General features: G+C 67.8%; 55 protein-coding genes and 2 pseudogenes (1 of these 57 only partly in view). 29 read left to right on the plus strand and 28 right to left on the minus strand.

The genetic code is table 11. From position 1 onward, the window contains the following. From alaS to ACH413_RS09545, 4 genes are all read right to left on the minus strand, one after another. Positions 1-1,608 carry the 5' portion of an alanine--tRNA ligase gene (gene alaS / locus ACH413_RS09530; RefSeq protein ID WP_360032680.1) on the minus strand. Its footprint begins 1,062 nt before the window's first position, so only the first 1,608 of its 2,670 coding nucleotides appear in the window; the start codon lies at positions 1,606-1,608; its stop codon lies off the left edge, out of view. Between the two features lie 58 nt (positions 1,609-1,666). Further along, positions 1,667-1,936, minus strand: a complete 270-nt coding sequence (locus ACH413_RS09535) for a hypothetical protein (protein ID WP_093588095.1) — start codon at positions 1,934-1,936, stop codon at positions 1,667-1,669. After that, positions 1,933-2,325, minus strand: a complete 393-nt coding sequence (locus tag ACH413_RS09540) for a DUF948 domain-containing protein (RefSeq protein WP_093588096.1) — start codon at positions 2,323-2,325, stop codon at positions 1,933-1,935. The genes ACH413_RS09535 and ACH413_RS09540 overlap by 4 nt, the downstream gene beginning before the upstream one ends. Before the next feature lie 93 nt (positions 2,326-2,418). Beyond that, the gene (locus ACH413_RS09545; RefSeq protein ID WP_360032677.1) at positions 2,419-2,913 is read right to left on the minus strand and encodes a DinB family protein; all 495 of its coding nucleotides are present in this window, start codon (positions 2,911-2,913) and stop codon (positions 2,419-2,421) included. 152 nt (positions 2,914-3,065) lie between these two features. Here ACH413_RS09545 and ACH413_RS09550 point away from each other — a divergent pair, with 152 nt between their 5' ends. Next, entirely contained in the window at positions 3,066-3,644 is a 579-nt protein-coding gene (locus ACH413_RS09550; protein WP_360032674.1) for a GNAT family N-acetyltransferase, read from the plus strand. On the opposite strand, the gene ACH413_RS09555 is transcribed toward ACH413_RS09550, so the two are convergent. The 6 genes from ACH413_RS09555 to ACH413_RS09580 all read right to left on the minus strand — a co-directional run bounded on the left by ACH413_RS09555 (position 3,641) and on the right by ACH413_RS09580 (position 7,832). Beyond that, positions 3,641-4,276: a maleylpyruvate isomerase N-terminal domain-containing protein gene (locus tag ACH413_RS09555; RefSeq protein WP_360032671.1), complete on the minus strand. Its 636-nt coding sequence runs from the start codon at positions 4,274-4,276 to the stop codon at positions 3,641-3,643. The two genes, ACH413_RS09550 and ACH413_RS09555, sit on opposite strands and share 4 nt — an antisense overlap. Before the next feature lie 10 nt (positions 4,277-4,286). Then, a complete protein-coding gene (locus ACH413_RS09560) occupies positions 4,287-4,760 on the minus strand; it encodes a DUF6346 domain-containing protein (RefSeq protein ID WP_360032668.1) in 474 nt (157 codons plus the stop codon). Further along, the gene (locus ACH413_RS09565; protein WP_360032665.1) at positions 4,757-5,617 is read right to left on the minus strand and encodes a hypothetical protein; all 861 of its coding nucleotides are present in this window, start codon (positions 5,615-5,617) and stop codon (positions 4,757-4,759) included. Before ACH413_RS09565 ends, ACH413_RS09560 begins: the two co-directional genes overlap by 4 nt. Beyond that, the gene (locus ACH413_RS09570; protein ID WP_360032662.1) at positions 5,614-5,916 is read right to left on the minus strand and encodes a hypothetical protein; all 303 of its coding nucleotides are present in this window, start codon (positions 5,914-5,916) and stop codon (positions 5,614-5,616) included. Before ACH413_RS09570 ends, ACH413_RS09565 begins: the two co-directional genes overlap by 4 nt. Further along, positions 5,913-6,410, minus strand: coding sequence for a YbaB/EbfC family nucleoid-associated protein (locus ACH413_RS09575; protein ID WP_360032659.1), 498 nt, complete (start codon positions 6,408-6,410; stop codon positions 5,913-5,915). Before ACH413_RS09575 ends, ACH413_RS09570 begins: the two co-directional genes overlap by 4 nt. Before the next feature lie 72 nt (positions 6,411-6,482). Beyond that, entirely contained in the window at positions 6,483-7,832 is a 1,350-nt protein-coding gene (locus ACH413_RS09580; RefSeq protein ID WP_360032656.1) for a replication-associated recombination protein A, read from the minus strand. Between the two features lie 37 nt (positions 7,833-7,869). Here ACH413_RS09580 and ACH413_RS09585 point away from each other — a divergent pair, with 37 nt between their 5' ends. The 6 genes from ACH413_RS09585 (at position 7,870) to ACH413_RS09610 (ending at position 13,390) form a co-directional block, all read left to right on the plus strand. Beyond that, the gene (locus tag ACH413_RS09585; RefSeq protein WP_360032653.1) at positions 7,870-8,448 is read left to right on the plus strand and encodes a uridine kinase; all 579 of its coding nucleotides are present in this window, start codon (positions 7,870-7,872) and stop codon (positions 8,446-8,448) included. 70 nt (positions 8,449-8,518) lie between these two features. Continuing rightward, positions 8,519-9,526, plus strand: coding sequence for a hypothetical protein (locus tag ACH413_RS09590; RefSeq protein WP_360032650.1), 1,008 nt, complete (start codon positions 8,519-8,521; stop codon positions 9,524-9,526). Next, a complete protein-coding gene (locus ACH413_RS09595) occupies positions 9,513-10,112 on the plus strand; it encodes a DUF4129 domain-containing protein (protein WP_360032647.1) in 600 nt (199 codons plus the stop codon). The genes ACH413_RS09590 and ACH413_RS09595 overlap by 14 nt, the downstream gene beginning before the upstream one ends. Continuing rightward, on the plus strand, positions 10,109-11,140 hold the full coding sequence (locus ACH413_RS09600; RefSeq protein WP_360032644.1) for a DUF4350 domain-containing protein: 1,032 nt from the start codon (positions 10,109-10,111) through the stop codon (positions 11,138-11,140). The genes ACH413_RS09595 and ACH413_RS09600 overlap by 4 nt, the downstream gene beginning before the upstream one ends. Then, positions 11,137-12,099: a MoxR family ATPase gene (locus tag ACH413_RS09605; RefSeq protein WP_319973276.1), complete on the plus strand. Its 963-nt coding sequence runs from the start codon at positions 11,137-11,139 to the stop codon at positions 12,097-12,099. The genes ACH413_RS09600 and ACH413_RS09605 overlap by 4 nt, the downstream gene beginning before the upstream one ends. Position 12,100: 1 nt before the next feature. After that, positions 12,101-13,390: a DUF58 domain-containing protein gene (locus tag ACH413_RS09610; protein ID WP_360032641.1), complete on the plus strand. Its 1,290-nt coding sequence runs from the start codon at positions 12,101-12,103 to the stop codon at positions 13,388-13,390. Here the strand turns inward: ACH413_RS09610 and ACH413_RS09615 are convergent. Further along, positions 13,387-14,394, minus strand: coding sequence for a stage II sporulation protein M (locus ACH413_RS09615; RefSeq protein ID WP_360032638.1), 1,008 nt, complete (start codon positions 14,392-14,394; stop codon positions 13,387-13,389). The two genes, ACH413_RS09610 and ACH413_RS09615, sit on opposite strands and share 4 nt — an antisense overlap. A gap of 19 nt (positions 14,395-14,413) precedes the next feature. On the opposite strand from ACH413_RS09615, the gene ACH413_RS09620 reads away from it, so the two are divergent. After that, a complete protein-coding gene (locus ACH413_RS09620; protein WP_360032635.1) occupies positions 14,414-15,145 on the plus strand; it encodes an RDD family protein in 732 nt (243 codons plus the stop codon). On the opposite strand, the gene ACH413_RS09625 is transcribed toward ACH413_RS09620, so the two are convergent. Next, positions 15,142-16,047 (minus strand): phosphotransferase, encoded by a 906-nt coding sequence (locus ACH413_RS09625; protein ID WP_360032632.1) that lies wholly within the window; start codon positions 16,045-16,047, stop codon positions 15,142-15,144. The two genes, ACH413_RS09620 and ACH413_RS09625, sit on opposite strands and share 4 nt — an antisense overlap. Next, positions 16,044-16,460 (minus strand): nuclear transport factor 2 family protein, encoded by a 417-nt coding sequence (locus ACH413_RS09630; protein WP_360032629.1) that lies wholly within the window; start codon positions 16,458-16,460, stop codon positions 16,044-16,046. Before ACH413_RS09630 ends, ACH413_RS09625 begins: the two co-directional genes overlap by 4 nt. Before the next feature lie 77 nt (positions 16,461-16,537). On the opposite strand from ACH413_RS09630, the gene ACH413_RS09635 reads away from it, so the two are divergent. Next, a complete protein-coding gene (locus ACH413_RS09635; RefSeq protein ID WP_360032626.1) occupies positions 16,538-17,053 on the plus strand; it encodes a helix-turn-helix domain-containing protein in 516 nt (171 codons plus the stop codon). Here the strand turns inward: ACH413_RS09635 and ACH413_RS09640 are convergent. From ACH413_RS09640 to ACH413_RS09655, 4 genes and pseudogenes are all read right to left on the minus strand, one after another. After that, complete coding sequence (locus ACH413_RS09640; RefSeq protein ID WP_360033808.1) at positions 17,032-17,775, minus strand: ATP-binding cassette domain-containing protein; 744 nt, start codon at positions 17,773-17,775, stop codon at positions 17,032-17,034. The genes ACH413_RS09635 and ACH413_RS09640 overlap by 22 nt on opposite strands. A gap of 33 nt (positions 17,776-17,808) precedes the next feature. Next, a pseudogene (gene cbiQ / locus ACH413_RS09645) lies at positions 17,809-18,447 on the minus strand (cobalt ECF transporter T component CbiQ); the annotation flags it as partial. Beyond that, a complete protein-coding gene (locus ACH413_RS09650) occupies positions 18,444-18,728 on the minus strand; it encodes a PDGLE domain-containing protein (RefSeq protein WP_360032623.1) in 285 nt (94 codons plus the stop codon). The pseudogene cbiQ and the gene ACH413_RS09650, both read right to left, overlap by 4 nt. After that, complete coding sequence (locus ACH413_RS09655) at positions 18,725-19,411, minus strand: energy-coupling factor ABC transporter permease (RefSeq protein WP_360032621.1); 687 nt, start codon at positions 19,409-19,411, stop codon at positions 18,725-18,727. The genes ACH413_RS09650 and ACH413_RS09655 overlap by 4 nt, the downstream gene beginning before the upstream one ends. Before the next feature lie 299 nt (positions 19,412-19,710). On the opposite strand from ACH413_RS09655, the gene ACH413_RS09660 reads away from it, so the two are divergent. Both ACH413_RS09660 and ACH413_RS09665 read left to right on the plus strand, forming a co-directional pair. After that, positions 19,711-21,807: a glycosyl hydrolase family 95 catalytic domain-containing protein gene (locus ACH413_RS09660; RefSeq protein ID WP_360032618.1), complete on the plus strand. Its 2,097-nt coding sequence runs from the start codon at positions 19,711-19,713 to the stop codon at positions 21,805-21,807. Between the two features lie 49 nt (positions 21,808-21,856). Next, the gene (locus ACH413_RS09665; RefSeq protein ID WP_360032615.1) at positions 21,857-23,206 is read left to right on the plus strand and encodes an aminotransferase class V-fold PLP-dependent enzyme; all 1,350 of its coding nucleotides are present in this window, start codon (positions 21,857-21,859) and stop codon (positions 23,204-23,206) included. A gap of 94 nt (positions 23,207-23,300) precedes the next feature. Here the strand turns inward: ACH413_RS09665 and ACH413_RS09670 are convergent, their stop codons facing one another. Further along, on the minus strand, positions 23,301-23,876 hold the full coding sequence (locus ACH413_RS09670; RefSeq protein ID WP_360032612.1) for a MarR family transcriptional regulator: 576 nt from the start codon (positions 23,874-23,876) through the stop codon (positions 23,301-23,303). Between the two features lie 302 nt (positions 23,877-24,178). On the opposite strand from ACH413_RS09670, the gene ACH413_RS09675 reads away from it, so the two are divergent. The 8 genes from ACH413_RS09675 (at position 24,179) to ACH413_RS09710 (ending at position 35,501) form a co-directional block, all read left to right on the plus strand. Further along, positions 24,179-25,528 carry a glutamine synthetase family protein gene (locus tag ACH413_RS09675; protein ID WP_093588121.1) on the plus strand — a complete coding sequence of 450 codons (1,350 nt, stop codon included), beginning with the start codon at positions 24,179-24,181 and terminating at the stop codon, positions 25,526-25,528. A gap of 10 nt (positions 25,529-25,538) precedes the next feature. Continuing rightward, a complete protein-coding gene (locus tag ACH413_RS09680; RefSeq protein ID WP_360032609.1) occupies positions 25,539-28,025 on the plus strand; it encodes a DUF3516 domain-containing protein in 2,487 nt (828 codons plus the stop codon). Between the two features lie 70 nt (positions 28,026-28,095). Further along, positions 28,096-30,261: a VCBS repeat-containing protein gene (locus ACH413_RS09685; protein WP_360032606.1), complete on the plus strand. Its 2,166-nt coding sequence runs from the start codon at positions 28,096-28,098 to the stop codon at positions 30,259-30,261. 421 nt (positions 30,262-30,682) lie between these two features. Next, positions 30,683-30,970, plus strand: coding sequence for a hypothetical protein (locus ACH413_RS09690; protein ID WP_360032603.1), 288 nt, complete (start codon positions 30,683-30,685; stop codon positions 30,968-30,970). Positions 30,971-31,278: 308 nt separating this feature from the next. After that, on the plus strand, positions 31,279-32,181 hold the full coding sequence (locus ACH413_RS09695) for a LytTR family DNA-binding domain-containing protein (RefSeq protein ID WP_360032600.1): 903 nt from the start codon (positions 31,279-31,281) through the stop codon (positions 32,179-32,181). After that, on the plus strand, positions 32,178-32,579 hold the full coding sequence (locus tag ACH413_RS09700; protein ID WP_360032597.1) for a hypothetical protein: 402 nt from the start codon (positions 32,178-32,180) through the stop codon (positions 32,577-32,579). The genes ACH413_RS09695 and ACH413_RS09700 overlap by 4 nt, the downstream gene beginning before the upstream one ends. Beyond that, positions 32,576-34,318, plus strand: a complete 1,743-nt coding sequence (locus tag ACH413_RS09705; protein WP_360032594.1) for a cation acetate symporter — start codon at positions 32,576-32,578, stop codon at positions 34,316-34,318. Before ACH413_RS09700 ends, ACH413_RS09705 begins: the two co-directional genes overlap by 4 nt. Positions 34,319-34,325: 7 nt before the next feature. Next, positions 34,326-35,501, plus strand: coding sequence for a histidine kinase (locus ACH413_RS09710; RefSeq protein WP_360032591.1), 1,176 nt, complete (start codon positions 34,326-34,328; stop codon positions 35,499-35,501). Positions 35,502-35,568: 67 nt separating this feature from the next. Here ACH413_RS09710 and ACH413_RS09715 read toward each other — a convergent pair. Beyond that, positions 35,569-35,925: pseudogene (locus ACH413_RS09715) on the minus strand (transposase); the annotation flags it as partial. A gap of 683 nt (positions 35,926-36,608) precedes the next feature. Here ACH413_RS09715 and ACH413_RS09720 point away from each other — a divergent pair. The 3 genes from ACH413_RS09720 to ACH413_RS09730 all read left to right on the plus strand — a co-directional run bounded on the left by ACH413_RS09720 (position 36,609) and on the right by ACH413_RS09730 (position 39,649). After that, positions 36,609-37,427, plus strand: a complete 819-nt coding sequence (locus tag ACH413_RS09720) for a metallophosphoesterase (RefSeq protein ID WP_360032588.1) — start codon at positions 36,609-36,611, stop codon at positions 37,425-37,427. Next, positions 37,428-38,072: a 4'-phosphopantetheinyl transferase superfamily protein gene (locus ACH413_RS09725; protein WP_360032585.1), complete on the plus strand. Its 645-nt coding sequence runs from the start codon at positions 37,428-37,430 to the stop codon at positions 38,070-38,072. Positions 38,073-38,170: 98 nt separating this feature from the next. After that, positions 38,171-39,649: a glutamate--cysteine ligase gene (locus ACH413_RS09730; RefSeq protein ID WP_360032582.1), complete on the plus strand. Its 1,479-nt coding sequence runs from the start codon at positions 38,171-38,173 to the stop codon at positions 39,647-39,649. A 62-nt stretch (positions 39,650-39,711) separates the two neighbouring features. Here ACH413_RS09730 and ACH413_RS09735 read toward each other — a convergent pair whose 3' ends face one another. Next, positions 39,712-41,397, minus strand: a complete 1,686-nt coding sequence (locus ACH413_RS09735; protein ID WP_360032579.1) for a cellulase family glycosylhydrolase — start codon at positions 41,395-41,397, stop codon at positions 39,712-39,714. A gap of 158 nt (positions 41,398-41,555) precedes the next feature. Here ACH413_RS09735 and ACH413_RS09740 point away from each other — a divergent pair, with 158 nt between their 5' ends. Genes ACH413_RS09740 through ACH413_RS09750 form a run of 3 tightly spaced genes read left to right on the plus strand, consistent with a single transcriptional unit; the run spans position 41,556 to position 44,661 of the window. Next, complete coding sequence (locus ACH413_RS09740; RefSeq protein WP_360032576.1) at positions 41,556-42,617, plus strand: MoxR family ATPase; 1,062 nt, start codon at positions 41,556-41,558, stop codon at positions 42,615-42,617. After that, positions 42,614-43,114 (plus strand): hypothetical protein, encoded by a 501-nt coding sequence (locus ACH413_RS09745; RefSeq protein ID WP_360032573.1) that lies wholly within the window; start codon positions 42,614-42,616, stop codon positions 43,112-43,114. Before ACH413_RS09740 ends, ACH413_RS09745 begins: the two co-directional genes overlap by 4 nt. A gap of 47 nt (positions 43,115-43,161) precedes the next feature. Continuing rightward, positions 43,162-44,661 carry a recombinase family protein gene (locus ACH413_RS09750; protein WP_360032570.1) on the plus strand — a complete coding sequence of 500 codons (1,500 nt, stop codon included), beginning with the start codon at positions 43,162-43,164 and terminating at the stop codon, positions 44,659-44,661. A 192-nt stretch (positions 44,662-44,853) separates the two neighbouring features. Here ACH413_RS09750 and ACH413_RS09755 read toward each other — a convergent pair whose 3' ends face one another. From ACH413_RS09755 to ACH413_RS09770, 4 genes are all read right to left on the minus strand, one after another. Then, positions 44,854-47,208 (minus strand): hypothetical protein, encoded by a 2,355-nt coding sequence (locus ACH413_RS09755; protein ID WP_360032567.1) that lies wholly within the window; start codon positions 47,206-47,208, stop codon positions 44,854-44,856. Then, positions 47,174-47,512 carry a hypothetical protein gene (locus ACH413_RS09760; protein ID WP_360032564.1) on the minus strand — a complete coding sequence of 113 codons (339 nt, stop codon included), beginning with the start codon at positions 47,510-47,512 and terminating at the stop codon, positions 47,174-47,176. The genes ACH413_RS09755 and ACH413_RS09760 overlap by 35 nt, the downstream gene beginning before the upstream one ends. Beyond that, complete coding sequence (locus ACH413_RS09765; protein WP_360032561.1) at positions 47,509-47,853, minus strand: WhiB family transcriptional regulator; 345 nt, start codon at positions 47,851-47,853, stop codon at positions 47,509-47,511. Before ACH413_RS09765 ends, ACH413_RS09760 begins: the two co-directional genes overlap by 4 nt. A 402-nt stretch (positions 47,854-48,255) precedes the next feature. Then, positions 48,256-49,746, minus strand: a complete 1,491-nt coding sequence (locus ACH413_RS09770; RefSeq protein ID WP_360032558.1) for a hypothetical protein — start codon at positions 49,744-49,746, stop codon at positions 48,256-48,258. Positions 49,747-50,005: 259 nt separating this feature from the next. On the opposite strand from ACH413_RS09770, the gene ACH413_RS09775 reads away from it, so the two are divergent. The 4 genes from ACH413_RS09775 to ACH413_RS09790 all read left to right on the plus strand — a co-directional run bounded on the left by ACH413_RS09775 (position 50,006) and on the right by ACH413_RS09790 (position 54,229). Continuing rightward, positions 50,006-50,446 (plus strand): Imm1 family immunity protein, encoded by a 441-nt coding sequence (locus ACH413_RS09775; RefSeq protein ID WP_360032555.1) that lies wholly within the window; start codon positions 50,006-50,008, stop codon positions 50,444-50,446. Positions 50,447-51,682: 1,236 nt separating this feature from the next. Beyond that, positions 51,683-52,858 (plus strand): hypothetical protein, encoded by a 1,176-nt coding sequence (locus ACH413_RS09780; RefSeq protein WP_360032552.1) that lies wholly within the window; start codon positions 51,683-51,685, stop codon positions 52,856-52,858. After that, on the plus strand, positions 52,858-53,538 hold the full coding sequence (locus ACH413_RS09785) for an NAD-dependent protein deacetylase of SIR2 family (RefSeq protein WP_360032549.1): 681 nt from the start codon (positions 52,858-52,860) through the stop codon (positions 53,536-53,538). Before ACH413_RS09780 ends, ACH413_RS09785 begins: the two co-directional genes overlap by 1 nt. Continuing rightward, positions 53,531-54,229: a class I SAM-dependent methyltransferase gene (locus ACH413_RS09790; RefSeq protein ID WP_093588135.1), complete on the plus strand. Its 699-nt coding sequence runs from the start codon at positions 53,531-53,533 to the stop codon at positions 54,227-54,229. Before ACH413_RS09785 ends, ACH413_RS09790 begins: the two co-directional genes overlap by 8 nt. Here ACH413_RS09790 and ACH413_RS09795 read toward each other — a convergent pair. The 4 genes from ACH413_RS09795 to ACH413_RS09810 are packed head-to-tail and all read right to left on the minus strand — an operon-like array spanning position 54,222 to position 56,119. Then, positions 54,222-54,560, minus strand: coding sequence for a hypothetical protein (locus ACH413_RS09795; protein ID WP_360032546.1), 339 nt, complete (start codon positions 54,558-54,560; stop codon positions 54,222-54,224). The genes ACH413_RS09790 and ACH413_RS09795 overlap by 8 nt on opposite strands. 16 nt (positions 54,561-54,576) lie before the next feature. Then, positions 54,577-55,137, minus strand: coding sequence for a TIGR03086 family metal-binding protein (locus ACH413_RS09800; protein WP_360032543.1), 561 nt, complete (start codon positions 55,135-55,137; stop codon positions 54,577-54,579). Beyond that, entirely contained in the window at positions 55,137-55,547 is a 411-nt protein-coding gene (locus ACH413_RS09805; RefSeq protein WP_319973304.1) for a hypothetical protein, read from the minus strand. Before ACH413_RS09805 ends, ACH413_RS09800 begins: the two co-directional genes overlap by 1 nt. Next, positions 55,472-56,119 (minus strand): DUF998 domain-containing protein, encoded by a 648-nt coding sequence (locus ACH413_RS09810; RefSeq protein ID WP_360032540.1) that lies wholly within the window; start codon positions 56,117-56,119, stop codon positions 55,472-55,474. The genes ACH413_RS09805 and ACH413_RS09810 overlap by 76 nt, the downstream gene beginning before the upstream one ends. Positions 56,120-56,225: the final 106 nt, after the last annotated feature.

Consider the following 56,225-nt stretch of genomic DNA (forward strand, 5'->3'; position numbering starts at 1 on the left):
CTTGCGAGCGACCTTCTGCACGTCGAGCACTTCCAGCTCGGCGTTGGCCGTGACGATCGTGCCGGCGTCGGACTCCTGGCCACCGGACTCGGCGTAGAGCGGCGTGCGGTCGAGGACGACCTCGACGATGTCGCCTTCCTTGGCCGACTTCACCCGAGCGCCGTTCAGCACGATGCCGCGCAGCGTGGCCTCGGAGGCGAGCTCGGTGTAGCCGGTGAACTCGGTCGGGCCCTGCTCCAGCAGCTCGCGGTACACCGACTGGTCGCCGTGGCCGGTCTTCTTGCCGGCGGCGTCGGCCTTGGCGCGGGCGCGCTGCTCGGCCATCAACTTGCGGAACCCGTCCTCGTCCACGGACAGGCCGGCCTCGGAGGCCATCTCCAGCGTGAGGTCGATCGGGAAGCCGTACGTGTCGTGCAGCTGGAAGGCCTTGTCACCGGGCAGCGTGGCGCGGCCGTCGGACTTCACCTCGGCGGCGGCGCCCTCGAAGATCCGCGAACCGGCGTCGAGCGTGCGCAGGAACGTGTCCTCCTCGGCCTTGAGCACCTGCTGGATGCGGGCGAACCCGCTGACCAGCTCGGGGTAGGCCTCGCCCATCGAGTCGCGGACGACCTCGGCGAACTGCTGCAGCACCGGCTCGTTGATGCCGAGCAGGCGTGACGAGCGGACGATGCGGCGCAGCAGGCGGCGCAGCACGTAGCCGCGGGCCTCGTTGCCGGGCGTGACGCCGTCGCCGACCAGCAGCACACCGCTGCGGGCGTGGTCGGCGATGACGCGGAAGCGGACGTCGTCGACCTCGTTGGCGCCGTACTTGCGGCCGGAGAGCTCCTCGGCCCTGGTGATGACGGCGCGGACCAGGTCGGTCTCGTAGACGTTGTCGACGCCCTGCAGCAGGTAGGCGACGCGCTCGACGCCCATGCCGGTGTCGATGTTCTTCGACGGCAGCTCACCGATGACGGGGTAGTCCTTCTTGGCACCACCCTCGCCGCGGATGTTCTGCATGAAGACGAGGTTCCAGATCTCGAGGTACCTGTCCTCGTCGACTACCGGGCCGCCCTCCTTGCCGTACTCGGGGCCGCGGTCGAAGTAGATCTCCGAGCACGGGCCGCACGGGCCGGGGACGCCCATCGACCAGAAGTTGTCCTCGACGCCGCGGCGCTGGATGCGCTCCAGCGGCATGCCGGCGACCTTCTGCCACAGCTCGATGGCCTCGTCGTCGGTCTCGTAGACGGTGACCCAGATGCGCTCGGGGTCGAAGCCGTAGCCGCCGGCCTCCTGGGAGTTGGTGATCAGCTCCCAGGCCAGCCGGATGGCGTCTTCCTTGAAGTAGTCGCCGAGCGAGAAGTTGCCGGCCATCTGGAAGAACGTGAGGTGGCGGGTGGTCTTGCCGACCTCGTCGATGTCGGGGGTGCGCACGCACTTCTGGATGCTCGTCATCCGCGGGGCGGGCGGCGGGGCCTCACCGAGGAAGTACGGCTTGAACGGCACCATGCCGGCGTTGACGAACAGCAGGTTGGGGTCGTCGAGCAGCAGCGAGGCGCTGGGGATGTACTTGTGCCCGGCCTTCTCGAAGTGCTCGCGGAAACGCTTGATGATCTCGTGGGTCTGCACGGGAAGTTCCTTGTGTGTTGCTGGGGACTGTCAGGGCACGGTCGTGAGGCGAACGGTGTCAGTGCTTCCCGTTCGCCCTGGGCGCTCGGCGCCCCGGCGTGAATCCCGTCTGACGTTCCACGGTGTCCTGCAACTCCTGTTCCCGTTCGGCCATTCCCGCGCGCACCTCGGCCCCGAAGGAACCGATGGCGCCGGCGAGTTCGCGCAGGCCTTCACCCACGTTAGTGCCGATACCGGCCGGAGTCGCCTGCTTTGCGACCTCGGCGGCCTTCTTCGCGGCGAACAGCCCCGCCGCGGCGCCCAGACCGAACCAGAAGAGGCGGCTCACTTGGCACCCCGCTTCGGGCGGCGCTTGGCGTGCTTGTTCGGCTGCTCCGCGGCCTTGCGACGGGCCTTGACGGCCTTGCTCACGCCGTAGGACAGCGCGGCGGCCTTGACCAGCGGGCCGCCGAGCGTGGCGGTGAACAGGCTGGTGAGCGCGGAGACGTTGCCGGTGACGGCGCGCGCGTTGGCCGTGATGCCGTCGACGCGCTCAAGCTGCGTGTTCACGTGCGTGAGCGTCGTGTTGGCCTCGACGAACAACGGGTCCGTGTTCTCGTGGGCCTTGCGCATCGCGACCGTGGCCTCGTCGAAGAAACGCGCCGCCTTGATCGCCACGATCCCCACGATGAGCACGAGCAGCACGAAGGCACCGGCGGCGAGCCACCCTGGCGACACGGATCCTCCTGGTGAACAGGCGTTCGGGCTTGGTTGCGGGTGAGATTACCGGGTAGGTCCGACACCCGACCGAGGGGCACCAGTTGTTGATCTTCAACGACCGGTGGCGCCGTCGATCTGCTCGCGGATGATGTCGGCGTGGCCCGCGTGCCGGGCGGTCTCGGTGGTCATGTGCGCGAGTACCCACCGCAGTGTTTTCCGCACGCCCTCGACCGGGGTCACCATCAGCGCCTCGGGATCGCCGGCGGCCTCGATCGCCCCGTCGCTGCCGGCGATCGCCGCGCGGTAGTCCGCGATCACGGTCGCCACGTCGCGCTCGGCGGGCACGGTCATGCCGAACTCGGTGTCCTCGGACCACTCGGCGCCCGCGAGGTGGTAGCCGAACCAGTAGTGCTCGGCCTCGGCCAGGTGCTGGATCAGGCCGAGGATCGACGTGCCGCTGGCGACCATCGGCCGCCGCAGCTCCTCGTCGGTCAACCCCTCCGCCTTCTTGAGCACGCAGTGGCGCTGGAACTTCAGGAACTCGTGGGCGACGGCGAGTTCGCCCGTGTCGACGCGCGGCACCGGCTCGCGCTGGGTCTCCGGCATGGCGGTCAACCTACGCATCACCAATTGGAACGGACCACTCATTGACTCACTGCCGTCACAGCCTGTGAAATACCCGTCACACAGGGCTTGACAGCTCGGTCCTGCACAGCGTGAAGTTAGGCCACCCTAAGTTGACCCGTGCAGGAGGCCCAGTGAAGCCGGTGTCCCACCTGGACTCCTATCGGCCCCAGATCACGGCGGGCCCTCCTCCCGTTCCGGACCTGTCGATGCCGTGGGACGCCCGCGTCGCCCGTGCGGACGGCTACGACCTGCACCTCGTGCACCGCTGGAACCAGGCACCGCACGTGGCGGCGTTCTGGCGGCAGGCGTGGACGTTGCCGCAGTGGGAACGCCGCCTCGAGGAGCAACTGGCGGGCGACGACGACCGGCCGGTGCTGATCAGCTGGCACGGCCGCCCGGTGATCTACGCCGAGGTCTACCGCGCGGCCAGACGCCCCGTCGCCCGTTGCTATCAGGCCCGGCCGCACGACCTCGGGCTGAACCTCGCGGTCGGCGACCTGGCGATGACCGACCGCGGACTCGTGCGGTCGCTGCTCCCCCGGCTCACCGACGCGTTGTTCGAGGCCGACCCGCACTGCACCCGCATCGTCGTGGAACCGGACGTGCGCAACACCCGCGCCATCAGGTCGTTCGAGGCGGGCGGGTTCGTGGCCGCGGACGAGATCATGCTGCCGGGCAAGCTCGCGCTGCTGATGGTCTGCCGTCGTTAGAAGGCAGTGATGTCCTGCGGTGCGCGTTCCTTGCGGCTGAGCGCGCGCACCACGTCGATGGCTCGGTGCTTGTTGAGCGACATGCGGGTCAGCAGGTCGATGACGGTCTCGTTGACGGGTCGCGGGAACTCGGGCGTCTCCAGCCCGACGCTCACCGCGAGGTCGTCGGAGTGCACGACGAACTCCATCAGGCGACTGACCAGGTACTCGTCCAGCGGCACCGCCCACGGCCCCCAGTGCGGCATCCGGACGCCCCGGTTGTCCATGCCCGGCAACGTCTTCGCGAGCTCGTCGACGGTCTGCTCGAACCGGTCGCACAGGGCCGCGTGCCCCTCCGCCGCCAGCTTCTCGCCGCCCGCGCGGATGCGGGTGTGGAACTCGGAGTCGACGTCCAGGTCGGTCCACTTCGCGCGCTCGTAGTGCTCCATCAGGCTGACGACCGGCTCGTCGCCGGCCGGGGTCCCGATCATGCCCGGCAACGGCAGGGCCTGGTAGGCGACGTGCCCGGCGAGGCCGCTGACCCCGAACTCCGGCAGGGCGCTGGGCTGGTCCCAGTTCTCCGCGACCTGCCGGTGGCGCAGGAGGTCCAGTGCGATGCGGGCGGTGGTCAGGAAGTCTTCTCTGATCGTCACCTCGCCGAAGCTACGCGATCCCGCCCGATCGCCCGACGGAATTCTCCGCGATGTGCTTGCGGCTCAACGACCACAGCATCGCGGCCATCAGCACGACCCAGCCGATGACGGTCCCGGCCAGCGTGAGCGGCGCGAGGTTCGGGTAGCGCTTGGAGTCGGAGTCGGCCACCAGGTCCCGGCCGTTGTGCGTCGTCGCGACCGGAACCGGGACGCCGATGTGCTCCGGGGTGAGGAAACCCCGTGACTTCATGGTGCGCGGCGGGCCGCCCCGCGCGCTCACGTCGACCTGGCAGATGTACCAGGCCTTGAAGCCACCGGTCAGCGTGATCGGGTCCTGCCGCTCGCACGACCTCGCCACCCCGACGAGGGTGCTGGTGCCGCCGGCCTCGATCTGGTCGCCCAGGTGGGTCCAGACCGTGGCAGCCGTGAGGTACCCGAGCGGCGGCATCACGAAGAACACGAACAGAAATCCGAGGAGCTTCATCCACCCTGCTTCTGTTCCGGCTCTGAGTCGAACAGGTTGCCCGACTGACTGTCGAACACCTTGCCCGCCTCCTTGCCCAGATCGACACCCAGCTTCGGCACGGAGTCGGCGGGCGCGGACTTCACGCCGTCCACGACGTGCTTCTTCGCCTCGCTCACCCCGTGCTTCAGCGCGTCCAGGTCGGTGGCCTTGCTCGTGATGGCGTTGGCCACGGAGAAGTTCGTCGCGCCGGTCCGCACGCCCTTGGAGAGCTTGGTCAGCGCGTTCATGGCGCCCTGGAAGACGTTCTCCAGCTTGCTGAACAGGCCGGTGGCGTTGCTGAACGCCTTGGACAGCTTCTTGCACCAGCCCAGGGCCTTGTTCGCGTACTTGACGGCCGTCGCGGTGCATTCGGCGATCGCGCCCGCGACACCCGCGCCGGTCGCGACCGAGCCGTACGTGTCCGCCTTGTCGACACCGAACCGCTCGTACGCCCGGAACTCCTCGCCGGTCCACTGGCCGCTGTCGGTCTTCACCCACTGCCGGAGGTCGGTGGAGACCTGTTCGACGTGGTTGGCGATGTTGCCCCACGTCTTGGACATCGAGTCGAGTTGTTCCTGGTCACCGGTGAGCCAGTCGAGCGGCTCCCGCAGGAACGGCACGTGCTCGACCAGCCAGCCGAAGCCCGCGCCGGCCAGGCCGGCGAGTGGGTCCGCCAGGAAGCCCGCCACGCCCATCGCGCCGCCGGCCGCGTTCATCAGGCCCTCGGCCCAGTTGCCCTGGCTGATGGCGGAGAACGTCTCGGCGGCGTCGTGCGCGAGCCCCAGGCCCTCGGTCGCCTTGGTCGCCTCGCCCTCGACTTTCAGCGGGTTCGTCATTTCCGGTGCATCCCGTCGAGGTTCGAGGCCTGGACCTGTTCGTTCGACCTGATGTGCGACGCCATGCCGGCGAACTCGCGGTAGTGCTCGACCGCCGAGTCCGCGGCCTTCTCGATGGCGTTGGCCGCCAGGGCCGACGCGCCCGCGCAGATGCCCGCGAGCGGCATGCCCAGCAGGCCGAACGCCGTCGCGTCCATGGTCGCGTTCGCGGACGTGACCGCGGTGTTGATGCGGGCGCCGACGTCGTCGAGCTTGCCCAGGTGCGCCTTCATCTCGGCTTCGTCGCTGGCGTGGTTCATCGCAGGTACCCGCCGTCGCCGAAGTCCTCGTCCTCCTCGGGCGGACGGGGTGCGCGGGGCGGGCGCGGGATCGGCGGGTGGTCGTCCTCGATCTGGCCGAGCCCGGACTGCGGCGGACCCCACGACGGACGTTCCGGCTCGGCGGGCGGCTGGGCGCTGCGGAGCTTGTCCATCATCATGTGCATCGCCTCGGAGTCCGCGCCCATCAACGGCGTCATGGCCTCCCGCACCGTCGACGCGACGCGCCCCTGCGCGGCCTGCACGACCCGCAGCACCTCGCGGCCGACCGCGTCGCCGTCCTTGCGCTGCAGGGCGTTGCCCAGCCGGAGGTCCACCAGGTTGCCGGCGTCGTTGACGGTCACCGAGATCTGACCGTCCGCACTGCGTTCGGTGACCTGCAACGTCGCGAGCGTCTCGCGGATCGCGTCGCTGCGGCGTTGCGCCTCGGCGAGCGTCCCCTCGTAGGTCGCGAGGATCTGGTCAGGATCGGTCATCGTCGCCCCCGGTGTACGCGCAATCACCCAACGCGACCGGATATTAGTCCGAACAGAGCAACTCCACGCGATCTACTCGCCTCGGATCACCCGGCGCAGCCGAGGAAGCCGTTCCGCCACAGCGCGTTCGTTGCCGCGCCCGGTCGGCTCGTAGTAGTCGCGCCCCACCAGGTCGTCCGGCGCGTACTGCTGCGTCAGCACGCCTTCCGGCACGTCGTGCGGGTACCGGTACCCCTGCGCGTTGCCCAGCTTCGCCGCGCCCGCGTAGTGGCCGTCGCGCAGATGTGCCGGCACGGAACCGATGGCGCCCTTGCGGACGTCCTCGATGGCGGCGTAGATCGCGGTGGTGACGGCGTTCGACTTCGGCGCGGTGGCGAGGTGGATCGTGGCCTGCGCGAGGTTCAGGGTGCACTCGGGCAGGCCGATGAGCTGCACGGCCTGCGCCGCCGCCACGCACGTCTGCAGCGCCGTCGGGTCGGCCATGCCGACGTCCTCGCTGGCGTGGATCACCAGCCGCCGCGCGATGAAGCGCGGGTCCTCCCCCGCCTCGATCATGCGCGCGAGGTAGTGCAGGGCCGCGTCGACGTCCGAGCCGCGGATCGACTTGATGAACGCCGACGTCACGTCGTAGTGCTGGTCGCCGTCGCGGTCGTAGCGGACCGCCGCCTTGTCCACAGTGGACTCCAGCAGCGACAGCGTGATCACGCCCTCGTTGGACGCCAGCGCCGAGTCCGCCGCCGCCTCCAGGGCCGTGAGCGAGCGGCGGGCGTCGCCACCGGCCAGGCGGATCAGGTGGTCCTCGGCGTCGGGTTCCAGCACGACGGAACCGCCCAGGCCGCGTTCGTCGGACACCGCGCGCTTGATGACCGAACGCACGCCGTCGTCGGTCAACGACTTGAGCTGCAACACGAGCGAACGCGACAGCAAGGGCGACACGACCGAGAAGAACGGGTTCTCGGTGGTCGCCGCGACGAGCAGCACGATCCGGTCCTCGACCGCGCCGAGCAGGGCGTCCTGCTGAGTCTTGGAGAACCGGTGCACCTCGTCGATGAACAGCACGGTCGACTCGCCGGAGCGGACCAGGCGGCGCCGGGCCTCGTCGATGACCGACCGCACCTCCTTGACCCCGGCGGACAGGGCCGAGAGCGCGACGAACCGGCGTCCGGTCGCCTTCGACACCAGCGTCGCGAGGGTCGTCTTGCCGGTGCCGGGAGGGCCGTAGAGCATCACGGACGCCGGCGTGGCGCCCTCGACCAGGCGGCGCAGCGGCGCGCCCGGCCCGAGCAGGTGGTCCTGGCCGACGACCTCGTCCAGCGTGACCGGACGCATCCGCACGGCCAGCGGGGCGTTGGCCGCGATGCGCTCGGCCTTCTCCTCGTCGGACGCGCCGAAGAGGCCCTCGTCGAACAGACCTTCGCTCATGCGTTCGAGCGTAGGTCATGTGCGAGGATCGCGTTCCGTGCCCATCCCTCGTGCCGTGCTGCTCGCCGGACCCTCCGGCTCAGGCAAGTCGACACTCGCCGCCCACCTCGGCTGGCCGGTCCTGCGCCTGGACGACTTCTACCGCGACGGCGACGACCCGCTGCTGCCCCGTGACGAGCACGGCAGGGCCGACTGGGACGACATCGGCTCGTGGAACGCGGACAAGGCTCTCCAGGCGATCATCGAGCTGTCGGACACGGGCCGGGTCGAGGCGCCGGTCTACTCGATCAGCGAGGACCGCGCGGTCGGCACGCAGACGATCGAGCTCGGCGACGCGCCCGCGTTCATCGCGGAGGGGCTGTTCGCGGACCTGCTGGTCCAGGGCGCGCGGGAGGCCGGGGTGCTGCGAGACGCGATCGTGCTCGCGCCGAGTCCGCCCGTCACGTTCGTGCGCCGGTTCGCCCGCGACGTCGCGGAGGCCCGCAAGCCGGTGCCGACGCTGGTCAGGCGCGGGTTGCGGCTGATGCGCGAACAACCGCAGGTGATCAAACGCTGCGTCAGCGCGGGCATGCGGCGCACGACACCGGCCAAGGCGCGGACCGAGCTCGTTTCGTGATCAGGTTGCCGGGTGGCGGTGGGCCTGATCTGGCAGGATGCCGCTCACACCACGACCGGGGGTAGCCGAGATGTCCGAAACGCCCGGCTGGTCCTCACCGGACCAGCCATCGAACCAGCCGCAGCAGCCGGGGCAGCAGCCGCCACCGCAGTACGGCCAGCCCGGCGGCTACAACGCCCCTCCGCCGCCCGGAGCGGGTCCGACGATCAAGCCCGGTGTGATCCCGCTGCGCCCGCTGGCGGTCGGTGAGATCGTCGACGGCGCCATCACGACGATGCGCCGCTACCCGAAGCTGATCATCGGCGCGGCCGCCGTCGTCGCCGCGGTCACGCAGATCGTCGGCCTGCTGGTGCAGCTGCCGTTCCTGGACGACCTCACCGCCGTCGTGACGCTCGACCCGAACTCGGTGACGCAGGAACAGGCGATCGACCAGTTCACCAGCGCCATCACCGGTTTCCTGACCGGCACGCTGCTCAGCGTCTTCCTGCTGCTGCTCGGCACGGTGTTCCTGTCGGGCTTCATCACCGTCATCGTCGGCCACGCCGTGCTCGGCAAGCCGGTCACGTTCGCGCAGGCCTGGGAGGAGTTCAAGCCCCGGCTGCTCCCGCTGCTCGGCGCGACGCTGCTCTCCGGTCTCGTGATCACCATCGGCCTGGTCCTGTGCATCGTGCCGGGCGTCTGGCTGTGGGTGCTGTTCGCCCTGGTCACGCCCGCGCTGGTGCTGGAGCGCTGCGGTGTCACCGCCGCGTTCGGCCGGTCGAAGAAGCTCGTCGACGGCGCCTGGTGGCGGACGTTCGGCATCCTGCTGCTCACCGTCGTGATCACCATCGTGATCGAGTGGATCATCGGCCTGCCGTTCGGCCTGCTGGGCGCGGCGACGACCGGGTTCTCCTCCGACCCCACGGCGGCGCTGAGCATCGGCTCGCTGATCCTGTCGACCATCGGCGCGATCATCGCCTCGACGATCACGCTGCCGTTCAGCTCCGCGGTGACCGTGCTGCTCTACGTCGACCGCCGGATGCGTTCCGAGGGCATGGACATCGAACTCCAGCGGGCCGCAGGGCATGGCGGTATCTGACGTACCGGTAGATCTCGGCCGCGACGAGGCGAGGGAGGCGGCCGTCCGGGAGCTCAGCGACCCGGCGTACGTCTCCGACGACCCGAACCCGTTGCAACGCGCCCTGAACTGGATCCTCGACCGCCTCGGCGAGCTCTTCGCCGGGGCGGGCGGCATGAGCGGCCTCACCGCGATCGTGATCATCGTGGCCGTGGCGGTGCTGATCGTGATCGTCATCCGGCTCCGCACCGGGCGCACGGGCCGTGCGCTGCGGTCGGGCGACAAGGTGTTCGGTTCGACCGTCCTGACTGCCGCGCAACACCGGGCCGCCGCCGAGAAGGCCGCGGCCGCCGGTGACCTGGCTGAAGCCGTGCGCGAACGCTTTCGTGCCGTGGTGCGCGAGTTGGAGCAACGCGGCGTGCTCGACGCACGGGCCGGACGCACCGTGGACGAGGTCGCTTTCGAGGCGGGCCGGGCACTTCCGGTGCTCGCCGACGACCTGCGCGGTGCCGCCGTCCAGTTCGACGACGTCTGGTACGGCGGCAGGCCCGCGACGGTGGAGGGGTACGAGGCGTTGGTCTCCGTGGACGGCAAGGTGCGCGGATGACGGCGGTCTCCCCCGACGCCGGGCGGATCTGGACGGCCGCGCGCGGTCCGTTGCTGATCGGCGTGATCATCCTGTTCACCGCGATCGTGATCACGTTGCTGCGCGGCAGCGGCGAGGGCGGGTCGCTCGACCCCCGCTCGTTCCGGCCGGAGGGCAGTCACGCGGTCGCCGATCTGCTGGAGCAGAACGGGGTGCGCGTCGAGCTCACCGACAACGCGTCCTCTGTGGACGGTGCGACGCTGTTCGTGACGCAGCCGAACCTCATCGACCCGCAGCGGCTCGTGGACCTGAGCGGGCGGGCCGCCGCGACCGTGCTCCTCGCGCCCGCCAGTGCGGTCGGCCGGCTGGAGCCCGAGACGCGGCAGCCGGGCTGTCCGCTGGCGGCCAAGGCGGGTGCGGCGACCACGGGCGGGTTCGTCTACGAGGGCGAACAACGGTGCTACGACTCGACGCTGGTGCGCACCGGCACCGTGACGATGATCGGCTACGGCGGGATCTTCACCAACCGCGACATCGACTCCGAGGGCAACGCGGCGCTCGCGTTGTCGTTGCTGGGCCAGCACGAACGGCTGGTCTGGTACGTGCCGTCGGCGGCGGACAGGTCGCAGCAGAAGTCGCTGACCGACCTGGTCCCGGACGGCTGGAAGTTCGCCGCCCTGCAGCTCGGCGTCGCCGCGGTGCTGATCGCTCTGTGGCGGGCGCGCAGGCTCGGCCGGGTGGTGCCCGAACGGCTTCCGGTCGTGGTGCGCGCCGCCGAGACCGTGGAGGGCCGCGCCCGGCTGTATCGCCGGTCGCACGCCGCCGCACACGCCGCTTCGGTGCTGCGCCAGGCGACTCGGGACCGGTTGGCGCCGCTGCTGGGGGTGCCGGTGGGGGACGATCCGTCCGAGGAGATCGCCCGCAGGACTTCGCGTCCCGTCGCTTCGGTGCGGGCGCTGCTGTACGACGAGGGGTCGGTGGACGACCGGGGGCTGGTCGCGCTGGCAACTGATCTGGACGCTCTGGAGGACGAGGTGCGCAAGGGATGACGGCTGTGGTCACCACCGAGGAAGCCCGCACGGCGCTGGTGGCGTTGCGCGCGGAGATCGGCAAGGCCGTGGTGGGCAACGACGCCGCCGTGACGTCGCTGATCCTCGCGTTGCTGTGCAAGGGACACGTGCTGTTGGAGGGCGTACCGGGCGTCGCGAAGACGTTGCTCGTGCGCGCCCTCGCGCGCGCGTTGGACCTGTCCACGACGCGTGTGCAGTTCACGCCGGACCTGATGCCCGGCGACCTGACGGGGTCGCTGGTCTACGACTCGCACAACGCCGCGTTCTCGTTCCGCGAGGGTCCGGTCTTCACGAACCTGCTGCTCGCCGACGAGATCAACCGGACGCCGCCGAAGACGCAGGCCGCGCTGCTGGAGGCGATGGAGGAACGGCAGGTCTCCGCCGACGGCAAGACCCGGCCGCTGCCCTCGCCGTTCATCGTCGTGGCGACGCAGAACCCGGTGGAGTACGAGGGCACCTACCCGTTGCCCGAGGCGCAGCTGGACCGGTTCCTGCTCAAGGTGACGATGCCGATTCCCGCGCGGGAGCACGAGATCGACGTGCTGACGCGTCACGCGTCCGGCTTCGATCCGCGCGACCTGTCCTCGTTGCAGCCGGTGGCGAGTGCCGCGCACCTGGAGGCCGGTGGGGCGGCCGTGCGCGCGTTGACCGTGGCTCCTGAGGTGATCGCGTACGTCGTGGACGTGTGCCGTGCGACTCGTCAGTCGCCGGCTGTCCGTCTGGGCGTTTCTCCGCGTGGTGCAACGGCTCTGCTCGCCGCCGCACGCGCGTGGGCGTGGCTCTCGGGCCGTGACTACGTGACGCCGGACGACGTGAAGTCGTTGGCCCGTCCTGCCCTGCGGCACCGGCTGGAGTTGCGTCCGGAGGCCGAACTGGAGGGCGTGACGGCGGACGGCGTGCTGGACGGCGTGCTCGGCGCGGTTCAGGTGCCGCGCTGACGTGGCGCTCACGGGTCGCGCGGGCCTGCTCGCGCTCATCGGGGTTCTCGTCGTCGGGCTCCTCTTGCCGTCGTGGCAGGGGATTCTCGTCGTGTTCGCTGTTCTCGTGCTGTGCGTGGCGGCCGACCTGTTGTTGGCTGCCGGCGTTCGGCCATTGACGTTCTCGCGCGCGGGGGCGACCTCTGTTCGCACGGGCGAGTTGTGCTCTGTTCAGCTCACGGTGCACAACCCCGGCCGTCGGCTCCGTGGCGTTCTTCGTGACGCATGGGCGCCCTCTGCCGGTGTGGTCTCCGACCGCGTCGCGGTGGACGTGCCCGCTGGTGGCTCGCGTGTGTTGTCTTTCGAGCTACGGCCTGTGCGTCGCGGGGATCGCACTGCGGACCGTGTGACTGTGCGTTCTCACGGCCCGTTGGGTATCGCGGCACGACAAGGCTCACACGTCGTGCCGTGGACCGTGCGCGCGTTGCCACCGTTCCACAGCCGCCGTCACCTTCCGCCCCTGCTGGAACGTCTGCGTGAACTAGACGGCCGCCGTGCGTCGTTGATCCGTGGCGCCGGCACGGAGTTCGACTCGCTGCGCGCGTATGTCATCGGTGACGACGTGCGTTCTATCGACTGGCGTGCGTCGGCTCGTTCGTCGGACGTGGTGGTGCGCACGTGGCGCCCGGAACGCGACCGTCAGGTGACGATCGTGCTGGACACCGCCCGCACCTCGGCGAGCCGCGTCGAGGGTGCTCTGGGCGGCCTGCCACGTCTGGACACGTCGATGGACGCCGTGTTGTTGTTGTCCGCCTTGGCATCGCAGGCCCGCGACCAGGTCGACTTCCTGGCGTTCAGCCACAAGGTCCGCGCCTCGGTCCCCCGCGCCACGCTGCCGGTCCTGGTGCAGGCCATGGGACCGCTGGAAGCCGAACTGGTCGAGTTCGACGCCCGCGCCGCGGTGGCCGAGGTCCTCCGCCGAGCCGGCCGCCGTTCGCTCGTCGTGCTGCTGACGTCGTTGGAGCCGTCGATCGAGCACGGCTTGTTGCCGCTGCTGCCGACACTGGCCTCACGGCACCACCTGCTGATCGCCTCGGTGTCCGATCCGGCCGTGCACGCGATGGCCGCCGGACGTGGCGACCTGGAGGCCGTCTACCAGGCTGCTGCCGCGGAACGCACTCTGGCCGAACGACGCCGTCTCACCGCGTTGCTCGCACGGCACGGAGTCGACGTCGTCGACGCACTGCCCGATGACCTGCCACGCGCTCTCGCGGACCGCTATCTCTCGTTGAAGGCCGCGGGCAAGCTCTAGACAGCGACGGGCGTGACGTCCTCGCGTTCACTCGCGTCCACGTCGCCCGTCTCGCCCTGCTGCGCGGCCCGCCGTCCGATCACGAAGACGTACAACAGGAACAGCACCTCCGCGACCACGCCGATGCCCACGCGCGCCCACGTCGGCAGGCCGGACGGCGTCACGAACCCTTCCAGCACACCGGAGACCAGCAGCACCACGACCAGTCCGAGCGCCACGGCCACGACCGATCGTCCTTCCGCGGCAAGGGCTTGAGCCCGTGTGCGTTTGCCGGGGTCGATCACCTGCCACCCGAGCCGCATGCCGATGCCCGCCGCCACGAACACGGCCGTGAGCTCCAACAACCCGTGCGGCGCCAACAGTCCGAGGAACAGCTCACCGCGCCCCGCACCGAACATCAGTCCGATGCCCACGGCGACGTTCACGGCGTTGGTGAAGAGCAGGTAGATCGGCGGAATCGCGAACAACACCCCGAGCAACAGGCACGCGGCGGTCATCCACGCGTTGTTGGTCCACACCTTCGCCGCGAACGACCCGGCGGGATCGCTGGAGTAGTAGGACTCGTACCCGCCGCCGACCTTGGTCATCTCGCGCAGTTCGTCGGGCGCGGCGATGGCGGCCTGCACGTCGGGATTGGACGCGATCCACGCGGCGATGATGCCGGTGACCAGGTAGAACGCGACGCCGGCCGGCACCCACCAGCGCCAGCCGAGGTAGATCGCGGCGGGCAGCCGGTGCGTGAAGAAGCGCGTGAAGACCCGCCAGGCCGGGGTGTGCGTGCCCGTCAGCGCCGAGCGGGCCTGTGCGACCAGCGACGACAACCGTTCCACCGTGGCCGGGTCCGGGGTCTGGCTGCGCACGATCGACAGGTGCGTCGTGACGCGCTGGTAGAGCTCGATCAGCTCGTCGGCCTCGGCACCGGTGAGCCGGCCGGAGCGTTTGACCAGCTTCTCGAGCCGCTGCCACGACTCGCGGTGGCGATCGATGAACACGTCCAGATCCACGATGAGTCACACTATCCGCGTGGGGGACCTCGTCACCGGTGAAGCCGTAGTTCTGGACCTGCGCGTCGCACAGCTCGCGAGCAGGGCCGTCGCGTTCGCGTTCGACGTGGCCGTGCAGTTCGGCCTGCTGCTGCTCGTGTCACTGCTCGTACCGATCGGCTTCGACGACGCGCTGCAAACGGCCCTCGCGCTGTCCCTGGCGGTGCTCGTCCTCGTCGGCTACCCGACCGCGGTCGAGTCGCTGTCCCGCGGCCGCTCGCTGGGCAAGCTCGTGATGGGCCTGCGCGTCGTCCGCGACGACGGCGGCGCCATCCGCTTCCGGCACGCCCTGGTGCGCGCGCTCGGCGGCTTCTTCGTGGACTTCTGGGCCCTCGGCCTGGGCGGCGCCGTCGCCCTGTTCGTGTCGCTGTTCTCCCCGCAGGGCAAGCGCGTGGGCGACTACCTCGCGGGCACCGTCGTGATCCACACCCGCGTGCCGAAGCAGCAGGTGGAACTCGCCACGATGCCGCCGCAGCTCGCCGAGTGGGCGTCCGGCCTCGACCTGTCACAGCTGCCGGACGAGCTGGTGCTGGCGGTGCGGCAGTACCTGAGCCGCTACGCGGAGCTGACCGAGCAGGCGCGGTGGGACCTGGGGTCGCGGCTGTCGGACGACGTGGGGACCGCGATCCGGTCGCCGCGTCTGGAGTACACGCACCCGCATCCGTACCTGTCGGCGGTGCTGGCGGAACGTCGGCGTCGCGCGGCCGCCTAGGCGTTCGCCAGCCGGAGGCGTTCGGCTCCCTGCTCCCGCACAGCGTCACCCGACGGCGTCGGATCGCCGTGCAGCACCTCCCAGCGTGCGTTGTGCAAGGCGGTCCACATGCTCCCCGCCCACGCGATCTCCATCTCCTCCAGGGAGAACGCACGCCCACGAACGGCCTGATAGGCCTCGATGAACGCCAAAGAACTCTCCAACGGCACCCAGCCAGGTGGCGAGGCGTTGGCGAACGCGCCGGAAGCCGCACCCACCAACGCCGCCTCCGGTTGCCACGCCAGGCTGTCCCAGTCGTGCACGGCCAGCACCGCGCCGTCCTGCCAACGCAGGTTCTGCGCCTCGAAGTCGGCATGGCCCAACACGCACGGCAGCGAAGTGGCCAGCAGCCGCGCACGCACCCGAGAAGCCGCCTCCACCACGAACGGCGGCACGACGCTCTGGTCCCGCGCGTCGAGGAAGTCGATCGCCGGCCACACGCCGGAATCCTTGTGGTCCCACCGAGCCCAGCGCGGCGACGGCAGCGGTGGCGGGACGGAGACGTCGGCCAGCAACGCCATCAGCGAAGCGAACACGGCCGCATAGCGCCGGGCGATGTCGGGCGACGTGCCGAGCAGCATCTCCCCACCGGGCAACGACGATTCGGCGTGCACGGCCAGCCCGTCGGCGAAAAGCACCGGCGTGAGCGGGCGGGGGCACGGAAACCCCCGCTCCGCCAACGAAGCCTGCGCGGTCAGGCACGACACGGCGCGGCCGTCGTCCTCACGGGCCTTCACGTAGACCTCGCGGCCGTCGGCCAGCAGCACACCGAAGACCGACGAGATCGACACGCGCTCGTAGAGCACCTCGGACACCGGGCTGCCCAGCTCCGCGACGCACCAAGCCCGCAGGTCGAACGTCATACGCCCAGTAGCTCGGTCAGCAGCAGCGGGTTCATGTAGTCGTCGTAACGGACGATCTCGCCGTCGCGCAAGTGGAGGATCGCGATGGCGGTGAACGTGTAGTAGTCCTGCTTCACCTTCGACCAGCCGCGGTGGGTGATCTCGGCGACCGCGACGGACGGATCGTTGGTGCGCCAGCACTGGGCCTCGACGCTCTGGATCTCGATCCGGTCCCGCACGCCCGCGCCTCTGACCTGGCTGAAGTACGCGCGGATCTCCTCGCGGCCCTTGATCTCCTCCGGCTGGTAGTGCGTCGGGAAGCGGTAGGCCATGACCCCGTCCTCGGCGAAGAGGTCGGCGAACTGGCTGTGCGTCTCCTCCCCCGCCACCATCCCGCGGACGTGGTCGACGATCTGTTCGGGTGTGCGCGTCATGGCTTCATCCCCAAAAGTAGAATCGGAACGGTGACCCCGGTTATGACGATACGGAACGCGCGCCCCGGTTGGCAACGATGAGGGCCGACGCGGCGCGGAACCGCGAGAAGGTGCTGGACGCGGCACGGGAGTTGTTCGCGACCCAAGGCTTCGAGGTGCCGTTGGACGAGATCGCCGGCAAGGCCGGCGTCGGGCCCGGCACGGTCTACCGGCACTTCCCGACCAAGCAGGCGTTGTTCCAGGCCGTCACGGAGACGCGGGTGTCGGCCATGATCGCGTCCGCCGACGAGCCCGCGGAGGACGCGCAACAGGCGCTGTTCGCGTTCCTCACCAAGATGGCGGACGAGGCGGCGGTGAAGCGGGACATGTCCGACGCGATCACCGTGTCACCCGAGCTGCGCAAGGGCCTGCACAAGGCGTTGGGCGGGCTTCTCCACAAGGCCCAGGAAGCGGGCACGGTCCGTGCCGACGTCACGGCCACGGACCTCGTGGTGCTCATGAAGGGGATGCTGCAGAGCATGCACGACGGGGCGAATCCCGCCGTGCTGCTGGAGATCGTGCTGAAAGGGCTTCAGTCGAGCCGGAAGCCGTAGGGCAGTTCGAGGCGGTGGCGCGCCAGCAGAGCGCTGTCGGCGAGGATCTCGCGGGTCGGGCCGTCCGCCACGACCACGCCGTCGTCGATCAGCACGCTGCGGGGGCAGATCTGCAGCGCGAACGGCAGGTCGTGCGTGACCATGAGCATGGTGGGGGCCAACGAGAGCAGCAGCTCGGCCAGTTCGCGGCGGGCCACCGGTTCGAGGTTCGCCGACGGCTCGTCCAGCACCAGGATCTCCGGCGAGCAGGCCAGCACCGAGGCCAGCGCGACGCGGCGGCGCTGGCCGCCGGACAGGTGCAGCGGGGAGCGGTCCGCGACCGACTCCATTCCCACGGCGCTCAACGCCTCCAGCACGCGCGAGTCCACATCGGACAGACCGAAGTTGCGCGGGCCGAACGCGACGTCCTCGGCGACCGTCGGGCAGAACAGCTGGTCGTCGGGGTCCTGGAAGACGAGGCCGACGCGGCGGCGGATCTCGCGCAGGTTCTGCTTGCGGACCTCCAGCCCGGCGATCGAGATCGAGCCCGAACCGCCGCCGAGAACTCCGTTGAGGTGCAACGCGAACGTGGTCTTGCCGGCACCGTTCGGGCCGAGCACCGCGACGCGTTCGCCGCGGTCGACGCGCAGGTCGATGCCGAACAACGCCTGGTGCCCGTCCGGGTAGGCGAAGGCCAGCTTCGAGACCTCCAGCGCGGGAGCCGCCACGGTCTCGGGCACCATCGTCGCCGAGCCTCCCGACTGACCCGTCCAGCCACGCGACACCATCGCGAGATGCACCCTCTCTCCGCGTTCGTAGGACCGGATGAACAGCGTGCCGACCGACCGGGCCATCGCGCCCGCCTGCCACAGGAACCGCGGGTCGTCGCCGCGCGAGATGCGGGCGACGCGCATGCGTTTCGCTTCTCCCACGACGACTTCGCCGTACCGCAGCATCAGGGTCGCGATCATGATCAACGGCGCGGGCACCCGCAACGTCTGCAGGCCGCGCAGCAACTCCCCCGGCGCGGTCGTGGCCGCCAGGGTCAGGCTGATCAGGACGCCCAGCGTGCCCTTGGCCAGGATGTTCCAGCCCGCCAGCGAACCTTCGACCGACACGGAGAAGCCGAGGAAGTCGGTGCGCGGATCCGTGCCGAAGATCGGCAGCAGGAACGCGAGCACCACGAACGGCGCCTCGATCACCGCGCGCTTCACGAACCACAGCACGGGGACCTGGGCCACGAACCACACCGCGACGATCACCAGCAGGTACAACCCGAACAGCGGGAACAGCGTGCGCGGGGTCGCCACGACGCCCAGCACCGCCCCGAACGCCACGAGGATCTTCACGTGGGGCGCGAGGCGGTGCACCGGCGAGTCGCCGGCGTGGTGCAGGACGTCGTGGGCACCGCTCATCGAACGTCGGACTTCTTGCGCAGCACCCAGAAAAGGCCGAACGAGAGCGCGAGAACGACGATCACGCCGAGCACGCCCGCGAGGCCGGTGAACTTGTCGTCGCCGCCGAGCGCGTAGTCGGCGAACGTGCTGCCGGAGAACGGGTGCTCCTGCGCGTGCTCGGCGATCCCGGTGTCCTCGACGGTCTTGTCCAGGCCGTCCGGGTCGCCGGACGCGAAGTACGACAGCACCCCGGCGATCAGCAGCGACACGAACACGAACCCGATGGCGAACTTCTTCACGACCGGACCTCCAGCGGCTTGCGGCTGCCCTTGAGCAGGTAGACGAGGTCGGGCCGGATGGAGGCGACCGACGTGACGGTGACGGCGGTGATCAGGCCCTCACCGATGCCGATCAACGCGTGCAGCCCCCACATCAGCAGCGCGACCTTGCCGATCTCCACGCCGCCCGCACCACCGATCGCGTACTCGATGACGAAGCCGGTCGCGGCGACCACCGTGTTGACGAACGCCGAGACGAACGCGACGGCGAACAGCCCGCCCTTGCCCTTCTCGGCGAACTTGCGCAGGGCGACGGCGACCAGGAAGCCGGTCGCGGTGCCGATCAGCGCCATGTTGGTGACGTTCGCGCCCAGGGCGGTGAGACCGCCGTCCGCGAACAGCAGCGCCTGCACCACCAGCACGATCGTCACGCACAGCGCGCCGACCCACGGGCCGACGAGGATCGCCGCGAGCGCTCCGCCGAGCAGGTGCCCGGACGCGCCGGGCAGGATCGGGAAGTTGATCATCTGGACGGCGAAGATGAACGTGGCCACCAGGCCCGCCATCGGCGCCGTGCGGTCGTCGAGGTCCGCACGGGCCTTGACCAACGCGAACCCGACGCCCACCGCCGCGAGGACGAGGAAGGCGACCGACACCGGCGCGTTCAGCAGACCGTCGCTCATGTGCATGGCAACAGGTGACATGAGGGGTCACGCTAATTGCCCGACCTCGGCTATGGCTAGAACTGTGCAACAACGATTTGCAGGCAAGAAGGGCGTTGATCGTCACAGGGTCGCTAGTCATCGGATGACTTCTGCGGTTAGATCCGTTCCGCCGCCGCCACGGCACGGAGGGACGAACAGTGACAGAGCTGTCGCGTAGAACCTTTTTGTACGGGACGGGCGCGGCCGTGGGGGCCTCCGCACTCGGGGTGGGCTCCGCCGTCGCAGCGCCGGAAACATCGGGTCACAACGTCCACCGGGACGTGGTCCGCGATGCCCGCATGGAGTGGAGGAAACTGCCGCAGAACTGGGGCGACAGTCCTTTCCTCGCCAATGGATTCCTGGGTGTCCAGGTCTACGCGGGCCGCACCGCGAACGAGCTCAAGCTCATGCTCAGCCACTCGGAGGTCCAGGACCAGCGCGAACACTGGGAGGCCGCGGTCGGCCTGTCCCGGCTGCCGATCGGGTACCTGACCCTGCGGTTCGCCGGCGCGATCACCGCCGTCGACTGGACGCTCGACCTGTGGAACGCGGAGCTCACCGGCTCGGTCACCACCACGCAGGGCAGCGCCACGTTCACGATGCTCGTGCACAACTCGCGCAGCACGTTCCTCGCCTCCGTCAAGGGTGAGGCGACCTGGGGTTTCCAGCCGCTGGAGTCGTCGACGACCCGCCAGATCCGCAGGCCGGCCGACTACACCGCGAACCCCGCCCCCACGCTGGGCACGGCCAACGGCGTCTCCTACGCCGCACAACCGCTGCTCGCGGGCGGTGGCTACACAACGGCCTGGCAGACCCGCAACGGCCGGTTCGCCGCGCACGTGGCGTACACACACCCTGCGGACACGCACACGTCCGACGCGATCCGTGAGGTGCGGCAGGCGCTCGCGATCCCGTCCGAGGTGCTGACGCTGCAGCATCGCCGCTGGTGGAACGCCTACTTCGGCAAGTCGCTGGTGTCCGTGCCGGACAAGCTCGTGCAGCGCTTCTACTGGTTGCAGCTCTACAAGATGGCCGCCGCGACGAGGAACGACGCGCCCGTCATCTCCGAGTGGGGCCCGTGGTTCCCCGAGCAGGGCAACAGCTGGACGGCCGTGTGGTGGAACCTCAACGTCCAGATCTCGTATCCGCTGATCAACGGCTCGAACCACCACGAACTCGACGCGGTGACGACGACGCTGAAGCGGTTCGAGCACAACCTCGAACTCAACGTGAACCCGGCTTACCGCGACGGGAACTCGTACGCGATCTGCCACCCCGGCGACCGCACGCTGCGCTCCGGGCCGCGCTACTGCGGCGTTCCCGGCGTCGCGCCGAACGACCATACGGGCAATCTTCTGTGGGCCTGCCACAACGTCTGGCTGGGCTACCGGCACACGATGGACGGGAAGATCCTCAAGGACGTCCTCTTCCCCATCCTCACCAAGGCCGTCAACTACTACGCCCGGTTCCTCGTCGAGGGAACGGACGGCAAGCTGCACCTGCCGGAGACGCGCTCACCGGAGTACGCGAACGCCACGGACACGACGTACGACCTCTCGCTGATCCGCTGGGGCGTGCGCACGTTGCTGTCCATTGAGGAGAACGCGCGCTGGCGCGACATCGCCAATCGACTGGTCCCCTACGCCCTGGGCCCGAACGGCGCGTTGATCGGCAAGGACGTGTCGCTCAACGACTCGCACCGGCACTTCTCGCACATGCTCTGGTTCTACCCGTTGCGCGAACTGACCTACGACATGCCGGAGCACCGCGACCTGATCAACAAGACGTTCGACCACTGGGTGTCGCGGCAACAGGCGTGGGCGGGCTACAGCTACGGGGCCGCGTCCGCGATGGCGTCGGCGATGGGCCGGCCGGAGGAGGCGCTCCAGTTCCTGCGCTACTTCCTCGACCGCAAACAGGTCGGCACGAACGCCGTGCTGACCGAGAACACCTTCTACCGCGAGGGAGGCAACCTCGCGATCGAGTCGCCGCTGATGTCCGGCCAGGCCGTGCTGGAAATGATGGTCCAGTCTCACAACAACGTCGTGCGCGTCTTCCCGTCCGTTTCGTCCACATGGGCCGATGCGTCCATCTCGTCGTTGCGCACGCAAGGAGCGTTCCTTGTGGACGCTTCGCGTTCCTCCGGACGGACGGACTGGATCAAGGTCCATTCGGAGGCAGGCTCGCCTTTGCTTCTGGAGCACGGGATCCAGGGCGACATCGACGTCCGCGACACGTGGGGGCGACGCCTCGACCACAAGTCACGTGGCTCGGCCATCGAGATCCCGCTTCGCCGAGGTCAGAGCGCCGTGGTGTCGCGTCGCGGCACACGTCCTGACGTCTCAGCACGTGATGTGAAAGCCAACGGCTCGTCTTCGCGCTGGGGTCTGCCGTAACGTCCAAATTCGAACATTCGGATGTGCGCGTGGACGAGTGGAGTGTGCGGTGGATCTTCAGCACTGGCTCAACGAGGCGTTGGCCAACCACGAGAAGTGGACGGCCGACTACGGCACCTTCACACCCCACTCGTCCCTGCAGGTCGACCCGGCGCTCTTCGGTTCGGCACTCGCCGAGCTGCAGGACCGGCTGCGCGACAACTACCCGTTCTTCCACCCGCGCTACGCGGGCCAGATGCTCAAACCGCCGCATCCCGCCGCCGTCGTGGGCTACCTGTCCGCGATGCTGATCAACCCGAACAACCACGCCCTCGACGGCGGTCCCGCGACCGCCGCGATGGAACGCGAGGTCGTCTCGGACCTGGCGACGATGTTCGGCTACGGCGACCACCACCTGGGCCACCTGACGTCCAGCGGCACGATCGCGAACCTCGAAGCGCTCTTCGTGGCCCGTTCGCTGCATCCGACCCGTGGCGTCGCCTACTCCTCCGAGGCGCACTACACGCACTCACGGATGTGCGGCGTGCTCGGCATCGAGGGTTTCCCTGTCGCCGTGGACGGCCTAGGGCGCATGGATCTGGACGCGCTCGAGGACCTCTTGAAGACCGGCAAGGTCGGAACCGTCGTGGTCACTCCGGGAACTACCGCTTTGGGTGCCATCGAACCGGTGCATCTTGTACTGGACGTCGCACGCCGCTACGACGCGCGGGTGCACGTGGACGGAGCGTACGGCGGCTTCTTCACGTTGCTCGCGGGCACCGATCTGGCGCCCGAGCCGTGGGAGGCCATCGGCTCGTGCGACTCCGTGGTGGTGGACCCGCACAAGCACGGCCTACAGCCCTACGGCTGCGGCGCGGTCCTGTTCCGCGACCCGTCCGTGGGCCGCTTCTACCTGCACGACTCCCCCTACACGTACTTCACGTCCGACGAGATGCACCTGGGCGAGATCAGCCTGGAGTGCTCCCGCGCGGGCGCCGCGGCAGCCGGCCTGTGGCTGACGCTGCGGCTGCTGCCGTTGACGCGCGACGGTCTGGGCGAGGTGCTGGCGGCCGGACGGCGGGCGGCCGTGCGGTGGGCGTCGATCATCCGCGAGTCCGAGGCCCTGGAGCTCTACCAGGAGCCCGAGCTGGACATCGTCACGTACTTCCCGCGGACCGATCCGCTGACCCTGTCCGCGGTGGACGCCGCCTCCCACCGCGTGATGGAGACGGGCATGAACGCGGCCGTCGACCCGATCTTCCTGAGCGTGGCACGGGCCTCGAAGACCGCGTTCGCCGCCCGGCATCCCGAGGTGGAGGCCGACGTGGACGGTGCGCGGGTGCTGCGCAGCGTGCTGATGAAGCCGGAGTCGGAGGACTACCTCGACACCCTGCACGCGCGGGTGCTGAGCCTGCTCTGAGCGCTGGTCAGGGGCTTGCCCTCTGACCAGTCAGACCCTCCAAGAACGCCAAATTGGGCGACTCACCCCCGGTGAGTCGCCCGATGGCGGCGGGTCAGCCGTGCTTCGCGCGCCGACCGGATCGGCGCGGCGGCAGCGGCGTGTCCCCGCGCAGGTCGAGCCGGCGCTGCTCGCCGTTGGCCTCGAGGTGCGTGACCATGCGGCGCAGCATCTCGGCCAGCGACTGGGACTCCGACGACTCCAGCGAACCGCTGACGAAGACCTCTTCCTCGTTGAACTTGGGGAAGAGGTCGGCCATCAGTTCTTCACCCTCAGGGGTGAGCCGCAGGACCGCCAGACGCCCGTCGGTCGGGTGGCCCAGGCGCTCCAGCAGGCCCCGCGACTGCAGCGTCTTGGCGACGCCCGTCAGGGTGCCCTTGGAGATACCCGCCTCCTCGGCGACGTAGCGCGTCTCCATCTCGCCCCAGATCCACACGACCCAGAGCACGACGAAGCCGGTCCAGGTCAGATCGCTGGTGCGCAGCACCGAGTTCTCGAGGTGCTGGCGAATCGCGGTCGCGGCGCGGTGGATGTTCGACACCGCCGCCATCTGCTCGCGATGCAGCGGCACCGCACCGAGCTTGGCCTGGACGGCCTTCTCGGTCTCGGCAATCGTGTGGTGACCAGACAACTCAAAGTCTCCCGTGCTCGAGCTCAGGTGTTCCCGGCACAATACTTGCGGTTCCGAACTATGTCTGTGATGTGGTGCGAGTCGGTCCGCAACCACTTTGATCACGATCCCACATCGTGCATGATCTCGTGACGGTCGTCACCCGTCCAGTTACGGACTGTTGCCTCGTGGTGGACGATGAGTGTGGGGCACCGAACGGGGACCAATGGCGGTCTTTGCCCCACGGACGGGTCGATAGCGTTTGCCCCTCAACGTTATCCCCTCCGCGTCAGCGACACACTGTGCCGGAAAGGTAGTTCGACGTGGTCGGTGAACAGGTGACACGGGAACTCGCGGCGAGACTCGGCGAGGACGGGATCGACGTGGTGCGCGTCGTCTTCCCCGACCTGCTCGGCACCGACCGGGGCCGTGACGTCCTCGTAGAGCACCTACCTGCGGTGATTCAGCGCGGACTGTCGTTCTGCCGGGCGGTGTACAGCACGACGCCCGGCGGCAAGACGACCGAGACCGGGGGTGTGCTCGACGCCGGGCTGCCCGACGTGATCGTGGTCCCCGACCTCGACACGCTGCTCCCCATTCCGTGGGAACCGGGCGTGGCGTGGTGCATCGGCGACGCGGTCAGCCCCGCCGACGAAAGGCCCGTCGACGAATCTCCCAGACAGGTGCTGCGCAGGGCCCTGGAGGTGTTCGAGACGACCGGCCTGCAACCGGTGATCGGGCCCGAGTTGGAATATTTTCTCTGCGAACCGGACGAAGATCGCCCGAACGGGTGGCGCCCCTACTGCGATGAGCCGGGCAACGTCTACGCGACCGGCCGCCGCGGAGATTCAGACGGTCATCTGTTGAGAACTCTGCGCACGCTCAGCTCGGCGGGTCTGCAGACGACCGGCGGCAACCACGAATACGCCGGGGGCCAGTTCGAAATCAACCTCGTCCATTCGCCCGCCATGGACGCGGCCGATCGCGCGTTCCGCTTCAAAACGAGCGTGAAAGAGCTGGCCAGGCGCGAAGGCCGGCTGGCGACGTTCATGGCCAAGCCGTTCAACGACGGCGGCGGCAGCGGGTTCCACCTGCACCTGTCGTGCCACGAGAAGGACGGCCGCAACGCGTTCCAGGCGCCGGGGAGCTCCAGCGGCCTGTCCGACGAGGCGCGCTGGGCCATCGGCGGCATCCTCAAGCACGCCCCGGCGCTGGCCGCGCTGCTCAACCCCACGGTCAACTCCTACAAGCGGTTCGGTCCCGACTCGCTCGCGCCGTGGCTGATCGACTGGGGTCTCGACAACCGCAGCTCGATGCTGCGGGTGCCGGCCGAACGCGGCGAGACCACCCGGCTCGAACTGCGGCTCGGCGACGCGAGCGCGAACCCCTACCTCGGCATCGCGGGTCTCGTCGCGGCCACCTACCTGGGCATTCGCGACCGGATCGAGCCGCCGCGGCCGTCCGCCGGGTACGGCTACGACCCGTCGAAGGCCCCCACGCTGCCCGCCACGCTGCCCGACGCCCTCGCCTATCTGGAGGAGGACACGGCGATGGTCGAGGTGCTGGGCAAGGACTTCGTGCGGTCCTATGTGGACTTCAAGTGGGAGGAGGTGGCCCGGTTCCAGCGGTTCGTGACCGACTGGGAGTTCACCGAATACGCGTACCACCTATAGTTCACCTGCGATGACTGCACTTACGGACCGGCTCACCTCGATCGCCGACGAAGACGAACTGTTCGACGCCTTCTCCCACTGGGCGACTGAGCGCGGCCTCGCGCTGTACCCGGCGCAGGAGGAAGCGGTCATCGAGCTCGTCTCGGGGGCCAACGTCATCCTCAGCACCCCCACGGGGTCGGGCAAGAGCCTGGTGGCGATCGGCGCCCACCTGGTCGCGATGGCGGCCAACCAGCGCAGCTTCTACACCGCGCCGATCAAGGCCCTGGTCTCGGAGAAGTTCTTCGCGCTGTGCGAGATCTTCGGGCCGGAGAACGTCGGCATGATGACCGGCGACGCCAGCGTCAACGACCAGGCGCCCATCATCTGCTGCACCGCGGAGATCCTCGCGAACATCGCCCTGCGCGACGGCCACACGGCCGACGTCGGCCAGGTCGTGATGGACGAGTTCCACTTCTACAGCGAGCCCGACCGCGGCTGGGCCTGGCAGGTGCCGATCGTCGAGCTGCCGCAGGCCCAGTTCCTGCTGATGTCGGCGACGCTGGGCGACGTCTCGTTCTTCGAGAAGGACCTGACGCGCCGCACCGGCAGGCCGACGGCGGTGGTCCGTTCGGCGCAGCGCCCGGTGCCGCTCAACTTCCAGTACGTCTCCACGCCGTTGCACGAGACGATCGAAGACCTGCTGCACGGCCGTGAGGCACCGATCTACGTCGTGCACTTCACCCAGGCCGCGGCTCTGGAACGCGCGCAGTCGCTGATGAGCGTCAACGTCGCCACGAAGCCGGAGAAGGAGCAGATCGCCGCGACGATCGGCAACTTCCGGTTCTCGGCCGGGTTCGGCAAGACGCTGTCGCGGCTGGTCCGGCACGGCATCGGCGTGCACCACGCCGGCATGCTGCCGAAGTACCGCCGCCTGGTCGAGCAGCTCGCGCAGGCCGGTCTGCTGAAGGTCATCTGCGGCACGGACACGCTCGGCGTCGGCATCAACGTCCCGATCCGCACGGTCGTGTTCACCGCTCTCTCGAAGTACGACGGCACGCGCACGCGCATCCTCAAGGCCCGTGAGTTCCACCAGATCGCCGGACGGGCGGGGCGCGCGGGCTTCGACACCATCGGCACCGTCGTCGTGCAGGCGCCGGAGCACGAGGTCGAGAACATCAAGGCGCTGGCCAAGGCCGGCGACGACCCGAAGAAGCGCCGCAAGGTCGTGCGCAAGAAGGCTCCGGACGGGTTCGTGTCGTGGAGCGAGTCGACGTTCGAACGGCTCGTCGGTGCCGAACCGGAGCCGCTCACGTCGTCGTTCCAGGTCTCGCACGCGATGCTGCTCAACGTGATCGGCCGCCCGCAGGGCGGCGCGTTCCAGGCGATGCGGCACCTGCTCGAGGACAACCACGAGGACCGTCCGAAGCAGCTCAAGCACATCCGCCGCGCGCTCGCGATGTACAAGGCGCTGGTCGCGGCGGGCGTCGTCGAACGCCACGGCGAGGAGTTCCAGCTCACCGTCGACCTGCAGTTCAACTTCGCGCTGAACCAGCCGCTGTCGCCGTTCGCGCTGGCCGCGGTCGAACTGCTCGACCGCGAGGCACCGGGCTACGAGCTGGACGTGCTGTCGGTGATCGAGTCCATTTTGGACAACCCGCGGCAGATCCTGGGCGCGCAGGAGCACAAGGCGCGGGGCGAGGCCATCGGCGCGATGAAGGCCGACGGCATCGAGTACGACCAGCGGATGGAGATGCTGGACGAGGTCACGTACCCGAAGCCGCTCGCCGAACTGCTCGACGCCGCGTTCTTCACCTACCGCCGCGGCCACCCGTGGGTCGGCGACTACGACCTGTCCCCCAAGTCCGTCGTGCGGGACATGTACGAGCGCGCGATGACGTTCACGGAGTACGTGGCGTTCTACGGCCTCGCACGCTCCGAGGGCCTCGTGCTGCGGTACCTGGCCGACGCCTACAAGGCGCTGTCGCAGACGGTGCCGGACGAGGCGAAGACCGAGGAGCTCAACGACCTGATCTCGTGGCTGGGCGAACTCGTCCGCCAGGTCGACTCGTCGCTGATCGACGAGTGGGAGAAGCTCACCAACCCGGACGCCCCGGTCGAGGAGGTGCGCGTCGACCTGCCGCCCGCGGTCACGCGCAACGTCCGCGCGTTCCGCGTGCTGGTCCGCAACGCGCTGTTCCGCCGCGTCGAACTGGCCGCCAAGCGCGACTGGTACTCGCTGGGCGAGCTCGACCACGAGTCGGGCTGGACGGCCAAGGAGTGGATGGACGCGCTGGAGCCGTACTTCGAGGAGCACTCGGACATCGGCGCGGGCCCGAACGCGCGCGGCCCGGCGTTCCTGATCATCAACGTCGAGCGCGAGCGCTGGGTGTGCCGGCAGATCTTCGAGGACCCGGCCGGGGACAAGGACTGGGGCTTCAACGCCGAGGTCGACCTGGCCGCGTCGGACGAGCTGGGCGAGGCGGTCGTGGTCATCACCGACGTCGGCAGGCTCTGACTCCATAGGCAACCGAACCTCTCCCCCGCGCGTGAACGCAGTGCGGCATTCATGAGCGAGGGGGAGACTCGTGCGAAGAATTCTGTCTTTCGGCGCGCTGTTTGCGCTGGTCACGACACTGATCACACCGCCGGCCCAGGCCGTGTCCCACTCGGCCGAACCGGTCGCGTGGACGCAGGTGAACGAGCTGCGGCCGGACACCTCGTACTGGGAGACCGACCGGGGGGCGGTCCGCGCCGGCACGATCGACGGTGGCGTGTGGCGGTCGCTGTTCCAGTTCGACACGCGGCATCTGGCCGGTGCACGGATCATCAAGGTCAACGTCTACCTGGTCGTCGACCGCACCGAGTCGTGCGACGAGACGTCCGTCCAGTTGTGGAACACCGGCGCGATCGACCCGGCCAGGCCGCTGACCTGGCGGACCTCGGCCGATCTCTGGCGCACCCAGGTCGCGACCGGGGCCGCGCAGGCGTGCGGTGAGTTCAACACGCCGCTGGGGTTCGAGAGCGACCAGATGAGGCAGGTGGTCCAGCAGGTCGCCGACGAACGGGCCGGGGCGATCGGATTCGGGTTGCGGGCGCAGCAGGAGCACGACTCCGCGTACGGCAAGGCGATCGTGCCCAAGAGCGTGGCCCTCGTCGTGGAATACAACAACGCGCCGAGCGTGCCGGTCGTGAACACCTCATATCCGCGTGCGTGTGGAACGGCGGACGCGCCGACGGTCATGCCTCCGCCGAGCCAGTTCTCGGGCCGTGCCAAGGACCTGGACGACGACAACGTGAGCACCACGCTGGAGATCCGTGACGCGGCGGGAGCCACGGTGCACACCAGCACCGTCGGCCCGACCACGCCGGGATCGGCGTTCTCGTGGCCGGAGCTGCCCGCGGGCCTGCTCAAGCACGGCGAGAAGTACAGCTACCGCGCGAAGACCTCTGACGGCACGGACACCGGCCCGTACAGCGCCGAGTGCTGGTTCCAGGTCGACAGCGTGCTGCCCGGCAAGCCGGGCATCTCCTCGACCGACTACCCGAACGGCGAGCCGGCGATCCCGGCGGGCACCACGGGGACGATCACGCTGTCCCCCGCCACCCCCGGCGACGACGTCTACGGCTACCAGTTCGGGCTGCAGCAGGACTCGGCGACCACCTTCGTCAAGGCAGGGCCGGACGGCCGCGCGGTCGTCCCGGTGACGGTGCAGCGCGACGACGTGGGCTGGTGGTCGTTCTTCTACGCGCGGGCGGTGGACCGCGCGGGAAACGTCAGCGACTACAACAAGAGCTGGGACGTCGCGGCGCTCGACCCGGTGACGCCGCAGCCGCACGTGCGCGGTGACCTCACCGGCGACGGCCGTGCGGACGTGACCTTCATGCAGCGCCACGACTTCGGCCGGATGACCATCTGGAACGTGACGGCGCGCGACGGCGGCTTCCACGCCGGCACGCAGCTCTACGACACGGGCATCTCCTCCGGGTCCGAGCAGTGGGGTCTGCACGTGCGGGGCGACTTCAACGGGGACGGTCGCAGCGAGGTGGTCCAGTTCCAGCGCAGCGGGGACAACACCCGGTTGATCCTGCTCCGGTCCGACGGCAACCGCCTCGGGGCGCCGCCCGTGCCGTGGACCGGTGCTCTGCCGCTGGACCAGGCCCGGTTCACGTCCGGTGACTTCGACGGCGACGGCAAGGCCGACGTCGCGGCCGCCACCGGCTCGCGGGTGCTGGTGTTCCGCGGTGCCGACCTGAGCGCGCCCGCGACGTGGCTGGAGGGCGTGACCGGCAAGATCGTCGCCGGTGACTTCGACGGTGACGGCAAGGCCGACCTCGCCGAGGTCCGGGACGAGAACGGGACCACGAGCATGCGGACCTACGCGTCGTCCGGAACCGCGTTCGGGGCGGGCGAGGTCCGCTGGCAGGGCGGCGACTACCGCGCCGCCGACGTCACGCTGGTGGCCGCCGACGTGGACGGCGACGGCCGCGGGGACGTGGTGGCCGCGAGCGGCACGAAGCTGGTGGTCCACACCGCAGCGGACTTCGCCGCGCGCACCTGGTGGAGCGGCGCTCTTGCCGCGCCGGTGTTCACCGCGGGTGACTTCGACCTCGACGGCAAGGAGGACATCGCCGCTGTGCGGACCGCCGGTGGCAGGACGCAGCTGTGGACGTGGAAGTCGACGGGGAGCGCGTTCGGCTCGCCGGTGCAGGGCTGGGAGGACGAGACCCGCGGCACGCCCGCCGCGTCCTAGTGGAACTCGCCACTATTTCCACCTGAACCGAACGACGGAACTCCGCGTGCGCTCCACCGCGCCGCATTGCAGCAAGAGAGTTAATACGTCGGTCGAGAAGTCCCTCGGCCGACGTAACTCAATGCCGTGATTCCTGCGACCCAGGACACACCCGGCAGGCCCGGCGCCACCCGTGTCGCCGGGCCTACCAGGCACGTAGAACCGACACAGTGTCGAGAAACGTCGACTAAACGCCGAAAACCGTTCATTTCAGCCGACGGCCATAAGTGCGCGCCAGTTGAGACGAGCGCCAAATGAGACGATTGCGCAATCGATTGACCGGGTAGTCCTCCTGGGGCAACATCATTGCACTGGGCCACAGTGGTCGAGATATGGTGATGCCCAGCAGGAAATGTCTGGCGCAGCACGACTGGAGGAATCCGTGGACCCGGCACTGGACGCCTTGCGCGACCGGCTGGCGGAGATCGTCGCGTCACCGCCGGACAACACCGAGGAACTGGTGGACACGCTGAGCGGCCTCGCCAAGCTGTCGAACCAGTGGTCCGAGGCGATCCAGGCGCTGCGCGCGCCCACCCGCAGACTCATCGGCCCGGCCGCCGCCGCCTCCGTGAGCGTCGCCGCCCGCCGCGCCGAGGAGTCGTTCATCGAGCTGGAGATCACGCTCGGTGACGCGCTGGCGGCCCAGCCCCGTGCGATCCGGCAGCCCTGACTGGATCTTTCGCCTCCGCTGACGGCTGAGTTCACCGAGGGTTCGCAGATCCTCACCGAGACACACCCGATCGGAGGGTTTCCGCTCCTCCTCTCCCTGGCGGATGATGCGCCCGATCGGGCTTTCAGGGCGGGAGGGGTGCTCGTGGTGCACACGGTGCGCAACCGGACCCCCGCGGCGGGTCACCCTCCGTGAGGGGGCATGATCGCGTATCCGACGCCCACGGCTCACCAGGCGCGCGATGACCGAGCGTGGTCTAATCGCCGCCACGTGAGGATCGGCCGTACACAGTTTGGACTCGATCTCGAATGACCTCAGGTCTGCCCTGCCCCATCTGCGAGGGGCCGGATCGACGTGGCAGCCTCGAGCGCTCCCTGCGGGTGCTCGCCGTCGACGACGAGGCGCCCGCGCTGGAAGACCTCACCTACCTGTTGCGCTCCGATCCGCGCATCGCCCACGTGGAAGCGGTCACCGACGCCACCAAGGCGCTGCGGGTGCTGCACCGCGCGATGGACGCCGGGCAGCCGTTGGACGCGGTGTTCCTCGACATCCGCATGCCGGGGCTGGACGGTCTCGACCTCGCCCGCGTGCTGTCGCGGTTCGCGCAGCCGCCGCCCGTGGTGTTCGTGACGGCGCACCAGCAGCCCGCGGTGGAGGCGTTCGAACTCAAGGCGCTCGACTACCTGCTCAAGCCCGTGCGCGCGGAACGGCTCGCCGAGTCCGTGCACCGCATCGTGCACGAGGTCTGGGACTCCAAGACCGCTGCCGAACCCGCCTCCCCGGCGCCCGCGCAGCCCGCGAACTCCACGCCGCCAGAGATGGGTGACGAGGTCATCCCCGTCGAACTCGGTGGCGTCACCCGGTTCATCCGCCTCGCCGACATCCGGTACGTGGAGGCGCACGGCGACTACGCCCGCCTGCACACCGCGACCGGCAGCGGCCTCGTGCGCGCGGCGTTGAACGGGCTCGAGGAACGCTGGCGCAGCGCCGGGTTCGTCCGCATCCACCGCAGCCACCTGGTGTCGCTCGGCCACATCGACGAACTGCGGCTGGAGGACGGGCACCTGAGCGTCACCATCGGCGGCGCGGTGCTGCCGGTCAGCCGCCGGCACGCCCGGCACCTGCGGCAACTGCTCGTCCGCCGCGCCAGGCCCACTCCCGTCTCGGGTAGCGCCGGTGTCCTGCAACCGAGGAACGGGCTCGGGTCGTGACGACGCCACCACCCCGGCGGCCGGACCCGAGGCCGACCCAGCGCGTGGTGGTGACGAGCCCGCGCACGCGGGCACCCCGTGCGCGCCGCCCGTACTCGGGCACGCGCGAGATCAACGAGCAGAGCGAGCTCGGCGCCGTCTACATGCGCACGCTGATCCGGGCGCAACGGCGGCTGGGCATCTCGGTCTGCCTGGTGGCGTGCGGCGCGTTGGGTCTGTTGCCGCTGCTGTTCGCGATCGAGCCGGAGTTCGGCAAGTTCCGGATCCTCGGGCTCGGCCTGCCGTGGTTCCTGCTGTGCGTGGCGACGTGCCCGATGCTGCTGCTGGCCGGCTGGTTCTACGTGCGGCAGGCCGAACGCAGTGAGCGCGAGTTCGCGGAGCTGGTCGAACGTCCATGACGAGTGGTTACGCCATCGTGGCGGTGCTGGTCGTCGCACTGGGCACGATCCTGGTCGGCACCTACGGACTGCGCGTCTCCCGCACCACGTCCGACTTCTACGTCGCCTCGCGCACGGTCTCGCCGTGGTGGAACGCCTCGGCGATCGGCGGCGAGTACCTGTCGGCGGCGTCGTTCGTCGGCATCGCCGGGCTGATCTTCGCCTACGGGCCGGACATGCTGTGGTTCCCGGTCGGCTACACCGCCGGGTACCTGGTGCTGCTGACGATGGTCGCCGCGCCGCTGCGGCGGTCCGGCGCCTACACGCTGCCGGACTTCGCCGAGGCCCGCTTCCGTTCCCGCGGCGTCCGCGCGGTCGCGTCGATCCTGGCGCTGGCGATCGGCTGGCTGTACCTGCTGCCGCAGCTGGAAGGCGCGGGCCTGACGCTGAACACGGTGACCGGCGCGCCGGACTGGCTGGGCGCGCTGGTGGTCACGGTGGTCGTGACGGTGAACGTGATGTCCGGCGGGATGCGGTCGATCACGTTCGTGCAGGCGTTCCAGTACTGGCTCAAGCTCACCGCGATCACCGTGCCGATCGTGTTCCTGATCGTCGTGTGGCAGGCGCACGGCGCCGACTCGCTGACCAAGCCCGAGTACCCGATGTTCCGGCAGGACACCGAGGTCGCGTTCCAGCGCCAGACCACCATCCACGCCGAGAAGGCCCTCTTCATCAAGGGCACCGGCGACGTCGACGGCGTGCGCATCGAGAACACAGGCATCGTGCTGACCGAGGGCTACCACCGCATCGGGCAGGGCTCGGAGTTCACGTTCCCGAAGGACGCGCCCGTCCCGCATCTGTCCACAATGGAGCACAACACCAACGAGATGTGGTCGCTGCCGATGTCGAGCGGCCAGGACTTCCCGTTGTACGGGGCCTATTCGCTCATCATCGCGACGTTCCTGGGCACCATGGGCCTGCCGCACGTGATCGTGCGCTTCTACACCAACCCGAACGGCACCGCCGCGCGCCGCACGACGTTGATCGTGCTCGGCCTGCTCTCCGTCTTCTACCTGATGCCCCCGATGTACGGGGCGCTCGGCCGGCTCTACACCCCCGAACTGCTGATGACCGGCCAGACCGACGCCGTGGTGCTGGTGCTGCCGACCCGGATGATCGACGGCATCGGCGGCGAACTGCTCGGCGCCCTGGTGGCGGGCGGTGCGTTCGCGGCGTTCCTCTCCACGTCGTCGGGCCTGGTCGTGTCACTGGCGGGCGTGCTCTCGCAGGACGTGCTGCGCCTGGGCGGCGTGCGCGGGTTCCGGATCTCGACGGTGCTCGCGGGCCTCGTGCCGCTGGCGATGACGTTCGTGTCGACCGGCATGCCCGTCGCGGACATGGTCGGCCTCGCGTTCGCCGTCGCCGCGTCCTCGTTGTGCCCCTTGCTGATGCTGGGGATCTGGTCGAGCCGCATCACCACGGTCGGTGCCATCGCCGGCATGCTCGCGGGCGGCGTGCCCGCGCTGACCGCGGGTCTCGTCACGATGTTCACCGACACCGGCGACGCCTGGTACGAGATCCTGCTCTCCCGCCCCGCCGCGTGGACGGTCCCGCTCGGCTTCACGGTCATGTACGTCGTCTCCCTGCTCACCCAACGGCACGTTCCGCCAGGGGTGCAGCGCACGATGGTCAAGCTCCACGCGCCCGAGAACCTCGGGCTGGACAGCTCAAGCTCGAACTCGGGCGACGAGCGAAGCTAGGGGTGACATGCAGGACTTCCTCACCGCCGCCGCGATCCTGTTCGTGGGCGGAGCGGCCGTGCTCGTCCTGTGGCGAGGCACGCGCAACAAGCAGTCGCTCTCGACCGAGGCCCAGCGCGTCACCTACGAGACCCTGCACACGGCCTGGTCCGCCGCTCCCCCGCTGCGCGCCGGCCTCGTCCCCGACGCGGCGAAGAAGTCCGCGCGGCACCTGCGCACGTTGCTGGACACACCCGCTCTCGCCCTGACCGACGAGACGGAGGTCGTGGCCTGGGAAGGCGTCTCCGACCACCACGCGGCCGAGGCCATGGCGCAGGCGGAGGACGTCTTCCAGACCGGCCGCACCCAGGCGTTCGACATCGGCTGCACCGAACCGAACTGCCCGATCAACTGCGCCGTCGTCGCCCCGCTGACCGTCGAGGGCCGCGTCGTCGGCACCCTGGCCGCCTACTCCCGCGAGGCCTCGGCCGGCCTGGTGCGCGCGACGAACCAGGTCGCCCGCTGGGCGGCGGGCCAGCTCGAACTGGCCGAACTGGACCGCTCCCGCACCCGGCTGGTGGAGGCGGAGGTGCGGGCCCTGCGCGCGCAGATCTCGCCGCACTTCATCTACAACTCGCTGTCCGCCATCGCCTCCTACGTCCGCACGAACCCGGAGCGCGCCAGGACCCTGCTCCTCGACTTCGCGGACTTCACCCGCTACTCGTTCCGCCGCCACGGCGACTTCACGACCCTGGCCGAGGAACTGCGCTCGATCGACCAGTACCTGGCCCTGGAACGCGCCCGCTTCGGCGAACGCCTGAAGGTCACCCTGCAGGTGGCGCCCGAGGTGCTGCCGGTGACCGTGCCGTTCCTGTGCCTGCAGCCGCTGGTCGAGAACGCCGTCCGGCACGGCATGGAGGGCAAGGTCGAGCCGGGCCACATCCAGATCTACGCGAACGACGGCGGCGCCGAGGCGCACATCACCATCGAGGACGACGGCATCGGCATGGACCCGGAGAAGCTGCGCCGGACGCTGGCCGGGCAGGTGGACGAGTCGGCCGGCATCGGCCTCGGCAACATCGACGAACGGCTGCGGCGCGTGTACGGCGACGAGTACGGGCTGGTCGTGGAGACGGCGTGCGGGCTGGGCACGAAGATCACCGTGCGGGTGCCGAAGTACCACGCGGGCATCAACGGCATGTGAGCGCACGAAAACGCCGGAGCCACCCTTGTTCAGGATGACTCCGGCGAAGCTTGCGAACCAGCGGTCAGCTGGCGGCCTTCGCGGCCCGGCGGTCCGCCGCGTCCAGCACCGCGCGGATCCAGTCGATCTCGTCGGTCCCGCACGCGCCCTCGGCCGCGGCGCGGCGGAGCCGGACCCACAGGCCCAGGTCCGTCCACTCCTGGAACCGCCGGTGCACGGTCGGCACGGTCACGCCGAACGACGCCGGCAGGTGCCGCCAGGCGCACCCGGACGACAGCACGAACACGATCGCGGTGAACACCGAACGGCTGCACACCCGGCCGCGGCCGCCGCCCTGACGACGGACCTTGGCCGGTGGGATGAGCGGCTCGACGACGGCCCAGAGGTTCGCCGAGACGAGACGGGCGGAGAGCTGGTCGATCACGTCACCGCGGCCGGCCTCCAGGCCGGACTCGGGCCAGGCCGACGTGCGCATCCACGAGTCGGGGCGCTGCGCCACGTCGGCGGGCCGCTGGTCCTGGCGGGCGGACTCGGCGCGCTGACGGGAGCGGAGCAGGGTGGCCAGTGCGGTGTCCTCGGCCGTGGTGCGGCGCTGGGGGACGGCGTAGGCCTGGTGCTGCTGCGCGTGGCGGGCGATCTCGGCGCCCACCGTGCGGCGGAACGACGGGTTGCCCGCGAGGCGCGGGTCGACCGGCTGGCCGTAGCGGGTGGGGGCCTGGCCCACCGCCGCCTGGCGCGGCGGGATCTGACCCGCGGGCGCCTGGCGTGGGGGAACCGGGCGTCCTGGCACCTGACGGGGCGGGACCTGGCGCGCGAGGCGCGGGTCCGGGGTGCGAGCGAACTGCGAGTCGGTCATGGGGTCCTCCGCCAGGACTTTTCCGTCAGGTGACAGCGCTCACAGTAAGAAGGCGGCCAGAAAACAGGTAAGTACGTAGGCCATAAAAGGCGATGAACGGGCGTGCGGCGGCGATACGCGGCTTGCCCTGTTGAGACGAGTGGCGCACTGTCTGCGACGAACGGATAACCGGTCGTGGTACCGCTCTCACGATCGAGTGGCCCACCGGAGGGTAATGATCCGGTCGTTGACGCCACAGATACCGTCGAACTGTGAAGCTCTTGGCCACCAGCGACCTGCACGTCTCCTACCAGGACAACCGCCAGGTCGTGGAGACGATCGCCTCACCGGACGAGACCGACTGGCTGATCATCGCCGGGGACATCGGGGAGAAGTTCGCCGACATCGAGTGGACGCTCGCCACCCTCCGGCCGAAGTTCGCGAAGCTGATCTGGTCGCCGGGCAACCACGAGCTGTGGACCACCAAGGACGACCCCAACCAGGCCCGCGGCGAGATGCGCTACAAGCAGCTCGTGGAGCTGTGCCGCAGCCTCGACGTCATCACGCCGGAAGACCCGTACGTCACGTTCGACGGTCCCCGGGGTCCGGTCACCGTCTGTCCACTTTTCCTCGGCTACGACTACTCCTTTCGGCCGCACGGTGCCACGGACGTGAAGTCGGCCCTCGCCATCGCGCACGAGGCGGGCGTGGTGTGCACGGACGAGTACTTCCTGCACCCCGACCCGTACCCGTCCCGCGAGGCGTGGTGCCAGGCGCGCGTGAAGGAGACCGAGGAGCGGCTCGCGCAGGTCAGCGGCCCGACCGTGCTGATCAACCACTACCCGCTCGTCCGCGACCCCACGTTCGTGCTGCGCTACCCCGAGTTCGCGCTCTGGTGCGGCACGACGCTGACCGCCGACTGGCACAAGCGGTTCAACGTGGTCGAGATGGTCTACGGCCACCTGCACATCCCCCGCACGACGCACTACGACGGCGTGCGCTTCGACGAGGTCTCGCTCGGCTACCCGCGCGAGTGGAAACCACGCGGCACCACCCAGGTGAAGCTGCACGACGTGCTTCGGGAGTCCTAAGTGCTGGAGCAGGTCCTCCCCCCGCCCATCGTGGCCGTGGAGCGGTACGACGACGAACAGCCGGCCGACCTCTTCCCCGAGGAGGAGGCGCTGCTGGGCAACGCCGTGCCCAAGCGCCGGTTCGAGTTCGGCACGGTCCGCGCGTGCGCCCGCGAGGCGATGCGGCGGCTCGACGTCGAGCCCGCCCCGATCCTGCCGGGACCGAAGCGCGAACCGCTGTGGCCGGCCGGAATCGTCGGCAGCCTCACGCACTGCGCCGGGTACCGGGCCGCGGCACTGGCCCGCGACAGCGACTTCGAGACGATCGGCATCGACGCCGAACCGCACAAGCCCGCACCGGACGGCGTGCTGGGCGCGATCGCCATCCCGGCCGAGCTGCGCAGGATGCCGGGGCTGAAGGTCGACGACCCGAAGATCTGCTGGGACCGGCTGCTGTTCAGCGCCAAGGAGTCCACCTACAAGGCCTGGTACCCGGTCACGAAGCAGTGGCTCGGGTTCGAGGACGCGGACATCACGCTGAACGCCGACGGCACGTTCCACTCGCGCATCCTGCTGCCCGGCACCCCGATCGCCGGGTTCGACGGCCGCTGGCTGGTGCAGGGCGACCTCCTGCTGACCGTCATCGCGGTGCCCGCACGCGGGTAGGGAATGTCGTGTTGTTCCGGAACAGGACACACGAGTGTCGGATTGATCAACCATGGTGCAGAGTGGTGGGCTGAACCCTCGACCGCCGGGAGGCCACCATGGGCGAGGACGTCGCGAAGCACGAGTTCACGCGCGAGGACCGCACGCGGTACCGCACCAAGGTGCGGCGATGCCTCGACGTGTTCGCGCGGATGCTGCGTGAAGCGCGCTTCGACTTCGAAAGGCCGATGACGGGCCTGGAGATCGAGATCAACCTCATCGACGAGAACTGCGATCCGGCGATGAAGAACCACGAGGCCCTGGACGTCATCGACGACCCGGACTTCGTGACCGAGCTCGGTCAGTGGAACATCGAGATCAACGTGGCACCGCGCCGGCTAGCGGGCGGCGGCATCACGTCGTTCGAGGAGACGGTCCGCCGCAGCCTCAACGACGCCGAGGAGAAGGCCCGCGCGGTCGGCGCGCACATGGTCATCAACGGCATCCTGCCGACCCTGCGCACCAAGGACATCTCCCCCGGTCTGCTCTCCGGGAACCCGCGCTACGCGTTGCTCAACGAGCAGGTGCTGGCCGCGCGGGGCGAGGACCTGCAGATCTCCATCGACGGCGTCGAGCGGCTGCACCTCACGGCCAGCTCGATCGTCCCGGAGGCCGCGTGCACGAGCACGCAGCTGCACCTGCAGGTGTCGCCGGAGCAGTTCCCCGCGTACTGGAACGCCGCGCAGGCCATCGCGGGAGTGCAGGTCGCCGTCGGCGCGAACTCGCCGTTCTTCCTCGGCAAGGAGCTCTGGCGCGAGACCCGCATCGCACTGTTCCAGCAGGCCACGGACACCCGTGGCGACGAGCTCAAGGCCCAGGGCGTGCGGCCGCGGGTGTGGTTCGGCGAGCGGTGGATCAACTCGATCTTCGACCTGTTCGAGGAGAACGTCCGCTACTTCCCCGCGTTGCTGCCGATCTGCGACGACGAGGACCCGCTGGCCGTGCTCGACAAGGGCGACACGCCCACGCTGAGCGAGCTGAAGCTGCACAACGGCACCATCTACCGCTGGAACCGGCCGGTGTACGACGTGGTCCGCGACCGGCCGCACCTGCGCGTCGAGAACCGCGTGCTGCCGGCCGGACCGACCGTCGTGGACACCCTGGCCAACGCCGCGCTGTACTTCGGGCTGGTGCGCGCGCTGGCCGAGGACGAACGTCCACTGTGGTCGCAGATGAGCTTCCAGGCGGCGGAGGAGAACTTCAACGCCGCCTCGCGCAACGGGATGGACGCGCAGATGTACTGGCCCGGCGTCGGCACCGTGCCGGTGGTGGAACTGGTGCTGCGCCGGTTGTTGCCGCTCGCGCACGAGGGACTGATCCGGTGGGGCGTCGACTCGGCGGAGCGCGACCGTTTACTGGGCGTCATCGAGCAGCGGTGCCTGAGCGGCGTGAACGGCGCCACCTGGCAGGCGCGGGAGTTCCACCGGCACTACGACCACACGCACCTGGACCGGGCGGACGCGTTGCGCACGATGCTGCGGACCTATGTGGACCTGATGCACGCCAACGAACCCGTGCACACCTGGCCGTTGACGTAAGAAGAGGGCACAAGAAGAAGGGGTGGTCGCCGAAGCGACCACCCCTTCTTCATTCAGTCAGTTCAGCTGGTCGGGAAGTTGTCCGGGGTGCGGACGCGCTCGCGCACCCACACACCGGCTTCCTTCAGCACACCGGTACCCGAGAAGTTCGTGCCGGAGCAGGTGCCAGTCTTGAACACCGCGCCCGACAGACCGTCGTCGGAGTAGTTCCAGTTGGCCCACGAGATCTTCTTCTGGGCCATCAGGTCGATGTACTTCTGCGACGTCGTGAAGTCGTTCGAGCCGCCGCCGGACGCCGTCTGCGTGCCGAACTCGGTCACGAACACCGGAACAGCGCTGGAGACGCGGTTCAGGACGTCGATGTACGCCTGCTTGTGCGAGTTGGCGTAGAAGTGGAACGAGTACATGAAGTTGGTCGCGTTGACCTTGTTGTTCAGCACCACCGACGGGTCCTCGCCGTCGGAGTGGCCGAACGTCGACCAGCCGTTCGTGCCCGAGACGATGAGGCTGTCCGGGTCGATGTTGCGGATGACCGGGATCATCTGCTCGGCGTAGGACTTCACCTTCGCCCACGACGTGCCGTTGGGCTCGTTGGCGATGTCGTAGATGATGTTCGTCTTGTCCTTGTGCCGGTTGGCGATCTCCGTGAAGAACGTCTTGGCGCGGGACAGGTTGTAGTTCGGGTCACCGGGCGAGAGCTGGTGCCAGTCCACGAGGACGTAGATGCCGCGACGCGTGGCTTCCTCGATGTAGCTGTGCATCATGTCGGTGAACTTGCGGGGGTCGGTCTCGTAACCGTCCTCCTGGATGTACATGGCGACGCGGATGAAGTCCGCGTTCCAGTCGTTCACCAGCGCGTCCCACCACTGGGACTTGGCGCACTGGTGGTACCACTGGATGCCGTGCGTGCTCATGCCGCGCAGCTGGATCGGGTTGCCGTACTGGTTGCACAGCTGCACACCGCACACGCGCAGCAGGCCGTTGATGTCGTGCGGCCTGGTGCCGCCGGGCGTGCCCGGCTGCGTGCGCACCGAGACGGAGTTCGAGGCGCCGGACAGGTTGCCCGCCGCGTCGCGCGCCTGCACGGTGAAGGTGTACGCGGTGTCCGGCGTCAGGCCGGTCACGGTGTGCGTGGTGCCGACCGCGGTCTGCCCGTTGGACAGGACGTACGCGGCGACGCCCACGTTGTCGGTGGACGCGTTCCACGCCAGCGACACCGAGGACGACGTGGTGCCCGTCGAGCGCAGGTTGCCCGGCACCGAGGGGGCCACGGTGTCCGGCGTGCCCGCCTGGGCGTCGACGTCGATGCGGTCCAGGTTCGGGCCGCCGTTCGCCGTCGTCGCGACCGTTTTGATCGTGTTGGCGCCCGCGTTCAGCGTGACCGTCGTGGACTTGGTGGTCCACGTCGTCCACGCGCCGGTGCCCGGGAACGCGAGGTTCGACGCCACCACGGTGCCGTTGACCGAGATGTTCATCGGGCGGTTCGCCGTGGTGCCGTTGGCGAACCGGAACGTGAGCGCCGCCGGACCGGCGGTCCCCGCGTTCACGGTGAACTCGACGGAGCTGCCGACCTCGTTGTCGTAGTTGACGAAGCCCGAACCGGTGAAGCCTGCGTGGTTGGACTCGACGAGGCCGTTGGCGATCGTCGCGCTCTCCGCCTGGTACTGGACCGGGGCGGCGAAGGCGACGGCCGGAACAACAGCGAGTGCGAGAGCTGCTGGTACGACCAGGAACAGGGGTCTGGCCACAGGGTGCCTCCTGTGTAAGGGGAACAGCAGGGCGCGGCGGCGATTTAGTTAAGAAGGTTTCCTATCAGTGGTGGCTTGAATCACAGCACTAGACCACTGCTCCTGTCAACAAATTCGGGCGACCGGAACAAGTGGGATGAGGCATCCTCAACCACCTGATGCGATCCAAAGTCACCGTGACCCCAGCGCAGCTCCCGGAGGTGCTGCTGCACGTCGCCGTCGTCCGGCCGGTCTTCCTGTGGGGAGCACCGGGTATCGGCAAGTCCTCACTCGTGCGCAAGTTCGCCGCCGAGCTGGGCCTGGAGTGCGTGACGCTGCTCGGCACGCAGCTCGCGCCGGAGGACCTCATCGGAGTTCCGGAACTGGTCGGTGGCCGTTCCCGGTTCGCCCCGCCGGAGTCCATCGCGCGGCACGACCCGTACTGCCTGTTCCTCGACGAGCTGAACGCGAGCTCCCCCGAGGTGCAGAAGGCGTTCTACTCGCTGATCCTCGACCGGCGCATCGGCTCCTACGAGCTGCCGAAGGGCTCGATCGTGATCGGCGCCGGCAACCGGGCGGTCGACAACGCCCTGGCGCGCCCGATGGCGTCCGCGCTCGTGAACCGCATGATCCACGTGCACCTCACGGCGTCCGCGCGCGACTGGCTGACGTGGGCGCGTGAGAGCAACATCCACCCGTGGGTGCTGGAGTACCTGACGCAGCGCCCGGACCACCTGTGGAGCGCGGCACCGAAGGTCGAGGAGTCGTTCTCCACGCCACGTGGCTGGCACATGCTCTCCGACGCGCTGCACTCGTTCGGCGACGACATCTCCGACGACCTGCTGGAGGTGCTGGCGTTCGGCACGGTCACCGCGAACCACGCGTCGATGTTCAAGGCGTACGTGAAGACCGTGCGGCACGCGTACGGGCTGGAGTCCGTGCTGCGCGGTGACGCCCGCTGGCCGTCCGCTCCCCAGGACCGCGACCTGCTGTACTTCCTGGCCGAGGCGTTCCGCGCGCGGCTGGTGAAGGAACTGCCGCACGACAAGGCGCACGCGCCCGCGGCGGGCAAGCAGCTCGCGCACCGGGGCAAGGCGCTGTTGCTGGAACTGGCCGAGCTGTCGCTGGAGATCGCGCAGATGGTGATCGCGGCCGACGACGACGGCAATCCCGTGCTGCCCGCGTGGTTCCTCGTCGAGGTCACCCGCGACCTGCCCCGACTGGTCGCCGCACGCGCATGAGCAGGCGCGGGAAGGCCCACGTCGACCAGGCCGCGCTGGACTTCGAGGCCGCACGCGCGCAAATCCGGCTGCACCCGCTGTTCGCGCCGTTGAGCAGCTACGAGAGCCGGAGCTCCGACCACCCGTGGGCGGACATCTCGCTGGACGGGTCAATGCGCGCGCACCCGACCCGCAAGGCCGGTGAGGCCGAATGGGTGTGGGTGTTCGCGCATTGCCTGCTGCACCTGGGTTTCGGCACCGGCTCCTGCGACGAGGTGCTGGACTTCCAGCCCGCGATCCGGCTCGGCACCCGCCCGCTGTCGTGGGAGCCGGGCCGGTGCGTGCGCGGCGGGCCCGCCAGGGAACCGAAGCGCTGGGCCGATCGGTTCGCCGCCGGACTGTCCAACGCCGCCGTGGCCGCGATCGACGTGGCGGGTGGCGCGCGGTCGTCGTTGTCCGACTCGCGGCCGGTGCGCAGCGAGTGGGATCTGGCGTTGAGCTGGTCCTGTTCACTCTGAAACCACACACCTGACGAGGTACCGTCAGGTCGGGGATGGGAGTCAACATGGCCAGCACCGCCCGCCGTCCTAAGGGGACGGACGATCTCTTTCCTCCGGCCCTGCGCGCAGACCGCGACTACCTGTTGAACCTTGACGAGTCCGCTCGCCCTTGCGTGTTCTACTTCCGCAAGTCCGTAGGCGACGACTTTGCCACCCAAGTAATGCGATGTCTGCAATACGCCCGGAGCGCGAACCTACGACTCGACCCAACCCTAGGAGTTGGCGGCGTCTTCTTCGACGAGGACAAGTCCGGCATGAAGAACGTCGAGCGGCTCGGTTACGACCGACTGATGTCGGGAGTGATGCGGGGTGACCTCAAGGACCATTTTGTCATCGTTCGCGATCAAGATCGGCTCTCTCGCAAAGAATCATCCGTTCTTGAGGAATACCACATCATCACAGAGCTGGCCAAGGTCAGGACATTCGAATCCACTGGCCGCGAAATCAAAGATGACATCGCGACCGGCGTTATCGGCGTTGTTAACCGAGCAGAGGCCAAGATCACAGCCGCCAGGCAGCGCGCAAAGAAAGAGTTCCGTGCTATCTCGGGCATGCCTCCAGCAGGCCGCATCCGAAAGACAGGCTACTCCGCCGACTACACAGCGATAAACTGGGAAGAAGCAAAGATTCTCCGGCGCGCCCGCAACAAGGCCGTTTCCGGTCAATCGTTGCACAGCATTTGCGAAGACATGCTCCGCAGAGGAGACGTCAAGCGGAGCGGAAAGCCGTATATCGTCAGCGACATAAGCAGGCTTTTGCGTGATCCCACCTACGCAGGGTACCGCGTATTTAAGCGTGATATCGAAGTAGAAGGCATCGTTATCCCGAAAGGCACACCGGTCTCCAAAGGCAGCTGGCCGAAGATCTTTACTGAAGATGAGCACCACGAAGTCGTGAAGCACTTGTCCAAAAATAAGGCATGGGCGACCGAGAACAAGGCGAAGTACTTGCTCTCCGGAATCCTCGTCTGCGCCGAGTGCGGAACCACGATGGCTCATCAACCCAAGATCGGAAAGAAACACAAGGACGGCTCCGCGAACATCCTGCACGTATACAGCTGCCACAAGAAGCGCGGAGGATGCGGCAAACTCTCACGCAATGCACGCGCTCTAGACAAATTCTTCATCGAGCTGACATACCAGGCAATCCTGCGACTGCCGGACGCGACAGAGCAGGTCGTCGATAACACCGGCAATGAGATCACTCGCCTAGAGGCCAAGATCAGCACTGCAATTCAGGCGTTCAAGGACGACATCATCAACATCGCCGAACTCGCGGACATCAAACAAGATGCGCAAGAGAAGATCTCAGCACTGAAAAAGGATCAGGTCAAGCGGCGCCAACCACTGCCTGTCGATGACGCGGAATCCTTTATGCAAGCCGAAGTCGCCAAAAAACGAGACACGATCCGGCGATTCTTTCCCAGAGTGGGCGTCAAAAGGGTTGGGTCCGGCGTTCGATTCAAGCCGGATCAGCTGGTTTTCCCGGAGCACGAGGAAGACTAGCGCTTCCCTTATCCCAAAGGCGGTGCCCCTGACCCAGGTCAGGGGCACCGCCTTTATTCGAGTATTGACCTGATGTCTCTCGCTTTGGCTTCATCAAAGAATCCTCGCTGCTCAAGCTTCGCAAGAAAGTTCCGAATCCATTCCTCTTGCTCGGTTTTCTCCTGACCGATTGGGAAGTCCCTAGCGGACGAGCTAGCGGTCGTCAGCATCACCTCTCATCCCGCCGGGGAGGGAGCCTCCAGCCTGCCCGTCTAGCTTCGGCCTCACGCCTGCGGTCGAGCTGCCTCCAAGCTGGCCCGACGGCCTCCCTGCGAGGCGTTCAGGCTGTTCAGCAGAGGGAGCTAGCGCCAGGGAGGAGCCAGGGAAAGGTCCCTGACTCCCTGCCGCCTCCCTTGTGTCCACTGTGGTCTCGCCGCCGTCGCCACTGCGGGCGCGATGAGCAATCGCGTCCGCGACGTCTTCAGACCGGATGACCATCGTTCCGTCTGATTTCCTTGGCCGGATTCCGAATCCGAGAAGTGCAGCGCGGAGGTCTCGCGCCGTCCACGGTTCGTACTCTTTGGGGTTGAGTGCTGCGAGCCGTGAGAGGACGGTTTGAGTGCGGACACGGGGCTCTCCTTCGATTGCTGACTGTATGTCGGCAAGGTGGTCGATTGGCGCGGTATTCTCGATTTCTTTCAAATTCACGCCGGCGGTTACCGGCAAAATTTCGAGATTTGCGATTGCTCGGGCAATGATGGGGGTGACGTCATCAATGCCGTCCTCGAACGGTAGATAGAACGTGCGGACGAGTTCAAACGAGTTATGCGTGACACCAACTGCCACGCACGTTCCCCGGTCGGTGTGCATCCTCAGTTCGGTTGCCCGCACACCGGCGCGATACTTCCCGGATCCCAATAGACCATCGTTGGCGATGTGGTCAGCGACAGCGAACGCTGTGCCGCATGAGATGTTCCGCGTGATCTCCTTCGGGATGCTGTCCTTGGTTGGCGATTGGGTGGCGAACAGAACAACGATCGCGTACTTGCGGCCACGCTTGATGAGCTTGACAGCGAGTTCCGCCGCTCGCTTTCCATACTTGGGATGCTGGAACAGCTCGTGACACTCATCGATCGCCAGAAAGAGCGGATGCAGGCCCAATCGCGGGTTGTCGGCAAGCCTGCGCGATACCTTCGGCGGTCGGCCCGGCTGCTCTCCGAGAACCCGGCCGCGCCGCTCCATTTCAACGAGAAGGTCCTCCAGGGCCTGAACGGCATCGGCGGCAACCGAGTCGTCCATTCCCATCCGATAGCGACTCAGGCGCGGCGCCAGCGGATCGAAATCCGGGCTTTCGCCCATGACGAACGCCCACAGTTCGGCGGTCGGGTCCAATGCCGCGCCGACCATGAGCACGCGGAGAAGGTTGGTCTTTCCCTGCCCCGGTCGCCCACCGACTAGCCAGTTGCTTCCGATCAGTGGCGCGTTGATGACGAGCCCGCGTTGCGTCAAGCCGAACGGCACACCCTCGAACACGTCGACCACGCCATCGTGCAGTAGCGGCCAATCGCCAGCGCCGCCGGAAAGCGTGCCCTTGTCGGCAATCCACAGGTCAAGCACTCCGTCTTCCTCACCTGTGGTGGGCCACGTCTCCAATGACGCGCGTCCCAGGTTGGCCGCCAGAACCTTTCGCCGATCGGAGACCATCTCGGCTGTGACTCCGAGCGGCAGGCGGATTTGTGCTTGTGTTCCGTCGCCGTCCTTTCGTGCCGCCAGGGTGTAGACGAGTTCACCGCCACCTTTGAGAAAGGCGTTCAGCGGAGCGATTCCCAGATGCGCCAGCGCGCGGGTAATCATCCGTTCGTCCACCCAGGACCCGGCATCGTCGCGGTCCGGCCGCGTCAGCCATCCCGCACCCGGCGTCCGGTCGCGGCCCTCCCACACGGCCGCGCCGACAATCCCGACCGCAGTCACCGGGGGCACCCACGGCCACGCCGCCGACACAGCGGCCCTCAGAGCGTCCCTGACGGCGTAGACGGCCCGAAGCCACCCCGGCATAGCCGAGACGTCCAGAACGGCCTCTACGAGCGCCAGGAGAACGAGCAGCGCCGTGCAGGCCGCTGCGCCGACAAGCGTCCTGCGGAGGAAGATCCCGAGCTTGGCCCACCGTGCCCGTGCGTCGGAGCGGATCAACTCCTGCGCCGTGCGCCGTGCCTGGGTGTCTCCGGCCAGCCTGGCAGCCCGTGCGTCGGCCCGGAGATCCGAGTACGACGCCCATCGCCAGCCCTTGGCGATCCACCGCCCTGTTCCCCTGGTCAGGAACCACAGCAGCCGGGCCACATCGCGGGGTGCTGAACGGAGTCGATACAAGATCACCGACCGTGCTCGGATCACCCCGTCCAGGTCGCCGATATACCTCACCGCGGTCTTGATCATGAACGGCTTTACCTGTTGCCGCACAACGATTTCCTCGTCGTCCACGATCTGTCCATCTAGGACTTGAGAGACAAGTTCCTTACCCGGATTTTCAAGATCATCATCCACGCCGGCCCCGACCCCGAAGATGATCACTCACCGCTGTCACGGTGAGCGCCCGCACAAGGACCCAGGACGCGAACAACGCGGGCACCAACAGAGCGGCCAGCCGTGCCCATCCCGACGCGCCAGGGTGCGTCAGAACGAGCCACTGAACGCCAGCGATGAGCCCCGCGCCGACAAGCACCCGGCCAGTCAGCGACAGCAGCCGCGCGCCACCACGGTCAGCCTCCGCCGCCTTGCGCGCCCGCCGCACCGACAACCGCCAGCAGACCCACAACACGAGCACCGCGACCAGACCAGCCAGCACGAGCGGAGCAGACACCTCGACCCCGGTCATGACCGCTCACCCAACCCGGTGCCGCCGTCGCGGCGTTCCTCCCAGCACTCGAACACCGCACGCCGGGCGTCTTCCGGCAGAGGACCCCACACACCCGCAGGCTCGTGGCCACGAGCGCGGAAATCCCACTCCAGACACTCACGCTGAACTGGGCAGTCCGCACACACCCGCGCGGCCAACTCCCGGTCAGCCCGGAACTCTCCAGTCCACTCCGGATACTCGCCACTGGTCGACAACCACCCGCACAAGCCCCGATTGCGGACCTCGTGCACCAGCTGGTCATCCGCCAGCCCGGCGAACTCATCAAGATCGGCGGCAACCCGCTCGTAGATCTCGTTCATCGGCTCACACACCCGGACCGGGCATACGCCAGGTGTCGAATCGCATCAGCCGGAATCCACGCCTTGCCACGCCGCCACACCACGGGCAGGTTGCCGACGCGGATCGCGTGACAGACGGCGTGCACGCTGCCACCGGTCAGCCACACCACTTGCTTAATCGAAAGAACATCAGAACGCGAGAAACGCATGGCGTTAAACCCTTTACTTGAGGCTCCGACCAGCGGTTTCGCTGGCCGTGACTCAAGTAGGCGGGAACGGCGCGACGAACTCTATTTCGAGATCTGCGTTCGGATATGCAACGGCTGGAAACACCTGCTCAGAGCCTGCGCCCCTTGGCGCGACTTCTAAATCTTGCATAAGCAGGTGACGCTTTATGCAAGCGGTGCAAGGTGACGAGATAGGTCAGCCAGGAAGCTCGTCGCTTGCACTACTGGGGTTCTTGGCCGCGCGGAAGAGACCACGGAACTCCGCGCCCGCGTGAACGCCATGCGTCGCCAGCTCTGCATCTAGCTCAGCCGCAACCATCAACAGGGAGTAGCGACTTTGACGCCCTGCCTCGAACGCCTCAACGCCCAACCGGCTTGCGTATTCATGGTCCCCAGACCGTGCAGCCACGACAGCAAGGGTAAGTTTTGCTTCGGCATTTCGCATTGGCGCAACCACAAGACCATCCGCCGTTTCGCTACGTCGGATTACCTCTTCCGCATTCCGCTTGGCGAGATCATCGCGTCCCGCGATGCGATAGGTATCCATCGCATAGAAATCCCACTTATCGGGATCGACAACGAAATGGTTATCCGGACGTTCTGGATACGGCAGGCTGCCAAGCTTTTCGCTTCCAAGCTGCATCGCCTCGTAAGCCTTCTCCGCATCACCCATGCGCGCATACGCTTTCGCCTGCTGCGCGTGAAGCTGCACGGCGACAGACTGCGACGGCGCAGCAATGATTCCTGTCTCTGCGGCCGCAATGACGGCCCGATAGTTTCCTGTGGTTAGGTGAAACCAGGCGAGCATTTCGTGAGCCCAGCCAATTACAGAGGCATCTCCCGAATCAGTCCCCAGCTTTAGCGCCATCTCACGGGTAGCTTGCGCAGGTGCCTTTTCGCCGAGATCGTACTCAAGGCATCCGACCAGAAGCGCAAGAAGTCCCGCATTATGCAACAGTTCCTTGTGCTGCACGAGGGTTAGCTGACGATTCAGCAGTTGACTGACGTGGTTAAGCCAAGACTGTGCAGTGCGCTTTAGCTTTCGGGCGTCCGCATGTGAGTAGTCACAGCATAGTTGTGTGACGGTCAAGCTTAGAGCATCAATAGTGGGCTGATCGATCGCGGAAGCGCGAATACGCCCAACAAGTTCGGAGGTGTCCATCCCGGTACTTACAACCAAGATGCGGTCGCGCTCCGACTGATCGATCGGAGCGCGACCGTCAGTCCCGTTTTGGTCGGGGATTACCTGCCTGCTACTGCCTCCTGCGTAGTCAAACCACAGAAGATGTTGCGGGAGGTGAAGCGTCCTGCCCCAGGTGCGCAGCCAGCGGATGTTTTCCTCTGGAGGCCCATTTTCGACTCGACTGAGTTTCGACTGAGTCACGTTCAGCCAGCGAGCCAAAAGTTCCTGAGTGAGCGTGTGCCCATACAGACTCAAGAACATCGGATGGTTTCGGTAAGCCTTGAAAACCTGCCCGATGTGCTGGTTCGCGAACGCCGCACGGAACTGGTCGGTTTCAAAGAACTCATTCCGAAGTTGGGCAGGTGGCGTGCGCAGCTGATCACGCTGACTGCGATGGCAGGTTGCGCAGAGCCTTGCCGTATTGGCCAGAGGGAGCTTGGTGTTGCAGCCCTGACAATGCCTGTCCTCCTGGCGCTTGCCTCCCGGCAAAAGAGGTCCGGTCATCTCGTCTCTTCCTCCGTCAGCGTCTGCGGCGGACGCGCTACCTCTGACCAGCGTACGCACCACAACTGGGTGACACCATTAGGTTACGCCGATCGGTACGCCCAGCCCTCTGATCAGGCGTTACCCATGGCGTGCAAGGCCCTCTCAGAACCAGGTATAGACATCCAACTGGAACAGGCTTGACGGTGAGACGTGAAAACGTCCGCCAGCGCATTTCCCCTGTACTTGAAGGTGGCGCCAGAACTCTTGCGGGAATCGCGTGATTGTCACAGCAGTTCTCAGTACCGGCTTAGTTGTCGTTGCGAATGGGCCAATCGAGGTCAACAACCTGATTTCTGAAGTCCTTCACATCGACCACCGCACGTGGGAAACATTGATGTTCGTCGGAGACGAGGAAGTGCGAAGCACGAAGGAAGGCCCGCAACCAGGACATCAATTAAGAGTAAGTGTTATTCCGACGCGCAGCCTTGCCGCTCTGAACTACATGGATCACGATGATCCAGAAATGATGATTGCAAACTCATACAACCCGGCGCGCCCACTTCCGGAAGTAGACCTGATCTTCAGCGGCGATACGGGAGCCGTATTTCCGCGTTCAGCGGCCATCTCAGTTGATGACGCTCGCATTGCGATGACCGAGTGGGCAAATACGCGCAAGCGCCCCACTCATTGTCAATGGCGCGCTTATGACAGTTACTAGAGGAGTAGGCATGGAGGTAGTTCGCCGTCCGGTTACGGTGAGATGGAGGTACGCATGGGAGGATGATCTCGCCCACTTTCTGAAAAAGACGAAAGTCCGCCTAAGTATTGACGATCTCAAGGTCGCCGCAGTTCACTTCGGGGTTGACCTGAGTGAGTTGGTCGAGATCCTGAGGGCTTCCTACAAGGCGCTAGATAGCGCCGCCGATTCGAAACTGTTTCTCATGGGCGATGCCGTCCTGCGTTGGGAGATTGAGCGACTTCGAAGCATATCCTCTTGCTGGCCAAGGCCCAGACGGGATTGGAAGGGGATTGGCAGCGAAGAGTCGTGGCGCACGCTGGAAGGGTCTCGGATAGGCCTGGAGATTCGAGGAATTCGGGCTTCCCTCCCCCCAGATCGAGCTATCGAGATTGCCAGGGTCCGTGCTGATCGTGCGACTAACCAGGCAGAGGTTTACCGACGTAGCGGCGAACGCGCGCTAGCTGTTCAATTGAGCGAGCGCGCGGAACTGTGGACGGAAGTGATGGCGCAATGCTCATCCTCGTAGGAAGTTTTGCGCTAGCGGCAATCGCACTGCTCATATGGTTCAACTGGCCGCGCTTGGTTGAAACTGCGCAAAATCTTTGGATGGGCTTCCGGGCATTCGAGGTTCGCCGTGCCACATGGGGACTATATCGAGTCGCGATTACGCGTCGTACACGCATAAGGCTCATGAGCAGGGTGCACGAGGTTGCGATCACGCTAGGCATTGGCACTTCGGCGCTTGAGTACGCTATTGATGACTACAACTTCTGCCTTGAAGCCAGACAGCAGGGGCGTACTGATGAGGCATGGGAGTACCTGAACCTGACGGCGGCCACCTTTAGCGCGAACGTATTTGACCTAGCCGCGTGTGCAGCACTGTTGCACAGAGGTGTTCTTTGGGGATATCTCTACGCCCCACAGTATGACCTAGCCCAGTCGCTTTGCATCGAATTCGAAACAGCGATCAGACTCTCTGCGTTCTTGAGCCGAATCGAGAGACGACGACTGCAAAGAGATGATCTTGCTTAGTCGCTCCTCATGATGCCCTGACCGCGTGCCGCCTACCGCGTCGTGGCTCGGTCCTGACGTGACCAGGGAGAGGTCTGATGCCCCCTCAGGGTTCACCTCGGGACGCTCGTCATCCTTCGTGAGTGCACCGCCCCGCGCCAGAAATCCGTTGCAGGACAAGGTTTTTTGGTGTGGTCTGCCATCATGACCAACGATCGGGCAGGTGTGTGGGTTTGCGCTGAACACAAGTGGTTCGTGTCGAACTACCCGCTGCTGGGCGCGCTGGCGTCGACGATGACGGTCGTGGCGGACGCGGAACTGGCGCGGGGCTGGGACATCTCGATCGCGGCGGTGTCGGCGGCCGCGGCCGAGATCTACGTGAACCCGTTGGCGGGCTTGACGAAGCCCGAGTGGAGGTTCGTGCTCGCGCACGAGATGCTGCACGCCGCGCTGCGCCACGGCGACCGGGTCGGCGGGAGGGATCCGTACCTGTGGAACATCGCCGCCGACTTCGTGGTGAACGGCTGGCTGGTCGAGATGGGCGTCGGGTCGCCGCCCTCGGGAGTCCTGCACGACCCCGAGCTGCGCGGCCTTTCGGCGGAGTCCGTCTACGACCGCATCGCGGTGGACCTGCGGCGGTACCGCAAGCTGCTCACGTTGCGCGGCAATCATCAGGGCGACCTTCTCGGCGAACCTCTGCGCGGGCCGTCGGACGTGGCCGATCTGGACGACTTCTACCGGCGTGCGTTGCTGACCGGGCTGAGCTATCACACTTCGTCGCGTGGACTCCTGCCCGCCGGACTGGTCGAGGAGATCCGGGCGCTGGAGCACCCGCCGCTGTCGTGGGACGCCCAGCTGGCGCGGTGGTTCGAGGAGTTCGTTCCGGCCGTGGAGAAGCGCCGCAGCTACGCCCGTGCGTCGCGACGGCAAGCGTCCACTCCGGACATTCCGCGGCCCGGCTGGGTGCGGCCGGAGTCACTGGAGGCGCGGCCGACGTTCGGCGTCGTGCTCGACACGTCCGGCTCGATGGACCCCCAGTTGCTGGGAAAGGCTCTCGGCGCGATCGCTTCTTATGCCGCGGCACGTGACGTGCCCGCCGCACGCGTGGTTTTCTGTGACGCGATGGCATATGACGCTGGATACGTGCCCGTGGAGGACATCGCGGGCCGGGTGAAGGTCCGCGGGCGCGGCGGAACGGTGCTGCAGCCCGGTGTCGACCTGCTCGAACGCGCCTCCGACTTTCCCGATGCCGGCCCGATCCTGATCATCACCGACGCCGGGTGCGACGTGCTGAGGATCCGGCGCGAGCACGCGTTCCTGATCCCGGCGGGCGCGCATCTGCCGTTCCGCGCCCGCGGCCCGGTCTTCCGGATGTCCTGATGGAGATCGCCTGCGACGAGTCGGGTTCCGAGGGCGAGAAGCTCGTCGGCGGCGTCACCGCGGTCTTCGCCCACGCCGGCGTTCTCCTCTCGCACGAGGAGGCTTCGGGGTGCGTCGAGACGCTGCGCGAGATGATCAAGTCGCCCGCGCTGGAGTACAAGGCGAACCACCTGCTGCGGCAGAAGAACCGGTGGGTGCTGTTGTGGTTCTTGGGGCCGGACGGACCATTGGTGGGCAAGGCGCGCGTTCAGCTCGTGGACAAACGGCGGTACCTGGCCTCGCGCGTGCGTGCTGAGTTCGGCGGTGTGACGGGGCCGCTGGAGCTGTACAACGACCTGCTGCGGGCCCGTGGTCCGCGCGGGAATCTCGACCCATTGTTCCCCGCCATCCTGCGCGCCGTGGCTCAGTGGGAGACTTCCGGTGGCGGGCCGGTGTCGATCGTGCACGACCAGCAGCTGTCGCTCACCGATGGACGTATCCGGCAGCTCAAGAAACTCGCGCCACGGCTGCAATGCCTGACGCTGGTCGACTCGCAGTACGACGCCCGCGTGCAGGTTGCCGACTTCCTGGCCGGAATCGCGCGACGGGTCGCCGAGGAAGAACTCAACGGACGACCTGACCGCGAGGTGATCGAGTTGCTGATGCCCTTCGTGGTCGGACCTAGGATGTGGCATGCCTGACGCTATTTTCGCCGACCCGAGACTGGCTCGGCTCTACGACGCCTTCGACGGGCCGCGCGTGGACCTGAACCTGTACCTCGGCATCGCGGCCGAACTGGAGGCGGCGAGCGTGCTCGACGTCGGATGCGGGACGGGCAGCCTGGCGGTGATGCTGGCGTCGTCCGGCCGGACCGTCGTCGGGGTGGATCCCGCGCTGGCGTCGCTGGAGATCGCGCGCGCCAAGGAGTCCAGGGTGACCTGGATCCACGGCGACGCGACCACGCTGCCCGCGTTGTCGGTCGACCTCGCCACGATGACCGGGAACGTCGCGCAGGTGTTCCTGGGCGACGACTGGGAGGCCACGCTGCGCGGGGTGCGCCGGGCGCTCAAGCCCGGCGGGCACTTCGTGTTCGAGACGCGCCGCCCGGAGCACCGCGCCTGGGAGGACTGGTCACGCGCGAAGCCGCGGGTGCTGGTCGGGGTGCGCGAGCAGCTCGAACTGCTCAACGTGAGCCTGCCGTTCGTGTCGTTCCGGCACACCTACCAGTTCCCGGACGGCTCGGTGATCTCCTCGGACTCGACGCTGCGGTTCCGGTCGCGTCCCGAGATCGAGCAGAGCCTGACGCGCTGCGGCTTCGAGGTCGTCGACGTGCGCGACGCACCCGACCGGCCGGGCCGGGAGCACGTGTTCGTGGCGCGCAGGGTCAACTGACCAGCGCGGGCTGCTTCCAGGCCTGCACCAGCCACGGCAGGACGCGCGGCAGCCGGTCGGCCACGATGTCGTGCAGCACCAGCACCATCCGGCCGGAGTGCGCGGGGCCGGCGTCGAGCCACACCACGTGCATCAGGACGCCGGTCTGCAGGTCGAGCCCCGCCTCCGCCTCCGCGAGGGCGGCGGGGGTGGCGGCGGCGGGGTCGGCGACCTCGTGGTGCGCGAAGCCGGAACGACACAGCTCAGGATGCAGTTCCACCAGTGAATCCATGGCGGCGGCGAGACGTCCCACGCCCAGCCCTGCCCGAACCTGCACCGTAATGGCTCTCACGTTAGGAGAGCCTAACCTAGGCCCAGCCGGGGTTCCGCCCACTGAGTCCCAGGACACGGTCGAGCAGAGGCGCGTTCGAGTCGACCTCCACCGCGGCTCCGAAGAGCGAGCCGTCGCGGTCGTCCGGTCCGATCGACGCCACGAAGCCGTGGACGACCTGGAGCAGGCCTTCCTCGACCTCGAACGGCTGCCCGGTCGCCTTGGCGAGGTCCCAGCCGTGCAGCACGATCTCGTCCAGCGCCACGGCACCGGCGACCTCGCCGGGCAGGTCGACACCACCGGCGCGGGTCATGCCCTCCCACGCCTCGGGTGAGCGCCAGGCCTTCGCCAGTTCCCCGAGCCTCGCCGGCACGGACTCGCGGAAGTCGAGCGGCAGCCGGGCCGCGTCGCCGGTGCCGGAGCCTTCGAGCGGGGTCTTCAGCGCCGCCGCCGTGAACGCGGCCGACAGGCCGTTCACGTGGTCGAGCAGGTCGCCGACCGTGTAGTCGGGACACGGGGTCGGCGCCTTCAGGTCGCCGTCTGTCACGGTGCGCACCAGGCCCGCGAGCTGATCAGCCGCGGGAGTCAGGTCGAACATCAGTAGCCGTCGCCTCCCCAGAACTGTTCCTCGAGCGTGTCGGCGGTACCGGCGAGCAACTGGAGCGGATCGGTGAACTCGTGGATGTCGAGATCCTTGAGCGGCAACGAGTGCCGCACCACGACGTGCTCCCCCATGATCGCGAGGCCGCACGCGACGGTCGAGTTGCCCACCTCCGCCAGCACCGCGCGGAGGTCCACGTCCTTGGCCAGGCCGCACGGGGACGCGATCTGCACCCATTCGTGCATCTTGTCGAGCACTTCCCTGACGATGATCACGACCTGCGTGCGTTCATCGTCGCCTTCGTCCTCGTCCCCGAAGGTGAAGAGGATCCTCAGCTCCTCGTCCTCGTCGTGGATGACGTCGTACTCGGCGCGGACGTAATCCGCGAGGTCTCCCCAACTCGCCATGGCGCAACCCTACTTGCCGCGATGGCCCACAGCCCGACGACCAGAACAGCCGCCACCTCCGCGGCGAGCAAGATCCTCTCTATGTAGCCCAACGGGAACACGCGCCACCACCGAACGTCGGAGGCCATGCCCATCACAATGGCGTAGAGGATGGGCATGAATGCGACAACGCTCAACAAACCGGACGCCATAGTCCATTTGGCATGTTTGCCCCACATGTGATCGCGGAGCCACGGCCGCGCGAGCAGGATGACGGCGATCGGCAGGCTGACGAACGCGATCATGCTGCCGAACCGGTGGATGCTGCCGCTCAGTTCGTTGGTGCCCATGGCCCAGTTCGTCTTGGGGAACGCCACCACGAGGAACAGGCCGATCGACCACAGGGTCAGCGCGATCGCCCCGCCGGAACGCCACCTCGTCAGTCCTTTGTGGACCAGCACGGCGAGGATCGCGAGCGAGCCCACGGCCAGCGACACCACCGCGATGTCGAAGACCGTGCGGTAGTCGCCCAGCGCGTACTCGCTGATCGTGCGACGCAGCGGGCCGACGGTCAGGTCGAGCAGGCCGACCATGGCCACCGTCGCGACGACGGCGAGTGAACCGCCGGTGGCGGCTAGTCGAGGTATCAGCACATAACGGACAACGCCCAGGTGCGCGTGTCGGGTTCCTGGGTTCAGG

Source organism: Lentzea sp. NPDC020367 (assembly GCF_044387305.1).
GTDB lineage: Bacteria > Actinomycetota > Actinomycetes > Mycobacteriales > Pseudonocardiaceae > Lentzea.

What these genes read in the sequence shown, in the direction of transcription:
- ACH413_RS09785 (WP_360032549.1), top strand. Translation starts at nt 52,858, where the DNA reads ATGGAGATCGCCTGCGACGAGTCGGGTTCCGAGGGCGAGAAGCTCGTC.
- ACH413_RS09695 (WP_360032600.1), top strand. Translation starts at nt 31,279, where the DNA reads ATGACCTCAGGTCTGCCCTGCCCCATCTGCGAGGGGCCGGATCGACGT.
- ACH413_RS09590 (WP_360032650.1), top strand. Translation starts at nt 8,519, where the DNA reads ATGTCCGAAACGCCCGGCTGGTCCTCACCGGACCAGCCATCGAACCAG.
- ACH413_RS09605 (WP_319973276.1), top strand. Translation starts at nt 11,137, where the DNA reads ATGACGGCTGTGGTCACCACCGAGGAAGCCCGCACGGCGCTGGTGGCG.
- ACH413_RS09545 (WP_360032677.1), bottom strand. Translation starts at nt 2,913, where the DNA reads ATGCCGGAGACCCAGCGCGAGCCGGTGCCGCGCGTCGACACGGGCGAA.
- ACH413_RS09660 (WP_360032618.1), top strand. Translation starts at nt 19,711, where the DNA reads ATGGAGTGGAGGAAACTGCCGCAGAACTGGGGCGACAGTCCTTTCCTC.
- ACH413_RS09680 (WP_360032609.1), top strand. Translation starts at nt 25,539, where the DNA reads ATGACTGCACTTACGGACCGGCTCACCTCGATCGCCGACGAAGACGAA.
- ACH413_RS09580 (WP_360032656.1), bottom strand. Translation starts at nt 7,832, where the DNA reads ATGAGCGAAGGTCTGTTCGACGAGGGCCTCTTCGGCGCGTCCGACGAG.
- ACH413_RS09630 (WP_360032629.1), bottom strand. Translation starts at nt 16,460, where the DNA reads ATGACGCGCACACCCGAACAGATCGTCGACCACGTCCGCGGGATGGTG.
- ACH413_RS09780 (WP_360032552.1), top strand. Translation starts at nt 51,683, where the DNA reads ATGACCAACGATCGGGCAGGTGTGTGGGTTTGCGCTGAACACAAGTGG.
- ACH413_RS09750 (WP_360032570.1), top strand. Translation starts at nt 43,162, where the DNA reads ATGGCCAGCACCGCCCGCCGTCCTAAGGGGACGGACGATCTCTTTCCT.
- ACH413_RS09740 (WP_360032576.1), top strand. Translation starts at nt 41,556, where the DNA reads ATGCGATCCAAAGTCACCGTGACCCCAGCGCAGCTCCCGGAGGTGCTG.
- ACH413_RS09640 (WP_360033808.1), bottom strand. Translation starts at nt 17,775, where the DNA reads ATGGTGCCCGAGACCGTGGCGGCTCCCGCGCTGGAGGTCTCGAAGCTG.
- ACH413_RS09730 (WP_360032582.1), top strand. Translation starts at nt 38,171, where the DNA reads ATGGGCGAGGACGTCGCGAAGCACGAGTTCACGCGCGAGGACCGCACG.
- ACH413_RS09625 (WP_360032632.1), bottom strand. Translation starts at nt 16,047, where the DNA reads ATGACGTTCGACCTGCGGGCTTGGTGCGTCGCGGAGCTGGGCAGCCCG.
- ACH413_RS09575 (WP_360032659.1), bottom strand. Translation starts at nt 6,410, where the DNA reads ATGACCGATCCTGACCAGATCCTCGCGACCTACGAGGGGACGCTCGCC.
- ACH413_RS09565 (WP_360032665.1), bottom strand. Translation starts at nt 5,617, where the DNA reads ATGACGAACCCGCTGAAAGTCGAGGGCGAGGCGACCAAGGCGACCGAG.
- ACH413_RS09790 (WP_093588135.1), top strand. Translation starts at nt 53,531, where the DNA reads ATGCCTGACGCTATTTTCGCCGACCCGAGACTGGCTCGGCTCTACGAC.
- ACH413_RS09635 (WP_360032626.1), top strand. Translation starts at nt 16,538, where the DNA reads ATGAGGGCCGACGCGGCGCGGAACCGCGAGAAGGTGCTGGACGCGGCA.
- ACH413_RS09710 (WP_360032591.1), top strand. Translation starts at nt 34,326, where the DNA reads ATGCAGGACTTCCTCACCGCCGCCGCGATCCTGTTCGTGGGCGGAGCG.
- ACH413_RS09600 (WP_360032644.1), top strand. Translation starts at nt 10,109, where the DNA reads ATGACGGCGGTCTCCCCCGACGCCGGGCGGATCTGGACGGCCGCGCGC.
- ACH413_RS09570 (WP_360032662.1), bottom strand. Translation starts at nt 5,916, where the DNA reads ATGAACCACGCCAGCGACGAAGCCGAGATGAAGGCGCACCTGGGCAAG.
- ACH413_RS09770 (WP_360032558.1), bottom strand. Translation starts at nt 49,746, where the DNA reads ATGACCGGACCTCTTTTGCCGGGAGGCAAGCGCCAGGAGGACAGGCAT.
- ACH413_RS09810 (WP_360032540.1), bottom strand. Translation starts at nt 56,119, where the DNA reads ATGGTCGGCCTGCTCGACCTGACCGTCGGCCCGCTGCGTCGCACGATC.
- ACH413_RS09705 (WP_360032594.1), top strand. Translation starts at nt 32,576, where the DNA reads ATGACGAGTGGTTACGCCATCGTGGCGGTGCTGGTCGTCGCACTGGGC.
- ACH413_RS09805 (WP_319973304.1), bottom strand. Translation starts at nt 55,547, where the DNA reads ATGGCGAGTTGGGGAGACCTCGCGGATTACGTCCGCGCCGAGTACGAC.
- ACH413_RS09800 (WP_360032543.1), bottom strand. Translation starts at nt 55,137, where the DNA reads ATGTTCGACCTGACTCCCGCGGCTGATCAGCTCGCGGGCCTGGTGCGC.
- ACH413_RS09560 (WP_360032668.1), bottom strand. Translation starts at nt 4,760, where the DNA reads ATGAAGCTCCTCGGATTTCTGTTCGTGTTCTTCGTGATGCCGCCGCTC.
- ACH413_RS09765 (WP_360032561.1), bottom strand. Translation starts at nt 47,853, where the DNA reads ATGAACGAGATCTACGAGCGGGTTGCCGCCGATCTTGATGAGTTCGCC.
- ACH413_RS09655 (WP_360032621.1), bottom strand. Translation starts at nt 19,411, where the DNA reads ATGTCACCTGTTGCCATGCACATGAGCGACGGTCTGCTGAACGCGCCG.
- ACH413_RS09595 (WP_360032647.1), top strand. Translation starts at nt 9,513, where the DNA reads ATGGCGGTATCTGACGTACCGGTAGATCTCGGCCGCGACGAGGCGAGG.
- ACH413_RS09745 (WP_360032573.1), top strand. Translation starts at nt 42,614, where the DNA reads ATGAGCAGGCGCGGGAAGGCCCACGTCGACCAGGCCGCGCTGGACTTC.
- ACH413_RS09760 (WP_360032564.1), bottom strand. Translation starts at nt 47,512, where the DNA reads ATGACCGGGGTCGAGGTGTCTGCTCCGCTCGTGCTGGCTGGTCTGGTC.